The organism is Cytobacillus gottheilii (assembly GCF_001636345.1).
In the GTDB taxonomy this organism is placed as follows: domain Bacteria; phylum Bacillota; class Bacilli; order Bacillales; family Cytobacillaceae; genus Cytobacillus; species Cytobacillus gottheilii.
Genome location: NZ_KV440945.1, coordinates 1,606,929 through 1,664,005, shown reverse-complemented (window position 1 = coordinate 1,664,005; position 57,077 = coordinate 1,606,929). Strand labels below are relative to the sequence as shown.

63 protein-coding genes, 1 pseudogene and 1 riboswitch (1 of these 65 only partly in view) are annotated in these 57,077 nt (G+C 39.2%); of the genes and pseudogenes, 16 read left to right on the top strand and 48 right to left on the bottom strand.

From position 1 onward, the window contains the following. Positions 1-10: 10 nt before the first annotated feature. From prmA to gpr, 10 genes are all read right to left on the bottom strand, one after another. A complete protein-coding gene (prmA, locus tag A6754_RS07980; RefSeq protein ID WP_066443466.1) occupies positions 11-949 on the bottom strand; it encodes a 50S ribosomal protein L11 methyltransferase in 939 nt (312 codons plus the stop codon). Between the two features lie 21 nt (positions 950-970). After that, a complete protein-coding gene (dnaJ, locus tag A6754_RS07975; protein WP_066443463.1) occupies positions 971-2,095 on the bottom strand; it encodes a molecular chaperone DnaJ in 1,125 nt (374 codons plus the stop codon). A gap of 207 nt (positions 2,096-2,302) precedes the next feature. Next, complete coding sequence (gene dnaK, locus A6754_RS07970; protein WP_066443461.1) at positions 2,303-4,135, bottom strand: molecular chaperone DnaK; 1,833 nt, start codon at positions 4,133-4,135, stop codon at positions 2,303-2,305. A 26-nt stretch (positions 4,136-4,161) separates the two neighbouring features. Next, positions 4,162-4,740 (bottom strand): nucleotide exchange factor GrpE, encoded by a 579-nt coding sequence (gene grpE, locus A6754_RS07965; RefSeq protein WP_066443457.1) that lies wholly within the window; start codon positions 4,738-4,740, stop codon positions 4,162-4,164. Positions 4,741-5,061: 321 nt separating this feature from the next. Then, a complete protein-coding gene (gene hrcA / locus A6754_RS07960; RefSeq protein ID WP_066443454.1) occupies positions 5,062-6,102 on the bottom strand; it encodes a heat-inducible transcriptional repressor HrcA in 1,041 nt (346 codons plus the stop codon). A gap of 114 nt (positions 6,103-6,216) precedes the next feature. Further along, positions 6,217-7,350 carry a radical SAM family heme chaperone HemW gene (hemW, locus tag A6754_RS07955; RefSeq protein WP_066443451.1) on the bottom strand — a complete coding sequence of 378 codons (1,134 nt, stop codon included), beginning with the start codon at positions 7,348-7,350 and terminating at the stop codon, positions 6,217-6,219. A gap of 115 nt (positions 7,351-7,465) precedes the next feature. Next, on the bottom strand, positions 7,466-9,301 hold the full coding sequence (lepA, locus tag A6754_RS07950; protein ID WP_066443448.1) for a translation elongation factor 4: 1,836 nt from the start codon (positions 9,299-9,301) through the stop codon (positions 7,466-7,468). Between the two features lie 248 nt (positions 9,302-9,549). Further along, the gene (locus A6754_RS07945; RefSeq protein ID WP_066443445.1) at positions 9,550-9,894 is read right to left on the bottom strand and encodes a YqxA family protein; all 345 of its coding nucleotides are present in this window, start codon (positions 9,892-9,894) and stop codon (positions 9,550-9,552) included. A 24-nt stretch (positions 9,895-9,918) separates the two neighbouring features. After that, positions 9,919-11,106, bottom strand: coding sequence for a stage II sporulation protein P (spoIIP, locus tag A6754_RS07940; protein WP_066443443.1), 1,188 nt, complete (start codon positions 11,104-11,106; stop codon positions 9,919-9,921). A gap of 301 nt (positions 11,107-11,407) precedes the next feature. Next, positions 11,408-12,532 (bottom strand): GPR endopeptidase, encoded by a 1,125-nt coding sequence (gene gpr, locus A6754_RS07935; protein WP_066443440.1) that lies wholly within the window; start codon positions 12,530-12,532, stop codon positions 11,408-11,410. A gap of 330 nt (positions 12,533-12,862) precedes the next feature. On the opposite strand from gpr, the gene rpsT reads away from it, so the two are divergent. Next, entirely contained in the window at positions 12,863-13,126 is a 264-nt protein-coding gene (gene rpsT, locus A6754_RS07930; protein WP_066443438.1) for a 30S ribosomal protein S20, read from the top strand. Positions 13,127-13,244: 118 nt separating this feature from the next. Here rpsT and holA read toward each other — a convergent pair whose 3' ends face one another. After that, entirely contained in the window at positions 13,245-14,264 is a 1,020-nt protein-coding gene (gene holA, locus A6754_RS07925) for a DNA polymerase III subunit delta (RefSeq protein ID WP_066443430.1), read from the bottom strand. Positions 14,265-14,578: 314 nt separating this feature from the next. Between holA and A6754_RS07920 the strand changes: the two genes are divergently transcribed. After that, the gene (locus A6754_RS07920) at positions 14,579-14,713 is read left to right on the top strand and encodes a YqzM family protein (protein ID WP_066443427.1); all 135 of its coding nucleotides are present in this window, start codon (positions 14,579-14,581) and stop codon (positions 14,711-14,713) included. A 254-nt stretch (positions 14,714-14,967) separates the two neighbouring features. Here the strand turns inward: A6754_RS07920 and A6754_RS07915 are convergent, their stop codons facing one another. From A6754_RS07915 to A6754_RS07905, 3 genes are all read right to left on the bottom strand, one after another. Beyond that, positions 14,968-17,292, bottom strand: coding sequence for a DNA internalization-related competence protein ComEC/Rec2 (locus tag A6754_RS07915; RefSeq protein WP_066443424.1), 2,325 nt, complete (start codon positions 17,290-17,292; stop codon positions 14,968-14,970). 20 nt (positions 17,293-17,312) lie between these two features. Beyond that, the gene (locus A6754_RS07910) at positions 17,313-17,873 is read right to left on the bottom strand and encodes a ComE operon protein 2 (RefSeq protein WP_066443421.1); all 561 of its coding nucleotides are present in this window, start codon (positions 17,871-17,873) and stop codon (positions 17,313-17,315) included. Positions 17,874-17,934: 61 nt separating this feature from the next. Continuing rightward, positions 17,935-18,555 carry a helix-hairpin-helix domain-containing protein gene (locus A6754_RS07905; RefSeq protein ID WP_066443419.1) on the bottom strand — a complete coding sequence of 207 codons (621 nt, stop codon included), beginning with the start codon at positions 18,553-18,555 and terminating at the stop codon, positions 17,935-17,937. An 88-nt stretch (positions 18,556-18,643) separates the two neighbouring features. On the opposite strand from A6754_RS07905, the gene comER reads away from it, so the two are divergent. Next, entirely contained in the window at positions 18,644-19,465 is an 822-nt protein-coding gene (gene comER, locus A6754_RS07900) for a late competence protein ComER (protein ID WP_066443417.1), read from the top strand. 77 nt (positions 19,466-19,542) lie between these two features. Here the strand turns inward: comER and A6754_RS07895 are convergent, their stop codons facing one another. Genes A6754_RS07895 through A6754_RS07860 form a run of 8 tightly spaced genes read right to left on the bottom strand, consistent with a single transcriptional unit; the run spans position 19,543 to position 24,572 of the window. Continuing rightward, the gene (locus A6754_RS07895; RefSeq protein ID WP_066443414.1) at positions 19,543-20,298 is read right to left on the bottom strand and encodes a class I SAM-dependent DNA methyltransferase; all 756 of its coding nucleotides are present in this window, start codon (positions 20,296-20,298) and stop codon (positions 19,543-19,545) included. Continuing rightward, on the bottom strand, positions 20,298-20,651 hold the full coding sequence (gene rsfS, locus A6754_RS07890; protein WP_066443411.1) for a ribosome silencing factor: 354 nt from the start codon (positions 20,649-20,651) through the stop codon (positions 20,298-20,300). Before rsfS ends, A6754_RS07895 begins: the two co-directional genes overlap by 1 nt. Beyond that, the gene (gene yqeK, locus A6754_RS07885; protein ID WP_066443410.1) at positions 20,644-21,222 is read right to left on the bottom strand and encodes a bis(5'-nucleosyl)-tetraphosphatase (symmetrical) YqeK; all 579 of its coding nucleotides are present in this window, start codon (positions 21,220-21,222) and stop codon (positions 20,644-20,646) included. Before yqeK ends, rsfS begins: the two co-directional genes overlap by 8 nt. Further along, a complete protein-coding gene (locus tag A6754_RS07880; RefSeq protein ID WP_066443408.1) occupies positions 21,212-21,781 on the bottom strand; it encodes a nicotinate-nucleotide adenylyltransferase in 570 nt (189 codons plus the stop codon). The genes yqeK and A6754_RS07880 overlap by 11 nt, the downstream gene beginning before the upstream one ends. A gap of 16 nt (positions 21,782-21,797) precedes the next feature. After that, positions 21,798-22,088, bottom strand: a complete 291-nt coding sequence (yhbY, locus tag A6754_RS07875) for a ribosome assembly RNA-binding protein YhbY (protein ID WP_066443406.1) — start codon at positions 22,086-22,088, stop codon at positions 21,798-21,800. Between the two features lie 2 nt (positions 22,089-22,090). Continuing rightward, positions 22,091-22,921, bottom strand: a complete 831-nt coding sequence (gene aroE / locus A6754_RS07870) for a shikimate dehydrogenase (protein ID WP_066443403.1) — start codon at positions 22,919-22,921, stop codon at positions 22,091-22,093. 25 nt (positions 22,922-22,946) lie between these two features. Further along, positions 22,947-24,053: a ribosome biogenesis GTPase YqeH gene (gene yqeH / locus A6754_RS07865; RefSeq protein ID WP_066443400.1), complete on the bottom strand. Its 1,107-nt coding sequence runs from the start codon at positions 24,051-24,053 to the stop codon at positions 22,947-22,949. 3 nt (positions 24,054-24,056) lie between these two features. After that, positions 24,057-24,572 carry a YqeG family HAD IIIA-type phosphatase gene (locus A6754_RS07860; protein ID WP_066443397.1) on the bottom strand — a complete coding sequence of 172 codons (516 nt, stop codon included), beginning with the start codon at positions 24,570-24,572 and terminating at the stop codon, positions 24,057-24,059. A gap of 522 nt (positions 24,573-25,094) precedes the next feature. On the opposite strand from A6754_RS07860, the gene A6754_RS07855 reads away from it, so the two are divergent. Further along, positions 25,095-25,235 (top strand): sporulation histidine kinase inhibitor Sda, encoded by a 141-nt coding sequence (locus A6754_RS07855; RefSeq protein ID WP_066443394.1) that lies wholly within the window; start codon positions 25,095-25,097, stop codon positions 25,233-25,235. Positions 25,236-25,295: 60 nt separating this feature from the next. Here A6754_RS07855 and A6754_RS07850 read toward each other — a convergent pair whose 3' ends face one another. Beyond that, a complete protein-coding gene (locus A6754_RS07850) occupies positions 25,296-26,093 on the bottom strand; it encodes a phosphatidylserine decarboxylase (RefSeq protein ID WP_066443391.1) in 798 nt (265 codons plus the stop codon). A gap of 220 nt (positions 26,094-26,313) precedes the next feature. On the opposite strand from A6754_RS07850, the gene pssA reads away from it, so the two are divergent. After that, on the top strand, positions 26,314-26,856 hold the full coding sequence (gene pssA, locus A6754_RS07845; RefSeq protein WP_066443388.1) for a CDP-diacylglycerol--serine O-phosphatidyltransferase: 543 nt from the start codon (positions 26,314-26,316) through the stop codon (positions 26,854-26,856). Positions 26,857-26,963: 107 nt separating this feature from the next. Here the strand turns inward: pssA and ltrA are convergent, their stop codons facing one another. Continuing rightward, complete coding sequence (gene ltrA / locus A6754_RS07840; protein ID WP_066441994.1) at positions 26,964-28,226, bottom strand: group II intron reverse transcriptase/maturase; 1,263 nt, start codon at positions 28,224-28,226, stop codon at positions 26,964-26,966. 591 nt (positions 28,227-28,817) lie between these two features. After that, positions 28,818-30,617 (bottom strand): M3 family oligoendopeptidase, encoded by a 1,800-nt coding sequence (locus tag A6754_RS07835; protein WP_066443380.1) that lies wholly within the window; start codon positions 30,615-30,617, stop codon positions 28,818-28,820. A 238-nt stretch (positions 30,618-30,855) separates the two neighbouring features. Between A6754_RS07835 and A6754_RS07830 the strand changes: the two genes are divergently transcribed. Then, complete coding sequence (locus A6754_RS07830) at positions 30,856-31,842, top strand: F510_1955 family glycosylhydrolase (RefSeq protein ID WP_066443379.1); 987 nt, start codon at positions 30,856-30,858, stop codon at positions 31,840-31,842. A gap of 70 nt (positions 31,843-31,912) precedes the next feature. Here A6754_RS07830 and A6754_RS07825 read toward each other — a convergent pair whose 3' ends face one another. Next, a complete protein-coding gene (locus A6754_RS07825; protein ID WP_066443378.1) occupies positions 31,913-32,668 on the bottom strand; it encodes an N-acetylmuramoyl-L-alanine amidase in 756 nt (251 codons plus the stop codon). A gap of 273 nt (positions 32,669-32,941) precedes the next feature. Here A6754_RS07825 and A6754_RS07820 point away from each other — a divergent pair, with 273 nt between their 5' ends. Next, complete coding sequence (locus tag A6754_RS07820) at positions 32,942-33,400, top strand: hypothetical protein (protein WP_066443371.1); 459 nt, start codon at positions 32,942-32,944, stop codon at positions 33,398-33,400. A gap of 102 nt (positions 33,401-33,502) precedes the next feature. Here the strand turns inward: A6754_RS07820 and A6754_RS07815 are convergent, their stop codons facing one another. Then, positions 33,503-33,916 (bottom strand): immunoglobulin-like domain-containing protein, encoded by a 414-nt coding sequence (locus A6754_RS07815; RefSeq protein WP_066443368.1) that lies wholly within the window; start codon positions 33,914-33,916, stop codon positions 33,503-33,505. Positions 33,917-34,264: 348 nt separating this feature from the next. On the opposite strand from A6754_RS07815, the gene A6754_RS07810 reads away from it, so the two are divergent. After that, positions 34,265-35,962, top strand: coding sequence for a M3 family oligoendopeptidase (locus tag A6754_RS07810; protein ID WP_066443366.1), 1,698 nt, complete (start codon positions 34,265-34,267; stop codon positions 35,960-35,962). A 309-nt stretch (positions 35,963-36,271) separates the two neighbouring features. Here the strand turns inward: A6754_RS07810 and A6754_RS07805 are convergent, their stop codons facing one another. The 4 genes from A6754_RS07805 to A6754_RS07790 all read right to left on the bottom strand — a co-directional run bounded on the left by A6754_RS07805 (position 36,272) and on the right by A6754_RS07790 (position 41,282). Beyond that, positions 36,272-37,228 (bottom strand): ATP-grasp domain-containing protein, encoded by a 957-nt coding sequence (locus A6754_RS07805; protein ID WP_066443364.1) that lies wholly within the window; start codon positions 37,226-37,228, stop codon positions 36,272-36,274. 15 nt (positions 37,229-37,243) lie between these two features. Further along, complete coding sequence (locus tag A6754_RS07800; RefSeq protein WP_066443362.1) at positions 37,244-38,293, bottom strand: LLM class flavin-dependent oxidoreductase; 1,050 nt, start codon at positions 38,291-38,293, stop codon at positions 37,244-37,246. Positions 38,294-38,401: 108 nt separating this feature from the next. Continuing rightward, a riboswitch (SAM riboswitch) is annotated at positions 38,402-38,505 on the bottom strand. Positions 38,506-38,652: 147 nt separating this feature from the next. Then, on the bottom strand, positions 38,653-40,356 hold the full coding sequence (locus A6754_RS07795; RefSeq protein WP_306806919.1) for a methyl-accepting chemotaxis protein: 1,704 nt from the start codon (positions 40,354-40,356) through the stop codon (positions 38,653-38,655). Between the two features lie 479 nt (positions 40,357-40,835). Further along, the gene (locus A6754_RS07790; protein ID WP_066443355.1) at positions 40,836-41,282 is read right to left on the bottom strand and encodes a GyrI-like domain-containing protein; all 447 of its coding nucleotides are present in this window, start codon (positions 41,280-41,282) and stop codon (positions 40,836-40,838) included. 233 nt (positions 41,283-41,515) lie between these two features. Between A6754_RS07790 and A6754_RS07785 the strand changes: the two genes are divergently transcribed. From A6754_RS07785 to A6754_RS07770, 5 genes are all read left to right on the top strand, one after another. Then, a complete protein-coding gene (locus A6754_RS07785; protein WP_066443353.1) occupies positions 41,516-42,007 on the top strand; it encodes a hypothetical protein in 492 nt (163 codons plus the stop codon). A 138-nt stretch (positions 42,008-42,145) separates the two neighbouring features. Then, a complete protein-coding gene (hpaB, locus tag A6754_RS07780; RefSeq protein WP_066443351.1) occupies positions 42,146-43,600 on the top strand; it encodes a 4-hydroxyphenylacetate 3-monooxygenase, oxygenase component in 1,455 nt (484 codons plus the stop codon). Positions 43,601-43,704: 104 nt separating this feature from the next. Further along, a complete protein-coding gene (locus A6754_RS07775) occupies positions 43,705-44,304 on the top strand; it encodes a class I SAM-dependent methyltransferase (RefSeq protein WP_066443347.1) in 600 nt (199 codons plus the stop codon). 770 nt (positions 44,305-45,074) lie between these two features. Continuing rightward, positions 45,075-45,245: a hypothetical protein gene (locus tag A6754_RS22725; RefSeq protein ID WP_156495729.1), complete on the top strand. Its 171-nt coding sequence runs from the start codon at positions 45,075-45,077 to the stop codon at positions 45,243-45,245. A 32-nt stretch (positions 45,246-45,277) separates the two neighbouring features. Then, a complete protein-coding gene (locus A6754_RS07770) occupies positions 45,278-45,460 on the top strand; it encodes a hypothetical protein (RefSeq protein ID WP_066443338.1) in 183 nt (60 codons plus the stop codon). Here the strand turns inward: A6754_RS07770 and A6754_RS07765 are convergent. The 4 genes from A6754_RS07765 to A6754_RS07750 all read right to left on the bottom strand — a co-directional run bounded on the left by A6754_RS07765 (position 45,457) and on the right by A6754_RS07750 (position 48,811). Continuing rightward, positions 45,457-45,903 (bottom strand): hypothetical protein, encoded by a 447-nt coding sequence (locus A6754_RS07765; protein ID WP_066443336.1) that lies wholly within the window; start codon positions 45,901-45,903, stop codon positions 45,457-45,459. The two genes, A6754_RS07770 and A6754_RS07765, sit on opposite strands and share 4 nt — an antisense overlap. 32 nt (positions 45,904-45,935) lie before the next feature. Continuing rightward, on the bottom strand, positions 45,936-46,133 hold the full coding sequence (locus A6754_RS07760) for a hypothetical protein (RefSeq protein WP_066443335.1): 198 nt from the start codon (positions 46,131-46,133) through the stop codon (positions 45,936-45,938). Positions 46,134-46,329: 196 nt separating this feature from the next. Beyond that, positions 46,330-47,544, bottom strand: coding sequence for an ATP-binding protein (locus A6754_RS07755; protein ID WP_066443331.1), 1,215 nt, complete (start codon positions 47,542-47,544; stop codon positions 46,330-46,332). A gap of 382 nt (positions 47,545-47,926) precedes the next feature. Next, on the bottom strand, positions 47,927-48,811 hold the full coding sequence (locus A6754_RS07750; protein ID WP_066443329.1) for an AraC family transcriptional regulator: 885 nt from the start codon (positions 48,809-48,811) through the stop codon (positions 47,927-47,929). Positions 48,812-48,929: 118 nt separating this feature from the next. Here A6754_RS07750 and A6754_RS07745 point away from each other — a divergent pair, with 118 nt between their 5' ends. Beyond that, positions 48,930-49,871, top strand: a complete 942-nt coding sequence (locus tag A6754_RS07745; protein ID WP_066443326.1) for a DMT family transporter — start codon at positions 48,930-48,932, stop codon at positions 49,869-49,871. 37 nt (positions 49,872-49,908) lie between these two features. Here A6754_RS07745 and A6754_RS07740 read toward each other — a convergent pair whose 3' ends face one another. Next, positions 49,909-50,340, bottom strand: coding sequence for a GNAT family N-acetyltransferase (locus A6754_RS07740; protein ID WP_066443325.1), 432 nt, complete (start codon positions 50,338-50,340; stop codon positions 49,909-49,911). Between the two features lie 167 nt (positions 50,341-50,507). On the opposite strand from A6754_RS07740, the gene A6754_RS07735 reads away from it, so the two are divergent. Together A6754_RS07735 and A6754_RS07730 are read left to right on the top strand one after the other, a co-directional pair. Continuing rightward, a complete protein-coding gene (locus A6754_RS07735) occupies positions 50,508-51,365 on the top strand; it encodes a PhzF family phenazine biosynthesis protein (protein ID WP_066443322.1) in 858 nt (285 codons plus the stop codon). A gap of 82 nt (positions 51,366-51,447) precedes the next feature. Continuing rightward, complete coding sequence (locus A6754_RS07730; protein ID WP_066443321.1) at positions 51,448-51,822, top strand: hypothetical protein; 375 nt, start codon at positions 51,448-51,450, stop codon at positions 51,820-51,822. Between the two features lie 11 nt (positions 51,823-51,833). On the opposite strand, the gene A6754_RS07725 is transcribed toward A6754_RS07730, so the two are convergent. From A6754_RS07725 to A6754_RS07675, 12 genes and pseudogenes are all read right to left on the bottom strand, one after another. Beyond that, positions 51,834-52,184 carry a hypothetical protein gene (locus tag A6754_RS07725; RefSeq protein ID WP_066443319.1) on the bottom strand — a complete coding sequence of 117 codons (351 nt, stop codon included), beginning with the start codon at positions 52,182-52,184 and terminating at the stop codon, positions 51,834-51,836. A 188-nt stretch (positions 52,185-52,372) separates the two neighbouring features. Continuing rightward, positions 52,373-52,675: pseudogene (locus A6754_RS07720) on the bottom strand (sigma-70 family RNA polymerase sigma factor); the annotation flags it as partial. Positions 52,676-52,782: 107 nt separating this feature from the next. Continuing rightward, positions 52,783-53,373 carry a hypothetical protein gene (locus A6754_RS22330; RefSeq protein ID WP_082851644.1) on the bottom strand — a complete coding sequence of 197 codons (591 nt, stop codon included), beginning with the start codon at positions 53,371-53,373 and terminating at the stop codon, positions 52,783-52,785. Between the two features lie 68 nt (positions 53,374-53,441). Continuing rightward, positions 53,442-53,981, bottom strand: coding sequence for a recombinase family protein (locus A6754_RS07710; protein WP_066443315.1), 540 nt, complete (start codon positions 53,979-53,981; stop codon positions 53,442-53,444). 178 nt (positions 53,982-54,159) lie between these two features. Next, positions 54,160-54,411 carry a hypothetical protein gene (locus tag A6754_RS07705; RefSeq protein WP_066443313.1) on the bottom strand — a complete coding sequence of 84 codons (252 nt, stop codon included), beginning with the start codon at positions 54,409-54,411 and terminating at the stop codon, positions 54,160-54,162. A 74-nt stretch (positions 54,412-54,485) separates the two neighbouring features. Beyond that, positions 54,486-54,719 (bottom strand): hypothetical protein, encoded by a 234-nt coding sequence (locus tag A6754_RS07700; protein ID WP_066443312.1) that lies wholly within the window; start codon positions 54,717-54,719, stop codon positions 54,486-54,488. A 13-nt stretch (positions 54,720-54,732) separates the two neighbouring features. Next, positions 54,733-54,888, bottom strand: coding sequence for a hypothetical protein (locus tag A6754_RS22720; RefSeq protein ID WP_156495727.1), 156 nt, complete (start codon positions 54,886-54,888; stop codon positions 54,733-54,735). A 1-nt stretch (position 54,889) separates the two neighbouring features. After that, positions 54,890-55,594: a lytic transglycosylase domain-containing protein gene (locus A6754_RS07695; RefSeq protein ID WP_066443311.1), complete on the bottom strand. Its 705-nt coding sequence runs from the start codon at positions 55,592-55,594 to the stop codon at positions 54,890-54,892. Then, positions 55,587-56,072 (bottom strand): hypothetical protein, encoded by a 486-nt coding sequence (locus tag A6754_RS07690; RefSeq protein WP_066443310.1) that lies wholly within the window; start codon positions 56,070-56,072, stop codon positions 55,587-55,589. Before A6754_RS07690 ends, A6754_RS07695 begins: the two co-directional genes overlap by 8 nt. A gap of 136 nt (positions 56,073-56,208) precedes the next feature. Beyond that, positions 56,209-56,454 carry a hypothetical protein gene (locus A6754_RS07685; RefSeq protein WP_066443305.1) on the bottom strand — a complete coding sequence of 82 codons (246 nt, stop codon included), beginning with the start codon at positions 56,452-56,454 and terminating at the stop codon, positions 56,209-56,211. A gap of 11 nt (positions 56,455-56,465) precedes the next feature. Next, positions 56,466-56,810, bottom strand: a complete 345-nt coding sequence (locus A6754_RS07680; protein ID WP_066443304.1) for a hypothetical protein — start codon at positions 56,808-56,810, stop codon at positions 56,466-56,468. Then, a protein-coding gene (locus tag A6754_RS07675) for a zonular occludens toxin domain-containing protein (RefSeq protein WP_066443303.1) crosses the window boundary here: on the bottom strand, positions 56,807-57,077 show its 3' end. Its footprint extends 356 nt past the window's final position; only the last 271 of its 627 coding nucleotides appear in the window; the start codon falls outside the window, past its right edge; the stop codon is at positions 56,807-56,809. Before A6754_RS07675 ends, A6754_RS07680 begins: the two co-directional genes overlap by 4 nt.

The window sequence follows — 57,077 nt, the reverse complement described above, 5'->3', positions numbered from 1 at the left end:
ATGACAGCTATTATTTTCTTTTAGCGATGATCGCAACCCAGTCTTCCATTTGCATGACTTCGATAATATCAAAGCCAGCTTCGCTGATCTTATCTTTAACGTCCTGCTTCTTTTGCTGAATGATGCCAGAGGCAATGAAGTAGCCGCCTTGTTTTACAGCTGAGGCAACATCATTTGTGAAGCGCATGATGACCTCTGCTAAAATATTTGCGACAACAACATCTGCTTGTTCTTCAACACCGTCAAGAAGGTTGTTATGAAATACATCAACTTTTTCATGAACCTTATTTAGCTTTACATTTATTTTAGCTGATTGCACAGCGACTTCATCAAGATCAAGTGCTGTTACTTTTTCAGCCTCAAGCATAGCTGCTGCAATACTTAATACACCAGAGCCTGTTCCAACATCGACAACATAGTCACCATGTTTAACCGTACGCTCAAGGGCTTGAATACACATCACTGTTGTCGGGTGTGTTCCTGTGCCAAAAGCCATGCCTGGATCAAGCTCTATGATCAGCTCATCGCTGCTGACAGGGGTGTACTCCTCCCATGTAGGAACAATTGTAAATCTCTCTGATATTTTAACAGGATGGTAATATTTCTTCCACGCTGTTGCCCATTCTTCTTCATTTACTTCACTAATGCTTACTTTATTGAGTCCAATATCAATATTGAAAAGGATTAAGTTATTAATCGCTTCTTTAATTTCATCTACCGTTTCACCCAGGAAGCTGTTTACAGGCAGATAGGCTTTGACAATTACACCTTCATCAGGATAATCATGTGGATCGAGCTGGTAAATTTCACCGAATTGGTCTTGTCTTTCTTTAATTAATTCAAACGGGTCCTCAATAACAACTCCGCTTGCACCCGCTTCGTGCAAAATATTCGAAATCGCCTCTACCGCTTCATTTGTTGTATGAATGCTAATTTCTGACCATTTCAACGTTTACCAACTCCATTTCCATTATTCACCCTTAAAGGCACGTTTTACTTTATCAAAAAAACTTTCCTCATGCTCACCTTGAGGTACACCGCCGCTTACTTCTGCAAATTCAGTTAAAAGCTGCTTTTGCTTTTCTGTCAGCTTCGTAGGTGTCACAATTTTAACGATAATATGCTGATCTCCTGTGCCATAGCCGCGCACATTTGGAATTCCTTTTCCTTTTAAGCGGAATTTTGTTCCTGTTTGTGTTCCTGCAGGCACTTTAAGCTTCACTTTTCCATGAAGAGTTGGGACTTCAACTTCATCTCCAAGCGCCGCCTGTACAAAAGTCACTGGCATTTCACAATACACATCGTCGCCATCTCTTTCAAAGAATTCGTGAGAACGAACAGCAAAGACCACATACAGATCTCCTGCTGGACCTCCGTTTACACCTGGCTCCCCTTGTCCGGAAACGCGAAGCTGCTGGCCATCATCAATCCCAGCTGGAATTTTCACGTTAATTTTACGGCGTTTCTGCACCTTGCCGTCTCCGCCGCATGTTGAACATTTATGCTTAATGTTTTTGCCGGTACCTGAACAGTGATGACATGCTCTTCTATTCACAATTCGGCCGAACGGAGTATTTTGTTCCACATTCAGCTGACCAGATCCTTGACAGTGACTGCAAGTTTCCACTTTTGTACCAGGTTTTGCACCAGATCCGTCACAAGTGTCACAAGGTTCTTCTCTAGGAATTTCAATGGATGTTTCCTTGCCAAATACTGCATCCTCGAATGAAAGAGTCATCGTATACTGCAGGTCTGCACCTTGTCTTGGCGCATTCGGATCTCTTCTGCGCGAGCCGCCTCCGCCAAAGAAAGTGCTGAAAATATCTTCAAAGCCGCCGAAGCCTTCAAAACCGCCGCCTCCGCCAAATCCTTGATTTGGATCCGTATGACCGAATTGATCATAATGCGCTTTTTTCTGATCATCACTTAATACTTCATAGGCTTCTTTTACTTCTTTAAACTTTTCATCTGCACCTGGTTCTTTATTTATATCTGGATGATATTGTTTGGACAGCTTGCGATAAGCTTTTTTTAATTCATCCTTGGAAGCACTCTTGCTGACGCCAAGGACTTCATAGTAATCCCTTTTACTCATGATTACCACTCCCCGATTCTATTCACATAAATTGTATTGTATCAAAAATAAAAGCCAAAGCCAAGAAAGACCTGACTTTGACTGTGGTAATTCCAGGTGCAGCCAACATGTATGCTAAGCTGCACCCGGGAAATAGAATGAATGGTCTTAGTCGTCTACTTTATTCTTTATACGAATCAGCAAACAACTTCATAATCGTTTAAACGATTACTTATCATCCTTAACTTCTTCATATTCAGCGTCAACAACATCGTCATCCTTGCCGCCGGCAGCCGAATCATCAGCACCTTGTGCGCCCTGTGCCTGCTGTTGTGCCTGCTCATAAAGCTTCATAGTTAGAGCTTGAACGATTTCCTGAAGAGCATCTTTCTTCGCACGGATTTCTTCAAGATCATTTTTCTCGATCGCTTCTTTAAGAGCATCTTTTGCTTCCGTTGCTTTTGCAGCTTCTGCTTCGTCTACTTTGCCTTCAAGATCTTTTAGCGTTTTTTCAGTTGTAAACACAAGCTGATCTGCCTCATTGCGAAGCTCAACTTCTTCTTTGCGCTTCTTGTCTGCTTCAGCATTTTCTTCAGCTTCTTTTACCATTCTATCGATCTCATCATCAGAAAGTCCTGTAGAAGACTTGATAGTGATCGCTTGTTCTTTGTTTGTGCCAAGATCCTTCGCACGTACGTTTACGATACCGTTTTTATCAATATCAAAAGATACTTCGATTTGCGGTACGCCGCGTGGTGCTGGAGGAATATCGCCAAGCTGGAAGCGTCCTAATGTTTTATTGTCTGCTGCCATTTGACGTTCACCTTGAAGTACGTGAATATCAACAGCTGACTGATTATCAGCAGCAGTAGAGAACACTTGAGATTTTGAAGTTGGAATCGTTGTATTACGGTCGATTAGCTTTGTAAATACACCGCCCATTGTTTCAATACCAAGTGATAATGGAGTTACGTCAAGTAATACTACGTCCTTCACATCACCAGTGATCACTCCGCCTTGAATAGCTGCACCCATCGCAACTACTTCATCAGGATTTACACCTTTATGCGGCTCTTTGCCAACTTCTTTTTTGATTGCATCTTGTACAGCAGGAATACGAGTAGATCCGCCAACAAGAATAACTTTGTCAATTTCAGAAGGAGATAAACCAGCATCTCTTAATGCCTGGCGAGTTGGTCCCATTGTACGTTCAACAAGGTCAGAAGAAAGCTCTTCAAACTTCGCACGTGATAATGTTACTTCAAGGTGAAGCGGACCAGCTTCTCCAGCTGTAATAAACGGCAGGGAAATTTGTGTAGATGTTACACCAGAAAGATCCTTTTTCGCTTTTTCAGCAGCATCTTTTAAACGCTGAAGTGCCATCTTGTCTTTAGAAAGATCAATGCCATTTTCTTTTCTGAATTGCTCTACTAAATAATCGATGATGACTTGGTCAAAATCGTCTCCGCCAAGACGGTTGTCGCCGGCAGTTGATTTAACTTCGAATACTCCATCGCCAAGTTCAAGGATAGAAACGTCGAATGTACCGCCGCCAAGGTCGTATACAAGGATCGTTTGATCTTCATCAACTTTATCCATTCCGTAAGCAAGAGCAGCAGCTGTTGGCTCATTGATGATACGCTCAACTTCTAAGCCCGCAATTTTACCAGCATCTTTTGTTGCTTGACGCTCTGCATCATTGAAGTATGCAGGAACAGTAATAACTGCTTTCTCAACTTTTTCACCAAGATATTCTTCTGCATATGACTTTAAGTATTGAAGAATAATCGCAGAAATTTCCTGAGGAGAATAATCTTTTCCTTCAGCTTCTACTTTAAAGTCAGTACCCATATGACGTTTTACAGAAAGAATCGTGTTAGGGTTTGTAATGGATTGGCGTTTCGCAACTTCCCCTACTTGACGCTCTCCGTTTTTAAAAGCTACAACTGATGGAGTTGTACGGTTTCCTTCCGGATTCGGAATTACCTTTGCTTCGCCGCCTTCTAATACAGCTACACATGAGTTTGTTGTACCTAAGTCAATCCCAATAATTTTGCTCATGAATATTTACCTCCCTAATGTATGTATTACTGATTTACTTTTACCATTGCTGGTCGGATTACGCGATCTTTCAGCATATACCCTTTTTGGAATTCTTCAACTACCGTATTGCTCGCAAAGTTTTCGTCTTCGACCTGCATAACAGCTTGGTGGATATGCGGATCAAATTCTTTTCCAACAGACTCAATTTGCTCAGCGCCCTCTTTTTTCAGCGCCTCAATCAAGCTGCGGTAAACCATTTCCATTCCATGCTGCATTGATTTCGCCTGTTCGGTATCAGCTTCCATTTGTAAGGCACGTTCGAAGTTATCAATGGCAGGCAGCAAATCGGTAATTAAGCTTTGTGACCTATATTTATCAGCCGCCTCACGATCGAGCTTCGATCTGCGGCGGGAATTATCAAAATCAGCCTGCAGACGCAAGTAGCGATTTTCAGCTTCCTCAAGCTTTTGTTCAAGCTCGGAAATTTTTGCTTCGGCATCGTTTGTTTCTGATGCCTCAACAGCTTCTTCTTCTGCTTCACCAAAAATTTCTTCTGTCGGCTCTTCGCCATCAAATGGCTGCTTGTTTTGTTCTTCTTGTAAAGTGTCTTTCTCTTCTGCCAACTTTTTCACCTCCTTAAAATGGGTTTTTATCGCAATCTTTTATTGATAAAAAGATATCGGTATCTGCTTTGCTTTATCGCAATAGCAGAGTGATTTCCACTCCATGGCACTCGCTTTCCGGGGCGCGGGATGAGCCTCCTCGGTGCTATGCACCTGCGGGGTCTCATCCTTCTCACTTCTCCCGCAGGAGTCTCGTGCCATTCCGTTTCAATCAACAAGTAATATCGTGAAAGCAACTTAATTTAAACAAAATCCTTAGCAATAGTTCAATTCATTGAGCTGATATGAACGACTACTCGCTCTAACATCCCTCTATCAATATTACCCGCGGTTTTCATTTTGATACAGATTTGTGAGAACAGCGGAGAGGTCTTTGCTGAAATAGTGAAGCAGGCTGATGACCCGGGAGTATTCCATTCGGGTTGGCCCCAGGATGGCGATGGTGCCGAGTCTTTCTTTTCCAACTGAATAGCTGGCTGTGATCAGACTGCAGTTGTCAATCGCTTCATTATTGTTTTCTCTGCCGATTTTCACCTGAATCCCGGAATGATGATGGCGGATAAGGTCATAGAAGCCTTTTTCCTGTTCAATCATATTCATCAGATTGCGGACTTTATCAATATCATGAAACTCGGGCTGGCTTAGCATATTCATTTTACCGCCGAAAAACAGTTTTTCTCCTGCTGGCGCTTTAATGGTTTCAGTGATGGAATGCAGCATATAATCATAGTGACTGATATGCTGGCGAAGCAGCACTGCAACCTCTTTATAAATTTTATTATGAAGCTGATCCATTGGCACACCGGAGAGGCGCTCATTCAGGATGTTGACAAGCTTTTCAAGCTCACCGGCATCAATGTTTTCAGGAAGCTGAAACATTCTGTTCTCCACATGTCCGGTATCAGTCACAATAATAGCAATCGCTGTCTGTTCATTCAATGGGACAATCTGAATTTTCTTCAGTTTATTTTCACCTAGGTCTGGTCCTAAAACAATGGATGTATAGTTCGTCATCTCTGAAAGGATTTTCGCAGATTTCTGTACGATTTTCTCAAGCTCGTATATTCGATCTGCAAAAATGGATTTCACCCGATATACATCTTCTTTGCCCAGCCTTTGCGGTGAAAGTAAATGATCCACATAATATCTGTAGCCTTTTTCGGAAGGAATTCTTCCCGAAGAGGTGTGTGTTTTTTCAATAAAACCCAGCTCTTCCAAATCAGCCATTTCATTTCTGATTGTTGCCGAGCTAAATGAAATCTCATCCTTTTTCGACAAGCTTCTTGATCCGACAGGCTGTGCAGATTGAATAAAATCATCAACAATCACTTGAAAAATTAATAATTGACGATCTGTTAACACAGTTATCACCTCTGTTAGCACTCTTAATCGTTGAGTGCTAATTCTACTAATAAATTAACAAATCCACGGGATAGTGTCAATAAAAAAGCCTAATTCATATACAGATGGTTAGGATTATTTCAGGAAGTTTTGAAATACTTCATTTCCTAAAAAACGGCCTTTATGCGTCAGTTTAATGTCATCATTTTCAACCATTAGCAAGTCTTTATTTACAAGTTCATTTATTTCATCTTTAAAATAGCTCAATGGATTCTCTGCAAATTTCTCTGAAAAGCGACGGATTGAGACACCCTTCGTTTTTCTTAGACCTAAAAACATTTCTTCTTCCATTTTTTCAACCTTTGACAGCTCATGCTCTTCAATAATAGGAAGCTTGCCATCTTCAAGAGGCTCCATATACTTTTTCAGCGGCCCGAAGTTTGAGCGTCTTTTGCCATCCACATAACCATGCGAACCAGCACCAAAACCATAATAATGGTCATTATTCCAATACGTTAAATTATGCTTGCTTTCATATCCTTTTTTCGCAAAGTTGCTGATTTCATATTGCTCATAGCCATGCTTATTCATTTGTTCGATCAGCACTTCATACATTTCAGCCTCCATATCCTCTCCAGGAAGGGGCAATTTGCCTTTTCTCATTAAGTTATAGAAGACCGTTTTCGGCTCAATGATTAAGGAGTACCCTGAATAATGCTCAATATCCAGTGTAAATGACGTTTCCAATGTTTCTTTAAAATCTGCTACCGTCTGACCAGGCAAGCTATAAATTAAATCAACACTAATATTCTGAAAGCCTGTTTTTTTGGCGGCTTCAATCGACCGGAATACATCCTTTTTCCTGTGTACACGTCCAATCCGCTCCAGCAATTCATCATTAAAGGTCTGAACACCAAAGCTGAGTCTGTTGACGCCAGCATCATAAAGAACCTTTAATTTTTCTGCTGATAAATCCCCTGGGTTGGCTTCAAACGTAAACTCAGTATGCTCATTAAACGGAAGGTAACGATGAATGGTCTCACAGAGTACTTCCAGCTGTTTTTCGTTTAATGCAGTTGGTGTTCCTCCGCCTACAAATATCGTCTTTAAAACATCCGGCGGAGATTCCTGCGTCGCAATCGCCATCTCTTTGCCAAGTGATTGCAGGTACTCATCAACAGGCTGGCCTTTTAAAAAGACTTTATTAAAATCGCAATAATGGCAGATATGCTCGCAAAAAGGGATATGAATATATGCTGCTCCAATCATTTTTTACACAACCTTTATTTCTTAATAGTGTTGGAGATTTTTTCTGTATGATAAAAACAAGTTAGGTATGCTTTTTACAAAGCATACCTAACTTGCATGTACTCTATCAATAAAATTACTTTTTCGGCGTACTGTCATCCATTTTCAGAACGGCCATAAACGCTTCCTGCGGCACTTCAACAGAACCGACCTGCTTCATGCGCTTTTTCCCTTCCTTCTGCTTTTCTAACAGCTTCCGCTTACGGGAAATATCTCCGCCATAACATTTGGCAAGTACATTCTTTCTCATTGCTTTAATGGTTGAACGAGCCACAATTTTTTGACCGATCGCAGCTTGGATTGGCACTTCAAACTGCTGTCTTGGGATTAATTCTTTCAGCTTTTCAACAATGACTTTTCCGCGCTCATACGCGAAGTCACGGTGAACGATAAAGCTCAAGGCATCAACTTTTTCAGTGTTCAATAAAATATCCATTTTAACAAGCTTCGATGGCTTGTAGCCAATCAGCTCATAGTCAAAGGACGCATAGCCCTTTGTATTGGACTTCAATTGATCAAAGAAATCATAAACAATTTCTGATAAAGGAATTTCATACACAATGCTAACCCTTGTTTCATCCATATATTGCATATCTAAGAAGATACCGCGTTTTTCCTGGCAAAGCTCCATAATTGCCCCTACATAATCGTTTGGTGCCATCATCGTTGCTTTAACATATGGTTCTTCAACACGATCAATTTTTTGAGGATCAGGCATATTAGAAGGGTTGTCTACTTTAAGTTGTTCGCCATCTGTCATAATGACATCATAGATAACACTTGGTGCCGTTGTGATCAAATCAATTTTAAATTCACGTTCAATTCTTTCTTGGATGATCTCCATATGAAGAAGTCCAAGGAATCCACAGCGGAATCCGAAGCCTAATGCTTGAGACGTTTCCGGCTCAAATTGAAGAGCAGAGTCATTCAGCTCTAGCTTTTCCAGTGCTTCGCGCAGGTCATTGAATTTCGCAGAGTCAATTGGATATAATCCGCAATACACCATTGGGTTCAATTTACGGTAGCCAGGAAGCGGCTCAGTTGCGCCGTTCTTTGCACTTGTGATCGTATCCCCTACACGAGTGTCGCCAACATTTTTAATCGCTGCTGTTAAGAAACCAACATCTCCAACAGAAAGCTCTTGCAGTGGTGTTGATTTTGGCGTAAATACACCAACTTCTGTTACTTCGAATTCCTTGCCGGTCGCCATCATTCTTACTTTGTCGCCGACCTTAACCGTTCCTTCAACAACACGGATATAAGCAACAACACCGCGATATGCATCATAAAGCGAGTCAAAAATAAGTGCTTTTAACGGTGCTTCCGGGTCACCTGTAGGTGCAGGAACCTTTTCTACAATCTGTTCTAAAATTTCTTCAATCCCAATACCTGCTTTGGCAGATGCAAGTACAGCTTCAGAAGCATCAAGGCCAATGACCTCCTCTACTTCGTTTCGAACCCGCTCAGGATCAGCACTTGGCAAATCAATTTTATTGATAACCGGAAGTATTTCCAAGTCATTATCAAGTGCTAAGTAAACGTTCGCAAGTGTCTGCGCTTCAATGCCTTGTGCAGCATCTACAACTAAAATGGCTCCTTCACAGGCTGCAAGACTTCGGGAAACTTCATATGTAAAATCCACATGTCCCGGAGTATCGATTAAGTGAAACGTATATGTTTCTCCGTCCTTGGCAGCATATTTCAGCTGAACAGAATTCAATTTAATCGTGATTCCGCGTTCTCTTTCTAGATCCATTGAATCAAGAAGCTGATCCTTCATTTCACGCGCTGTTAACGCTTTTGTTTTTTCTAAAATACGGTCAGCTAAAGTGGATTTCCCATGGTCAATATGGGCAATAATCGAGAAATTACGAATTCTCGACTGTCTCTCAAGTCTTTCTTCTCTGTTCATATAAATCCTACACACTCCTATTAGAAAAGCTCATCGCCCATTTTGCAGCGCTCGGAGCTAAACATGATCTAAGTTCACTTTGTCCTTTTAATAGAGCAAACCTTTTAAAAAGTGTCTACTCGAAAAATGATATTTATAATGGCATACTATTTTTGATTATAGCAGTACAAATGTGAACATTCAATGTTAAGCGCAGGGATTCAGCATGGATCTCACTGCAAAAAAATAGCAACTGCTAAAAGCAGCCGCTATTCACCGTTGATAAGAGATGTAATAAGCTGAATGGTTTCTTCCATTAAGGCTTGTATGGTCGCTGAGAACTGTTTTCCAAGTGAGGAAAAGAAATTATAAGCTTCCATCTCTTCAAGCTGCTCTCTTTTTTTCTGGAGATCATGGCTTGAAACCTCATTGCCGAGTATGGATGCCTGCAATTCTCCGCTCTCAGCCTCCTGAATCGTTATGGCCTCTTCATAATTTGGATCATCAAAACCTCTCATCTGCTGGATTCCATCATTTGCCTGCTGCATTCCAAATAGAACCGAGGCAAACATGAGCGCTGCCAGAAACAAAGCTTTTAATGTAAACCTCTTCATCCTTATCACACCTTATCAATACTTTTAATTTTGTGCAGATCCGTTTACTTCCTCTGCCTGCCAATAGAATTCACTGAATACATCTGCAAGCGCTGCTGCTGAACGATTTAATTCTTCGAAGGTATTATCTACACCGCCAAATTCTACGAGGATGGCATTTTCGGAAAGATCCTGATTGTAAATGCCATTAGAACCTGATTTATCTTTTAGTAAAACCCCTCTGCTCAAGCCCGGATATTTACTTTCTAAACCTTTGTGAAGCTGTTGTGCAAGCTGATTATTCTTTTCATAGTTTTGATGTTTTCCGCCTATGACAAACGCCAGCTGTGCGTAGCTTTCACCGTTTATGACTTTTGTTGTTTGTTCCTTGCGCCTGGAATCTCTGTGTATATCAATCAAGTAGGTTAAATCTTTATTAGAGCCAAGTGCCGAGGCAATAACTTCCCGTGACTCCTGGTAGGACTGCCCATAGCTCCAGCCTTTTTTTACCAATCTTGATTGAACATCCGTTTTATCAATTGTTGTTCCGATACCTTTGCCCTCAAGCTCTTCTTTCAGCTTGTCTCCGATTTTTGTCACGTTGATCTGCGAATGAAAGGCTTTATTAGGATCTGTCACACCTTTTAAATAAGGAAGGAACGATTCAGTGTTATGAGTAAAATAAACATAAACAACCTCTTTTCCGTCCGTAGATTGCGGTGGAGGGGCTGTATCTTCACCTGGTTCACCTTCGTCTAGATCATCCACATTTTGCAGTGGCGGTTCGCTCTTTCCCTCAAATACATCCTGTGGAGGGGCAGATTCAATCGGCATGTTCGTATAATTGGTTCCTTCCCCCGCTACTAAAATTTCTGTATCAAAGATGGTAAAAGAGGGAAGCTCCCGTCCCAGCAGACTTCTCGGGTCATCCAAATTAATATTGGTAGAAAGCTGAAAAAGCAAGCTGGACAAATTAGGGCCTTCCTCTAAATCCATGTTTGCTGCGAAAGCCCGGTTTTCCGTGCCGATGATTTTGTACAGTAGATCTGCAGAGAAAAAAGATGCTGCCTTATTCACCGATTCTGACGACGGCCTAAGGTCTGGATTTAAAGAAGTAATCGCACCGCTTATCGAAAAAATCATAAATATAAACAATAGAAACGCTGCCGCTGACTTTACTAGATTTGATCCTTGAACTGTAATCAATATCCCGCTGGATTTTTGGGGTCTCATTGTTCCACCTCTCCTTGCAAGTCTAGTAAATCTTATGACTTTGATAGGAAAGATAGAACTAGAATATGTTTTATTTTTTAAGCTAGCGAATTTTACAATTGGTGGGGAAGTGGCTTTGCACTTTGTATAACTTTTCTTTTCCACAGCAGTTTTGAGCGGTGATGTGCAGTTATTCGGGACATTTTTTCCCGTCAGCAGTATTTTTCCACGCTGACGGGCACTTTTATCGGTCTTTTCTTCCCCTCAGCAGCAATTTTCCACGCTATCGGGCAGTATTTTCTCTTCCACTGCAAAAAAGAACTTACCTTGTATACATCCCGCTATTATCATCATTAATGTTTTGATGAAGAGCTGCATTAAGTCCGTTGGCAATGACATTTGCCATATCTTCGATGAAGATATCCACTTCTTTTGGTGTGACCATTAAGTTATGGCCGATCGGAGAAAGTACTTCATAAATCAGCTTTCTCTTTTCTTCTTCCTCTAATGTCCCCACAATGCCCAAAAAGGTTTGACGCTGCCCTTCTTCTGGCAGGTCTTCCTCTGTCAGTTTTTTTCTGCCGCCAAAATTCATTCCTGCAGGTGCTAATGCTCTTGAAGGGCGATCTCCTTCTCTCAGCTCTTTACCAAAATGCTTTAGGATGAAATCAATGGTGTCACTCGTAATAGATACGGCATCAACCACCGTTGGCACGCCTATTGCCACAACTGGAATCCCCAATGTCTCGGCACTGATTTCCTTCCGTTTATTTCCCACACCAGAACCTGGATGAATACCCGTATCGGAAATTTGAATGGTCGCATTTACACGCTCAATTGATCGGGCAGCAAGTGCATCAATCGCAATAACAAAATCCGGCTTCGTCTTTTCAACAATCCCGAAGATAATGTCACTTGTTTCAATCCCAGTTAACCCCATAACACCAGGAGCAATGGCACTGACAGGACGGTACCCTTCTTCAACGCTCTCAGGCTGCAGCTGATATAAATGCCTTGTGACGAGAACATTTTCACAAACCTCAGGGCCAAGTGCATCCGGTGTAACATTCCAGTTTCCTAAGCCTACGATTAAGCAAGAAGCCGTTTCTGTAATGCCAAGCTGTTTTATAAAATGGGAGAATTCCTTTGCAAATACCCCGACAACCTTTTCCTGAAGCGGAGTGTCCTGCTGGCGAATGCCTAATGCTTCAATGGTTAAATACCTGCCTTCTTTTTTCCCAATCGCCTCGGCTCCTTTTTTTGTAACCTCCACAAAAGAAACCTTGATATCGTCTTCTTCTTTTTCTTTTATAATGACGCCTTCAATTTGAGAGAGATCTTCCTCATGATGAATTCCATTTTGCCTTTCAGCAAGCACCATTTCTCTCGCCTCTACAGCTAAATCTGTTCTTACTGAAAAATTGCTTAAATCCGGTTTCTCATTCATACTGATCCCTCGCATTCTAAAAAGTGTTAACAGTATTCCATATATCATGTATCATGTCCTGAACAGCAGGAAAAGATTCACAATTATAGCAGTTTCCGTTCCTTTTCCTTTAGAATGAACAAAATAAGAACAGGCAACTTACGATAATTGGCTGCAGAGTATTGCATTATTTGCGGGGGTTTGGTAGAATAGCACTTGTTCTTAATGAATTGTTAATGAATGTGACTATCGAGTTAGAGTAAAGGCTTTTTCGGCAATGGCTTCCATTTGGTGAGCATAAAATGCCGTTAACCTGCAATCATCTCGATGCTTTTTCAGGAGGTGAATGGAATGCCAAACATTAAATCTGCTATCAAGCGTGTAAAAACAAGCGAAGCTCGCAACGCTGCTAACGCAACTGCTAAATCTGCAATGCGTACTGCTGTGAAAAAAGCTGAAGCTGCGATCGTTAATAACGAAGCTAACGCACAAGAAAGCTTTGCTGCTGCTGCAAGCAAGCTAAATAAAGCAGCTGCTAAAGGACTTATCCACAAAAATGCTGCTGCCCGTAAACAATCTCGTTTAATGAAGAAATTAAACTCTGTAAACTCTTAAGTTTATGGAATCATGGCTATCTGCTAAAGATAGCCTTTTTATTTTGCCTTCATTTTCATCCCCTAATAAAAAAACCGCATTCTCTCTGCTGGCCACAGAAAAAATACAGTTTTTCAAATTATTTCGACGCACTTAATTTAAATAAAAACATTTCAATCAGCATGGTTTTGTTCATTCCGCCCGTTTTCATCTGATAATCTGCATCAGCGAGCTGGCTCATGATTGCGGATAGTTCCTGATCATCAAAAAGCTGCGCTTGTCCGGCTGCAAGCTTCACCCGGAATGGATGTATTTTCAGCTGACCAGCCATCTGATTTTGTCCGTAGCCTTTTCTGGATAACTCCTTCACCTGGTAGATAAGTCTGAACTGCCCGGTAATGACCGCTAAAATTTTGATCGGCTCTTCATTTTGTTTGAGGAGATCGTAAAAAATCCGCAGTGCCTCATCAATTTTTCTATGTACAATTTTATCTACGAGCGCAAAAATATTTTGTTCCAATGACCGTGCAACAAGCTTCTCTACCATTTGTTGATCTATGCGTTTTTCATCATCCGCATATAAAGAGATTTTATCTATCTCACTTGTCAGCATAAATAAATTGGTGCCTGCAAGTGCAAGCATTAATTCAACAGCATCTTCATCAATCTGAACACCATTCAGTGCCGCCCGCTCACGAACCCAGGTTTTTAATTCATTTTCTCCGAGCTTTTTTGCCTCTACAATGGCTGCTGTTTTCTTAAGTTGCTTCGTGATTTTTTTGCGCTCATCCAATTTTTCATATGCTCCTGAAAATACAACGATGGAATAAGGTGAAGGCTCTTTTAAATATGCCTCAAGCTTTGCCACATTGTGCTCCACTTTGGACTTGGATTTTTCAGCAGTTAGAAAAACGGGATTCTGCAGGAGAATTAAGCGCCGCTCTCCCATAAAAGGCAGTGTTTCGGCATCTTCTAGAGCTGTTTCAATTGGTGTCTCTTCCAGGTCGTAAGAGGCTAAATTGAAATCAAGCTCGTCCTCATTTAAACTATGCTCAATGAGCAGCTGCTTTGTTTCATTTATCAGATAAGGCTCCGTTCCATAAATTAAATAAACTGGTGCAAATCGCTGCCCCTTAATTTGTTTCCATATATCAAACACAAATATTCGCTCCGTTCAATAGGTTTTGCTTCAAGTATTCACTACTACTATCCTAAAGAAGCCATCATGTTTTGACAAGTAGCAATAGGGAATCAGCTCTATAGAGAATAGAGCTGATTCCCAATCTATATAGAACGCCGACAGCGAAGGCCTAGGAATCTTCGCCGTCAGCGGTGCACCAGTAATTCTATTTTCTCCTGCATAGTAGTACGTTATTTGTGACAACTGCTGTAAGGACAGGAAAAGCATGTGAGGAAGTATGGATTTTTTAGAGTATTTCGCTTATACTAGATAGGAAATAGGAGGGGTAGACTGTGAACGAATTTGAAAAAAACGTACAAAGCACACGAAATGATGCAATTGACTCTGGTATCGGCTTCGTCGTATCATTCGGATTTTTTGCAACGTTGTTTGTCATTGCAACAGTCATTAAATTTATCGCATCTTAATCGCTACATAAAGTGAATCTTCCTATATTAGGACTTTTTATGCCAACGCTTTCAAATCATCCTTTATGATTAGGAGATTCTAAATGGTTCATGCTTAAGATGCTCTTCAAATTCTCTTCCATGCTAAAAACAGAGTGGAAGCGAGATTGAAGAATGAAGACAGAAAGCTGAACAGGTTGCCAGCGCCAGCAGCCTTGAGACTGTATGATCAAAATACAGTCTCTTTTTCATTCTTTTTTTTCTGATACTGTATCCTATGGAATAACGGTAAAAAATGTACCTTGGCCTCCTTTAAATTTATAGGTAATTGCCCCGTGCAAATCTGTGCGCAGAATAAAAGTCTTTTCTTCGTTCAGTTTATCTATTACTTCTCCATGTGGATGGCCATACAAGTTATTTCTCCCGGCAGAAATCAAAGCGTATTGAGGCTGAACAGTTTGCAGCAATTCTATAGAAGTGGATGTTTTACTTCCGTGGTGGCCCACCTTCAGCACATCTGCGCGAAGGTTCTCATAGTGATCTATTAGCAGCTTTTCACCACTCTCCTCGGCATCTCCCATAAACAGCCAGCGTAAGCCGCCAATCTCAGCATACATCACGATCGATCCATTATTTTCTTCCATGCTCTCCGCAGACTCTCCCGGCAACATAATCTGAAAGAAAGATTGCCCGTTTTTCCATCCCATACCTGCTTGTACATTATGGACTTCAATATCATTATTTCTGGCAGCAGCTGCCAGTTTCCTTTCCGCTTCAGATGGTTCTGCTTCAGCCGCCATTAATACTTCCTTCACATCCATCTCGTTCAGAATGGCTTCACTGCCGCCAATATGGTCAACATCGCCATGTGTGATCATAAGCTTATCTAATGTCCGTACTCCTTTACTTTTTAGAAAAGGAACAATCGTATCTCTGCCTACTTCGAAAGGTTTCTTTCTTTCTCTCCATTTTTCTTCTGGAAAACGAAACACACCACCAGTGTCAATTAAATAGTTTCCTTGGCCAAAAGGCAGCTGGATGAAAATGCTGTCTCCCTGTCCAACATCGATCATGGTCACTTCTCCATACGGTGAAAAAGAATTGACAGCATAATGAATGAAGACAACAGAAGCCGGGAGCAGCAAAATTCTTACAAAAGACTTGGCTCCAGAACGCTTTTCCCACAATGCAAAAAAAGATATGATCGCCGCTGCATAAAGAATAAGAACAAGATTAGAAGGAATCCCTAACGTTAACACGGCAAAAGGTACGTCTGACAGCCAGTCACTGCCGGCATTAACTAATTGTGTAAAGAGATCAAAAACAGTAACAAGAAACTCAGCCTTCTCTCCTCCAGCTCCCATATGAACAAAATATAAAAACATGAATCCAGGCATCATGATCCATGAATAAAGCGGAATGTAAATGATATTCACAAACAGAGAAATCAGGGAAACTTCGTAAAAATAATAAAACATGATGGGAAGAGAAGAGAGCAAGCAAATAAAAGAAGTCTGCAGGGTCAGAACCAGTGAATTCTGAGCTTTTTTTGTTAAGTTCTGTGCAGATAATATTAATGAGAGGGTAATGAGAAAAGAGAGCTGCAGGCCTATATTAAATATGGCATATGGAGAAATAAGTACATATCCAATGAAAACAGCTGATATGATATCACTTGTTGGAAGATGGAAATGGAATTTTTTCGCCCCCAAAGCAAGCATCAGCATGAGAACCGACCGGTTTACTGAAGGAGCCGCTCCTGTCAGCACAGCATAAATTGGCAAGATGATGAATAAGAAATGAGTCATTCTTTCCCGCGTGAACCCTATTCTTAAGCCAAGATAATACATAATGCCAGCCAGCATGGCAACATGGAGCCCGGAAATGGCCAATAAATGAACAATCCCCAATCGCTCATAAGAGGTAATCACATCATGGTCAATTCCATTTCTGTCACCAAAGATTAGAGCTGCAGCCAAACCTGCAGACTGATCAGGAAAATGATCTTTGAGATAAGATATTCCATTAAAACGAAGCTTTTGAAAGAAGGTAATCGGAGATGAAACTTCAGAGGAACATTGAGCGAAGGGAAAATCTGGAACTTCTAAGATCCAGTACATTCGATTTCTCTGCAGATATAAACGATAATCAAATCCGTTCGGATTTGTAACTGATGAAGGCTCTTCAAGCTGACCCCTAACAGAGCAATTCAGTCCGGGACGCACCTCATCAGTGAGCAATTCTTTCTCTATCTCAGATGATATTTCGTAGCGCATCATCATCAATTCTCCAGTGCTGCTTTTCACCTCTGCTGAAAGTAAATCCCCATCTACTTTTATTTTGTCTTGAAATGTTATGGTGAATTCTGTTTCATCTCCCCTAAACTGTGTCACTTGATTGCGCTCTGCTAATTCGCTTCTAAAGTACATAAAGACCGAAATAACAACAAGGATTGCGATCAACCCAGCATGCCATTTTTTATAAAAGATTAAAAGGATTACTAGCAGGCACAAGCCAATAAAACTAACCATTCTATCGGCAAGTGCGGCTGTAATTCCAAGTAAGGAAGCAAAAGCAAAATAAATGCCGTTACCTTTCATTTCTCACCTCGAAACCCTGTTTATGAAAAAAGCTTTTCCGCCTCTTCGCGGAGCTTTTGAAATGAAGCTGCTTGTCCCTCTTTGTTTTCAATAAAGGAAAGCATTTCATAAACAAAAGCCCGTTTTTCTGCTTGTTTAAAATCAATCGTCAATTCTTCACTATCAACCTTCATGACCTCGACACCTGCTTTTTGAAAAAGCTCGATTCCATAAGGATGGTTTTTATAATCTTCCGCATAATAAACAGTCTTAATGCCAGCCTGAATGATCGCTTTACAGCATTGCAGGCAAGGAAAATGCGTAACATAAATTTCTGCGTCACTCGTTGGCACCCCAAACTTTGCACATTGTAAAATCGCATTCATCTCAGCATGGATTGTGCGGACACAATGATTGTCAATCACATAACAGCCTTCATCAATACAATGCTCTCCACCGGCAATGGAGCCATTATAGCCGCCAGCAATAATTCTTTTATCACGAACAATTGTTGCTCCCACAGCCAGCCGTGTGCAAGTGCTGCGAAGTGCTAATAAATGGCTTTGCGCCATGAAATATTGATCCCATGAAATTCTATTCATCTTTTGACTCTCCTTTATCTCCCGCATTCTCTTTCTAGTGTAAAGCGGCTTAAAGGACAGGTCAATTGACTTTAATCAGTTCAGCCAGTTTTTCATAGGTTTTATCACCAATGCCGGATATCTCTTTCAGCTCCTCCTTTTCTTTAAACGGTCCGTTTGTATCACGATAATCAATAATCGCCTCTGCCTTAGCTGGCCCTATTCCCGGCAGTGTCTGAAGCTCCGCCGAGTCTGCCGTATTAAGATTGACAGTTTCATCATCAGTGGAATTGGCCGGCATATTCAATTCAATCTCAGCTGTCTCTTCACCCTCCTTTGGAATATATAAAACCATTTCATCTGTCACCCGCTGTGCAAAATTAATCTTCTTTTCATCTGCACCTTTTTCAAGTCCTCCTGCATCGGCAATCAAGTCCAACACCCTGTCCCCATCTTCTGCTTCATAAACACCTGGATTTTCAACAGAACCTTTGACATCAACTAAAATAATTTCTTCCTCCGCAGGTTCCTCTGTGACTTCTTTTGTCACCGGCAGTGCCTCCTGCTGCTGTACTGCTTCCTCATTTATCTGTGTTAAATCATCACCTTCTTGGCCAGGAAAAAAGAAAAACAAAATCAGCAAGCCTGCCCCAAGGCAAATGAGCATGAAATAAAGCTTTTTTTCCTTTATAAAATGGAGCATATTTTTCACCAGCTTTCTTTTAGCATAATTGTTTTATTTTTTCATATGTTTTTAGGAGAAAGTTTTGCATGCATAGGAGGGTTGCAGCATGAAAATTGGTGTGATTGGCACAGGAAATATGGGCAGAATTCTGACGGAAGCATTTATAGATGGAGGAACTGTTTTACCAGAGGATCTAATGATCACGAATCGAACATTAGCAAAAGCATTGCCGCTGCAAGAGGTTTATGCCGGATTAAATGTCGGAGTCGATGCTAAAGCGGTAGCAGAGCACTCTGATCTGATCTTTATCTGTGTAAAACCACATGATGTACATCATGTCATCAGCAGTATACAAAACCAGCTGGCACCTGATAAATGCGTCGTATCCATCACAAGTCCAATCAGCATAAAACAGCTGGAATCGATTGTTCCATGCTCGGCAGCAAGAGCTATACCGAGCATTACAAACCGCGCCTTAGCCGGGGTATCTCTGCTTAGCTACGGTGATCGGTGCGCTGAGAAGTGGAAGGCGAACCTGAAAGCTCTATTCGCTTCAATCTCTGCGCCGGTCGAAATTGAAGAAAATATTACGCGTGTGGCATCTGATATTGTCAGCTGCGGACCAGCCTTTTATAGTTATTTAACACAGCGTTTTATTACGGCAGCGGTAAATGAAACGGAGATCGATCAGGAAACAGCTACAAAGCTTGCTGGCGAGATGCTGATTGGTTTGGGTGAACTTTTGAGAAAAGGGTATTATACGCTGCCGACATTGCAGGAAAAGGTCTGTGTGAAAGGCGGAATTACAGGAGAAGGCATTAAGGTACTGGAAAGTGAGCTAGGAGATGTGTTTGAGCAAGTATTTAAGGCAACACACGCGAAGTTTGCGGATGATTTGGATCTCATGAAAAAGCAGTATACCTTCTAGTATTCGGGATAACGAGACAAAATCCTTTTAAAAAAGATAAAAAAGCAAGATCATTTTCTCATGATCTTGCTTTTTCCTTATTTTTTCATGTGCTTCCTGCAAATGAAAAAGATCCGCTCAGAATCATCCTGCGGCGGGGTGTCAGAGAAGTCTGCTAAAACGTCCAGCACTTCAAAGCCAGCCTGGTTCAGCCATGTTCGGTATTGTTCAACAGGATAGGTGCGCTGAAAATGGAGTTCATCATAGCGGTCATATTTGCCTGTTGCCTCATCAAGTGCAAAAAAGGTTAATTCATGCTCAACACTGTGAGGGTGTTCGCCTTCAAAGCTCTCCCATATGTAGCTGATTTCTTCTTCGTTTAAAGCGAATGTCTGGTTCATAAAGATATGCGCCATTTTATAAACAGAATGAACATCAGCAATAAACAGACCATCATCCTTTAGGTGTGTGAATACACCCTCAAAGGTTCTCTTCACGTCTTCTTCATTTTGCAAATAGTTCAGAGAGTCGCAAAAAATACCGATGATGTCAAAGAGGCCAAGACCTTCAAGCTCAGCCATGTTCTGCTGAAAATACTGGATAGGAAGGCCTTGTTCATCAGACTTCCCCCTTGCAACAGAAAGCATATCTTCTGAAAGATCTACTCCTGTTACGTCATATCCGCTGCCTGCAAGGCGTACAGAAAGCTCACCAGTTCCGCAGGCAAGGTCCAGCAATTTTTTTCCGGCAACATGATATTCAGCGGCCTTTTGCTCAATGATTTCAACCCATTTTTTATAGGGAACATCTTTCATCAGCTCATCGTAAAGATAAGCGAACTGCTCATAGCTCATTAGTTTAACTCGCTTTGAACATTTTCAGATGGCGCGTCTCCCCAAAGGCGTTCTAAATTGTAATAATTTCTTTCATCCTTATGGAAGACATGTGCCACCACATCTCCTAAATCAACGAGAATCCACCTTGCCTCATCGAAGCCTTCCATACGCTTAACTGTATGTCCAAGCTCTTCTGCTTTTTCTTTGATTTCGCGGGCAATTGCCTGTACTTGCTTGTCAGAGTTACCATGGCAAATCACAAAATAATCGGCAATTAAGGAAATTCCCTTCATATTTAATGCGATAATATCCTCTGCTCTTTTATCATCTGCTGCTTTTACAGCTGTATTTAATAATGTTTTTTCAGTCATTTAATCTGTCCTTTCTATTTAACAATAATCCATTATAAGCCTCTAGTGTCTGCGGATATACTGCCTGCCCTTGTTTTATTAAAAATATAATTGTATTGCTCATCGCCTGTTTAAGTGCTGCATCTAAATTTTCTTGTGCTGACAGCCGGACTTCCTCGACACCAGGGAATTTGCGGCCCGGCTCAATATAATCGGCGACATAGATAATTTTGTCCAAAAGCGTCATATGCTCACGCCCTGATGTATGATAGCGGATTGCATCCAATATCTCTTCATCTGCAATGCCCGCTTCCTCTTTAACAAGGTAAGCCCCTACAGGAGCATGCCATAATTCAGAGTGGTGCAAAAGCAAGTCTGCCGGCATTTTCTGTTCAATGATGATGCTTTTCATTTCATCTTTCGGTCTGAACTTCGCATAATCATGGAAAATCGCTGCGATTTCCGCTTTTTTCTCATCAGCTTTATACTTTTTCGCCAGTTCAATCGCTGTTTCCATTACGCCAATGGTATGAATATATCGTTTCTCTGTTAATTGTTCTTTTACTAGACTTAGCGCTTTTTCAAGATCCATACAGCTTTTTCTCCTTTATATAATCACGTATTTCATTCGGAACTAAATACGTAATGGATCTCCCTTTTTGAAGGCGATCCCGAATCAAACTGGATGAAATCGCCACATCCGGCACATTAGCATATGTAATAGGATAGTCGCTTTCAAGCTCATAAGAGGGACGATTGACACCAATGAATTGCACCATCGTGATCAGCTCATTAATGTTATGCCACTTGGGCAAATATTCTACCATGTCCGCACCAATGATAAAATAAAAGCTGTATTGTTCATATAACTCATTCAGCTGCTTGATGGTGTCATAGGTGTAGGAGGGACCTTGCCTGTCCAGTTCAATCGTTTCTACTTTAAAACCAGGGTGCCCGGTAATGCCAAGCTCCAGCATCATGACCCGATCTGAAGCCGACACCGAATTTAACCGTACTTTATGCGGAGGCTCCTGGTTTGGCATAAACCAGATTTCATCAAGCTCAAGTTCCTCTTTTACCTCATTCGCAATAATAAAATGGCCAAGATGCGGAGGGTCAAAGGTTCCGCCCAGAATTCCTACCTTTTTCAGAAGTCTTCACTCCCTGTTATGGTAATTGAATTTGCTTATTCTCTCTTGATTCTTTATATAGTACTATTGTGTTTCCGATCACTTGAACTAATTCTGCACGTGCACCTTTTGACAGCTTTGCTGCCACTTCATCGCGATCTTCTTCACAGTTTTGAAGCACACTGATTTTCATCAATTCTCTAGCTTCAAGGGCTTCACAAATCTGCCCGATCATATTTTCATTGACGCCGCCTTTTCCAACTTGAAAAATCGGGTTCAAATGGTGTGCCTTTGATCTTAAAAATCTTTTTTGTTTACCTGTTAACATTGTTAACCTCCTAGATGTGATAATACAAGTTTTTTCATTCTATTTGTATCGGGTTTTATGCCTGTCCAAAGTTCAAACGCTAGTGCCCCTTGATACACAAACATTGGCAGGCCGTTTTGAATCTCTGCTCCTGCCTTTTGAGCTTGCAGCAAAAAGGGAGAGTAGAGTGGATTATAGATAATATCGCTGACAAATGTTTTGGAATCGAGACGCTGTAAAGATAGGGGGAAGCCTTGACTGGCTGCCGACATTCCAATTGGCGTTGTCTGGATGATTAACCCATACTGTGACAATTCTTTTTCCGCCATGTCCTTTGAATAAACGGTTGTTTGCACTTCATATGGACACTCATTCTTAATAAGCTCAGCCTTCTCTGCAGTCCGATTGCACAAATCAATGTGCTGCAGGCCAGCAGCAGCGAGTGCAAAATAAATGCCTCTTGCTGCTCCTCCAGCTCCAATAACCAATGTCCGCCTGTTCTTGAAATCCGGCAGTACCGTCTGCAATCCTGCCACATAACCAGTGCCGTCCGTATTATAGCCATGCAATTTGCCTTCTTTATTGACTACTGTGTTAACAGCACCAATGGATCCTGCAAGCGGGTCTACATAATCAAGAAAAGGAATAATTCTTTCTTTATGCGGTACTGTGACATTGAATCCCGATATGCCTATGGCCTTCAAGCCTGCAACAGCCTCTTGCAGTGACTCTTTTTTTACGAGAAGAGGATGGTAATGGGCATTGATCCCATATACTCCAAAAAGATCATTATGCATGAGAGGTGACATGGAGTGGGCGATCGGATCACCTATAACAGCAAATAGCTTTTGCATAAATCTGATTCCCCTTCCGTGAAAACTAAATCAGTGATTTCCTGGTTATTACATGAACACCTTTAGGAACATAGGCAGTAACTTTAATTCCCGGGTCGTTAATTGTAATCCAGCCTAAACCTGAGAAAACGATATCTGTCTTTCCTTCTTTGATCGAGAACTCCTGCTTCACCAGCTCCGGGAAATCATCCATTTGCTCCTGTCTCGGAGGTGTCAGCATTTCGCCGGCATGATTTTTATAAAGCTCCCCAGCATTCTCTGTTTTGGTCCGATGAATCAGCAATTCGTTTGAGAAATGGCAGACAAACGAGGTTTTGCCGCCGCCTGAGACATAATCAAATCTTGCTAATCCGCCAAAATATAATGTCTGCCCTTCATTTAGCTGATAGATTTTTGGCTTAATTTCTTTTTTCGGCGTAATGACTTTCAGATCACGCTTATCGACAAAGTGTGCCATCTGATGATGATTGATAATCCCTGGTGTATCCATCAGAGCTTGTCCATCAGAAAGTGGGATCTCAATAATATCAAGAGTCGTGCCAGGAAAATGAGATGTTGTAATAATATCTCCTTCACCTGTTACTTCCTTTAGAATACGATTTATAAATGTCGACTTCCCGACATTTGTACAGCCGACCACATACACATCTTTACCACCACGATAGTGATCAATCGCTTCTGCCACTTCTTTCATGTTCTGTCCTTTGCCTGCACTCACAAGGAAAACATCCTCAGGCTTTAGTCCAAGCTCCTTGGATTCCTGCTTCATCCAATTGATCAGCTTATTCTGCTTAACTGATTTTGGCAAAAGGTCGACCTTGTTCCCAACCAGCAGGATTGGATTTTTGCCCACAAATCGGTGCAGCCCAGGCAGCCAGCTGCCATTAAAGTCAAAGATATCGACAATTTTAACGATGAGGGCATCTGTTTGGCCAATTCCATTTAATATTTTCAGAAAATCATCATCTGTTAAGCTGACGTCCTGAATTTCGTTGTAATGCTTTAAACGGAAACAGCGCTGACAAATGATTTCCTCTTTTTCCAATGCAGAAGGCGGAGCATAGCCTAAGCCTTCTCTTTCATCTGTTTGAATTTTCACTCCGCATCCAATGCAGACATATTGTTCACTCAATGTTTAATCCTCCCACTGAATCATCCCTTTTTTCCGGAAGAAATTAAGGATGCGTCTTTCCACTTTTCTGTTAAACCTTGTTACAAATCCATCTGTTTGGGCAACAGGCACAACCAATACGGTGTGAAACCCGCTGCGGTTTCCGCCAAGAACATCTGTAAGCAGCTGGTCCCCGATTACAACTGTTTCTTCCTGCTGTAAGCCCATTTCAGCTAATGCACGTCTAAACGCTCGTCCCATTGGTTTGCGAGCTTGATATATAAAAGGAATATTAAGCGGCTCTGAAAATGCCTTTACTCTATTTTCATTATTATTGGATACAATCGTAACTTTAATATTGCTATTTTTCATATCCTCGAACCATTTAATCAGTTTCGGGGTTGCGTTTGGACGATCCCACTCAACAAGCGTGTTATCCAAATCGGTAATAATTCCCTTAACACCTCTTTCAGCCAGCGTATCCGGAGTTATTTCAAAGATACTTTTCACATGCTGATTTGGTAAAAAATGCTTCAACACCATTGTCACACCTCAATTTTCTTATTCTGCATTACTATGTCACATCATCTGGTGATGGTCAATATATTTCTAAAGCGTTATAAAGCTTTAAGGATATGTTCTGATATCTGCTTGATAGCATTCACTATCCAGATTCCTCTTCACATTACTCTCTTAGTTTCTTCCATTTATCTAATCCGATCTTTAAAGATCCTCATTATATCTTTTGCATAAAAAATGTTTCCCATAAGGAGAACAAATTTCCGTACATTTATAAATTAAGGCAAATACTTTTCGACAAAATTTTCAGCTTCGAATTTGTGGATAACTTTATTCACATTATACACTATGATACAGTTATCATTTTCCCATATATAAACAAAATAATCACAGGTTATCCACCACTGACTGTGGATAACCGAACGGTTGTTCCGTGTGTTTAAATTTGGTAAAGTAAGGGTACAACACAATTACCTACTAAATATATGTTTAAATCCAGTTACATAGAACGATTTAAAGCCCACTTTTGGAGGTGAGTCAACTTTGCGCAAACTGTCAGATGACCTGCTCATAGAGTCGTATCATAAAGCAAAAGAACTTCGACTTTCCCCAGACTTTATTCGATTAATTGAAACGGAAATCCACCGGAGATCTTTAACAAACCAGATTAAAGCTTCATCTTAAAGTCTGCTACTTGTAAATTGGACAAGCCCTTTTTTAAAGGGCTTTTATTTTTTTCTATAATTAAACTTGGACAGATTGATGGACTATATCGCCAATTCTCTTTCCTGCTTGAATGTTGAAAGGTGCTTTAATGCCCTGATCAAGTATAAAGGTATCTTTTTCAAACAAGAGAATAACGGTAGATCCGAATGTAAAGTAAGCCATTTCCTTCCCTTTTTCGAGCATGTCCCCATTATGAGTTGTTTCAATTGAATTGACAAACATCGCTCCCACCTTAATGACCGCAAGCTTTCCTTCTTCATGCTGAATTTCAGTGATTGTCCGATAATTTTTCGATAACGTATCCCTGCCATATTTAAGTCCCAATCGATTGACTGGATATGATTTACGGCCCAAGGTCCATTGTTCAAGGACCGTTCCTGTAACAGGACTATGAATGCGATGATAATGACTGGGACTTAAATATAAAATCATATACTCCCCGCCAGCATAAACATCCGCTTTCTCTTTGCTTCCCAGCATCTCACTGATTGAATAGGTTTTTCCTTTAACAACAATCTCACGCGTGCTTTCAATCATGCCGATATCTTCAATGACCGCATCCACCGGACTAACAACTGATTCTTCTGCAGCATGTGTGATCCGCGCATTTGTTTTCAGCTTACGGATAAAAAAATCATGCAGCGATTGATATTCTTTTCGTTCTTTTTCCATTTCCTGTTCATTAATTTTATAGGTTTTTGAAAATGAAGGAATTACAAATCTGCTAAGCTTTGACCGAGCAAATTTTTGAAGAAGATAGGACGTAATTCTGCCATTAGTCAGTTCAATCAAAAAGCGATAGATAGGTTGTTTCATCTTTTAGCTCCAATCTCTTGTCATTAAGTCATCCTGCCTAAAATCAGCAGCTATATACAAAATAAGCATAGCAGCATCCTGAAACTTTGCTGCTTTTAAACCGTATAAAATAACAGTCTTTAAAATATTTATTATATAAGGACAATTGTATTCGTTGTTAAAAGGTCTTATGTAATGTGTTCAAAGCGCTTGCGCTTTTCTTATTCAAAGGAGTGAAAAGATGCTTTCATTTCAAAGCAGCCACCATTTATGGAAAAGATTCAGGTCTCAAATCGCAAATATATTCACTTTATTGAATCTTAGCAGTGGAAGTATTGCTTGTATATTCATTATGAATGAGCAGATTTCAATTGGAATTTTGTTCATTGTTTTGGCTGCTCTCTTAGATTTTCTTGATGGGATGCTGGCAAGGAAACTTCAGATTCAATCTGAGTTCGGAAAACAATTGGATTCCATGAGTGATATTATATCATTTGGTATAGCACCAGCACTATTATTATATCAGGGAATTCTTTATGAATTTGGTGTCACTGGTATGGTTTTCACCATGATGTATACATGCTGCGGGGCGATTCGCCTTGCACGTTACCATCTGATCCATCAAGATGAGTATTTTATTGGATTGCCAATTACCGCTGCTGGTCTCTTTGCAGCGCTGAGCATGCTGATGATTTTACATATACCCCCAGTCTTCTATTTATCTTTCACCATAATCTTATCTTTCATGATGGTCAGTACGATGAAAGTAAAGAAAATCCGCTGAATTTCTTTTACCCATAAGCTTGGTGAATTGAGATAGGGGGAGGCGATTAACCTCCATTTATCCCTCTCACACCACCGTACGTACGGTTCCGTATACGGCGGTTCCGATTAAGTCGAACGCTGTAAGTCATATCTAGCAGAAATACTTTTTAACCCAAGGGAAAGCCAGTAGGCTTTCCCTAATGTTTTATGAAGAATTGGACTTTTGGATATCCTCCAATAAGCCTTTCTTGTATTTCCCCATTCATATGCTTTCCCTTTCGAAACACCTAGTTTAATAAGTTTCTTGACCTTCGTTTGGGGAAGTTTCCATTCCTTCCATCGAATCATTCTTAACCTTCGATTAAGCCATCCTTCGAGTTTTGCGATTACTGAACGGGTATCTGCTAAATGATAATAATTAACCCATCCCACTAGATATTGGTTAAGGTTATGAATCCTATCTTCCATGGCAATTGACCTTCGTCTGCTTGTAAGCTTTCTTATTTTATCTTTAAACCGTTTAACTGATTGGGGAGATATTCTCACCTTCGGTTTTAGATTACTTGTAAAACTGAACCCAAGAAATTTCCTTTTCCAAGGGCGGTCTACAGCACTTTTATCCTTGTTAACCTTCAGTTTAAGATTCCTCTCGATAAAATGGGTCATTGCCTTCATAACTCTTTCTCCAGCTCTTTTAGATTTCACATAGATATTACAATCATCGGCGTAGCGGACAAAGCGATGTCCTCTGCGCTCCAGTTCTTTATCCAGTTCATCCAACACAATATTCGAAAGTAAAGGGCTTAAAGGTCCACCTTGCGGTGTCCCCTCAAGGTTAGGACTGACAAGTCCGCCTTCCATAACACCAGAGGTTAAGAACCGTCTTATTAGTTTGAGGAGAGTACTATCCTTTATCCTCATGGCTAATTTACTCATTAATCTATCGTGGTTAACCTTGTCAAAGAACTTTTCAAGGTCAATGTCGACTACCCATCGATAACCCTCTTCTATATAGCTTTGGGCTAATTTAACAGCCTGGTGCGCTCGCCTGTTAGGGCGAAAGCCGAAGCTACATTCAGAGAAACTAGGGTCATACATTCTGGTAAGCACTTGGGTGATTGCTTGTTGAATGAAACGGTCTGTCACGGTTGGGATTCCCAGTTTCCTCTTCCCTTTGCCGTCTGGTTTCGGGATTTCGACTCGACGGACGGGGGATGGGATATAGGTTCCCTCGAAGAGGGATTTTCGCAGTTCGCTCCAGTTGAGCATAATATGTCCACGAAGAGCAGTGACGGGCATTTCGTCCACTCCATGTTTTCCCTTATTCTTTTCTACTCTTTTAATCGCATTAAGTAGGTTTTCCCGTGACATGATTCGTTCCATTAACATTGATATAACCTCCCGCGTAAATAGGTGTTCTGTTTGTGTCCTTTTCATTCTCCACCCTGTTTAATGACCCCCGCGGATTCACCGTTTCTTTCATTAAACAGGTACTATGTTTTCTGTTTCATCGAATGGAAAGATACGCCTAGTTCCTATTTTCCATAACCGGTTCAGCCCTTCCTTATCCTCTTAAGCGAATAAGTACTATGGCTTCTGCTGACGCCTGTCGTTCAACTTATCCTCACGGATAGGCTTACCGCATGAGTACGGCATATCGACAGGTTCTCCCCGGGTAAGAGTACAGACTTTCCTTCCATGTCTCCGCCTCATTTACTATGTGACACCTTTGGCAGTATGGACTTTGTCTTGTATTGCAGACTCACCCAATGTCATCTAGCCTCATATGAGATTCGTGTTCCTCAGAGCGGAAGTTTGCCGCCGACTTCCTTCAGATAGGAGGGTCACCCCGCATATCCTTGTCTTAAGCTACGGCTACTACTGCCTTCGCCGTTCGGGACTCGCACCCTAGAGCCTGCACCCATGCCGGGCACACAATAACAAAAAACCGCCCTCATAGAGCGGTTTTTTTTGCAGATGTTATTTCTTTTCTGTTAGTGCTAGGAATTCTTCTACATCATCTACACATAGCTGAACAGCTTTTTCCCAGAAATCAGGTTTTGTTAAGTCTGTGTTTAAATGCTTTTGTGCCAGGTCTTCTACTTTCATTGATGCAGAATCCTTTAATAAGTCAATATATTTTTCCTCGTAGCCAGCTCCTTCTTCAATTGCCTGCGCATAGATGCCAAGAGAGAAGAGATAGCCGAATGTGTACGGGAAGTTGTAGAAAGGAACACCTGTGATATAAAAGTGAAGCTTAGATGCCCAGAATGTTGGGTGGTACTCATCCAATGCACCTGCATAGGCTTCCTTCTGAGCTTCAAGCATTAGTTCACTAATTCTTTCCGTGCTCACCATGCCGCTTTTTCTTTCTTCATAAAAACGTGTTTCAAACAAGAAACGAGCATGAATATTCATCAGCAGTGCAACAGAACGCTGAATTTTATCTTCTAAAAGAGAAAGCTTTTCTTCCTCTGACTGTGCATTCTTCACCGCTGCATCGCTGACAATCATCTCAGCAAATGTGGATGCTGTTTCAGCTACATTCATTGCATAACTGCGGTTCAGTGTATGAACATCTCTCATCGCGTATGAATGGAAACCATGTCCCAGCTCGTGTGCAAGTGTTGAGATATTAGAAGGTGTCCCGGAGTATGTCATGAAAATACGAGATTGGCCAGTTTCCGGGAAGAATGTACAGAACCCGCCAGGTCTCTTTCCAGCACGGTCTTCTGCTTCGATATAGCTATCTTCAAATGCCGTTCTTGAATAGGAAGTCATTTCCTCCCCAAATTTGCTGAAATGATCGAGGATAAATTGTGCACCCTCCTGATAAGAAACCTTCGTTTCTGTCTCGCCAAGCGGAGCATCAAGATCATACCAGCTCAACTTTTCCAATCCGAGCAATTGTGCCTTTCTTTCAAGAAACTTTACGAAAGGAGCTTTATAGCTTGAAATCACATTCCACATGGAATCAAGTGTAGCCTTTTCCATACGGTTAATCGCTAATGGCTCTTTCAATGGATCCTCCCAGCCGCGTTTATCATAGACCGTTAAGCGGAAGCCAGCCAAGTGGTTTAATGTTTTGGACAAGTAATCTGCCTTTTCTCCCCATGCCTCTTCCCAGCTCTTGAATACAGCTTTTCTCACTTCACGATCCGGGCTGGAAAATTTATTGGACGCCTGCCCAACAGACAAAAGTTTCTCCTCGCCGTTTTCTGTGAATGGAACCTTAACTGTTCGAACAATCACATCATACATTTGGCTCCAGCCGTGATAACCATCAACACCAAGCGCATTGATTAAGGATTCTTCCTTCTCAGATAACTTCTCCGCTGCTTTTTCACGGCGTTCTGTCAGAACAAATGACAATTCAGATAATCCTTCTGTTTGTAAAATGTCTTCCCAAACATTTTGGTCAAATGATGTCAATTTTTCATCAAAACCAGTTAGCACCGATTGAAATGCTGCACTTAGAAGTGTCACTGTAGCACGATGTTTGTTCGCTGCCTTGTCTTCTGTATTCTGTGCTTCTAAACAGCTGACAAATGCTCCCGCCTGTCTAATTTTCTTCGATGTTTCTTCAAACTTCTTCAAAAGTTCGATCAGCTGACTGCTTTCACTTGCTTCGTTCGAAGGTTCCCAGCCCTGTACAGATTGTTTAAACTGTTCTATTTGTTCTTCCGTTTCATTAAGATGTGCTGTAAATTCCTCAGATTCACTTCCGCCTTTAAAAAATACATCTAAATCCCAAACCTCTGAATATGTTTTTGTTGTCATTTCAAAGCCTCCTAAAATCGTTATGTATCATTTGCCTTTGACTCTATTTGAAAAAGCTCATTTTACTTCGGCAGCTGAAATACTTTCTATATTATAAATTAATTTTTCGGAAATTTCTATCTTCACGACTTTCTTTTTTTAAAAGGATCAAAATGGGAAGGCGCTATGTTTGCTTCTTAACATGGTTATCGTTATGCTATCATTGACATGAAGCAAAAATGAAAGTTGGAGTGAACAGATGATTTTGAAACGATTTTTAATCCCTTTTTTGCTGCTAACCGTTTTTTTAGCAGCTTGCACGAATACGGAGGATGAAGCAGAACAGCCGTCAACACCCGACAATGAAACGGAAGAACCTGCTCAAGAAAACCCGGAGACAGAGGAAGAAGATGTACCATTTGAAATCGTGGAAGCAGCAGATATAGAAATTGCCCAGCTGCAGGGAATAGGCTATCCTGGAAATGATGACGCTTTATATGTTGCAACAGATCAAGGCTTGCTTATGTATAAAGGAGACAATTGGTTTGAAACGACTTCAAAAAAGCATGATTATTTTGGCTTTAATGCGGTGGAAGACGGATTTATTTCAAGCGGCCAGCAAGGTGAAGCAAAGTTGGGAATTGCCAAAAGTACAGATAAAGGTGAAACACTTGAATACATTGCTTTTAAGGAAAAGGGACAGTTTCCTTTTCTGACGGCCGGGTATCAAACCGGAATAATTTATGGAATAAACGGTGACGCATCTACTGAGATGGATCCAGGTCTGTTCCGTTCTGCAGGTGAGGATGCTGAATTTGAGCCTGTACCATTAAATGGATTTGGTGCCGATACGCTTGGCATGATCGCTGCCCATCCGACTGACGCGAATAAGATGGCAATGGCCACAAGGAGCGGTATCTACCTTTCTGAGGATAAGGGAAATAATATGGAGCTTATTACAGAAGAGATCATGGTCACTGCTCTTGCATTTACAGAAGGTCATTTATATTATTCTTCAGTAGAAAGTGAGAAGGTTTTATTCCATTCTATCAGCATGGAGACGATGGAAAGCGCAAGTATTGAAATTCCTTTCCTCGCTTATGATAACCCGATTACCTATATAACAGGCAGTCAAAAGAATGAGGGCACACTGGCATTTTCAACCTACATGCGCGACCTTTATCAATCAGCAGATTTTGGAGAATCATGGGAAAACATTCTCGAGAAGGGCAGTATTTCGAATTAGGGTAGCTTATGAAAAAAGAGTAAAAGCCCGAAAATGCTTTTACTCTTTTTTTGCAAATGAACAGAATCCTCTACAGAATAATCGCTTCAAACCCAGCAGCCGTTAAATGCTGCACCAGCTGCTCTGCATTTTTTCTATCAGAAAAGGCCCCAGCCTGAACCTTATATAATCCATTTTCGGCAAGTACAAACGCTTCAAATCCTGCACTTCTCGCCTGTGCTGCTAGACTATCAGCATTCCCTTTATCTCGGAATGCCCCAATTTGCACCCTAAAGAGGTTTATTTGTTTTTTTTTTAACCCAAAAGCCCTTGCCAGTCCGTTGACATGTCCTCTGGCAATTCCTTCTATGAAAGCTGGCTGTGCCAACTTTGCTGCATCATTTGCATTGTCAATAAAGCCGTTTTCAGTTAATAAAGCCGGCATCGCTGACTCGCGAAGCATATGGAAGTTCGCCTGCTTCTTGCCGCGGTCCGCAAAATCAACAGCCTTTATCACTTCCTCATGAATAATATTTTGGTAAGTTGCAGTCGGTGCACCAACATTCGGATAAATAAAATCCTCATAACCTGTCCCTCCGCCCGCATTAATATGAATGGATAGAAGAAAATCTGCTCCCCATGCATTGGCCGCATTTGTCCGGCTGCTTAATGAAAGAGCTGTATCTCCTGTTCTGCTCATATTAAGTTCAACATTTTCATACTCACTGCCTAGAATATCCCGTATCCTAATGGCAATCTGAAGGGTTAAATCCTTCTCCTGCAGTCCGTTTCCAACAGCTCCTGGATCACTGCCCCCATGACCAGGATCTATAAAGATTTTCACCATTTTCATCACCTCAATCTATCCTATTCTTTTACTCTCTTAACTGCTTGTACACTTGTGGAAAGAACAGAGAAAATCGAGAAAATGGCAATGGTTATTCATGCTGGAATGGTAAATGGAAAATTAGAAAATGTGGCTCTTGTATCAATAGTTAGTAGACTAGATGGAGAATACTCTTAAATAGAGAAAAGAATGTTGTAATCAAGCAAAAAAACAATTCAATTTCAATATCATAAATGTAATAATATAGAAAAAAGTATTTTTTTGGAGGATCCTTTGAGAGAGTTACTTGAAAAGAGTTTGCTTGGAGCAGCGATTGTATTTGTCATTAACCATGTCTTAGGACATCTGTTTTTGTTTATCCCCTTTTTTTCTCAAGGTGAAATGTACATGGAAGGAACGTTTTTTGGCATGTTCTATAATCTTCAGCTGTATTTTTATTTCATTTTTACGAATGGAGTTTTGTTCTTAGCCATAAAACACTATTATCCAAAATGGCATATGAGCTGGAATGTTATACTCGTTTTTATTGCATTTAACTTTTTCCTGCAGCGAAATCCATTAGGCAATGAGGGAGAAATAGTCTATTATGTTCGTTATCTATTTGCACTGAGCGGTCTTTTCTTGGTTAACATCATTCGTGACAGGGTTTCATGGATTTGGAAATCTATGATTATTGCCTCTCCTCTTTTACTTTCTGGTCTCATTTTGGTGATTTTAAGTATATCAGAGTAATCATAAAAAAAAGGGGCTGAACTTTTAACAGTCACAGCCTTTTTATAATTGAAAAGGAAGCGCCGAACTATGCAAGGACTACATGCAATTGTATCCCCTTCATCATTCCACCTTAAATGGCGCGGCCAAAGCACCTATTGTTGCTCGATATTCTCCAGGAGTAAGGTTATAATCCAGATCACTAACTTTTAAGGTTAAGGAAGAAGTTTCATGGGCAGGATGCCCTATAGCTTGCTCTGTAAAAGAATCAGCCTTCATCGGTACCTGGTACCATGTATCTTCCTCCTTTTTTTCTAAGAAGACATGCACACCCGTATAAAATTCTTCTTCACTTTCATTCATTATATTCACTTTAATTTCATCCACAGATGTTGGATATACTGGTTCCTCTGTTTCAACCCTCACTCCGTCTTCTGAGTTAGGACGGCTTTGCACAGCCTCTTCCTCCAGTGATCCTTGGCAGCCAGTAATAATAAGCAATAACATAATAGATGAAAATAGAAAAATCTTTTTCATATAAGCCGCTTCCTTCCTTTTAGTATATTTACCCTTATTTTTCTTGATAACGGCTCCAGGCACCCGTAGCAAAGGCAGCACATATTTCTCCTATAAATCTAAGAAAGCCTACAATGAGTTCCATGCTGAACAACTCCTTTTCTTTAATTTTAAAGGAAAATATAAAGAATGTAAATTTATACCATAATGTGCTGTATACATTTTTGCACACTATAAACATTCTTTTACCCAAAACAAAAACCAATAATAGACAACCATCTCCAGCATAAAGAAAAAAACTAGATTTACAGCCAAGAGTCCGTTAATATAATATTAAGAAAATTTTTATAAAGAGAAGGGGAGTCTATCATGGCACAAGAATTAAGTCATACATATTATAAAGAATTAATCAATTTACAGGATGCAGCTGGGGTAGAATCACAGTTTCAGAGCTTACTGGAAATACCGATACAATCTGTTTCTGATCTGGAAAAATGGCTGCTGGAAGAAAAAACGTTCTTACATAAATTAGATGAAGCGATGACAGGTCACTTAGTAGACTTTAACCGCAATACAGAAGATGAAGATATAAAGGCGACATATCTTCATGACCAGCAGGTGATCCTGCCGCTAATCATGAAATATGAAGCAAAACTAAATGAGAAACTGTGTAATTCTCCTTATTTTCATGAACTAAATGAAGATCGTTATGGGTTAATGAGACGTGCTCGTGAATCGAAAGTGAAATTGTTCAGAGAAGAGAATATTCCGTTAATGGTTAAAGAGCAAGAGCTCAACACCAAGTATAGCGAAATTATGGGAGGTTTAACCGTTGAATGGGAGGGTGAGGAAAAGCCATTTCCATTCATTCAATCACAGCTTGACCATCTTGACAGAGCCATAAGAGAAAAAGCTTATCACAAGATGATGGGAGCATATCGTCAAATCAAGCCAGATATGGATTCCATTATGGATGAACTCGTTCAGCTGCGTCATCAGATCGCTTTAAATGCAGGCTTTGAGAATTATCGCGATTATATGTTTGTCGCTAAAAATCGTGAGTATAGTGTGCAAGATTGCTATGACTTCCATGAAAATGTTGAAAAGCACATCATTCCCGCCTGGAACCGTCTGGCAGAGGTGTTCAAGTCCAAGCTAGGTGTCGATACATATCGCCCTTGGGATAACAATGCTAAATTGATGAAAAACGCACCATACACGGATGTGGCTGATCTGATGGATGGCGTTTCTGAGATGTTAGGCAAGACAGATGCCTATTTTACTGAGCGTTTCAATTATATGAGAGAGAATGGTTTACTCGATCTAGGAGATCGAAAAGGTAAAAGCCCTGGCGGTTTTTGTACTTCATTACCTGTTTCAGGAGAAACCTTTGTTTTTGCAAACTTCAGCCCATCCTTCTTCTCTCTAATTGCACTCATTCATGAAATGGGACATGCGGTCAATGGATACCTTGAGTTTTCTGAGCATGGTCCTACTGAAGACTATCAGCTTCGCATGGAAGTGGCTGAATTATATTCACATGGAATGGAATTACTGTTATTGGACAAGCTTGATCGTTTTTATCCGGAAGCAGAAGATTTTAAGAGTGCACAGCGTGAAGAGCTGAGACGGGCATTTACGATGTTATTCGGTCCATTATCAGGGGATCTCTTCCAGCATTGGATGTATACAAATCCAAACCATACTGCAAAAGAGCGAGATGAGAAATACTTCGAAATCTCTAAACGGTACGGTTTAAGCCCTGTCGATACTACTGGCTTTGAAGAAGAAGTTGGAATGAGCTGGGCTGGCACCCTTCATTATTTCCAGGTTCCTTTCTATAATATTGAATACTCCATTTCAATGCTTGGTGCACTGCAATTACTGGAGAATTATCAGAAAGACCCGACAAAAGCAATTGAAGATTATAAAAAAGGTGCTGGTGCTGACTATAACCAAACGATTGCTGCTATTTATGAAGAAACAGGCGTAAGCTTTGATTTTACAGAACCAGCTGTGAAAAGAATGGGTGAATTCCTGGAGAAAGTGATTCAGGATATTAATTAACGAATGCTCTTAACAGATACACGAGGAAAATGGTACAACTAGCAAATGAAGCTAGTTGTGCTTTTTTCTTTCATGGCAAAAAACAAAGTGGCGGGACAAACCTAAAACCATATTTCTAGAACGCTTATATTCAATGTTATGGTTTGGTTATTTAAACAAGACCGTTACAATGCGCTCCGGTCCCTCCGCACCATTTCACTCATGTTTGTAATAATAATTAATTAAAAAAACCGAATGATTAGAAAGATTTACCTCCTAACCATTCGGATCTTAGTCGTAATAAATACTTATGCCCCAGTCCCTTCCAACTTATACATTTACTGATACTGAGTAGTGTTCTTCCAGTGTCTTCTTCAATAACGATGCCAGTTCCAGCATTCCATATTTTCCTGCTTTTGCTTCTGCATCGGAATTATAGTTGGTGTTTGTATTAATATCATAGGTGTAAATGTCGCCGTCAGCGTTTTTGATAAATTCAATACCAGCCACTTGAATATCATTTCTCCCCAACACGTCTTTATATTTTCCTATGATATCATCGTCAAAGCCTTCAATGATTTGAAACTTAGGCTTCTCTTCAACCTCATCTCCTACTGGACAGAATAAGTCTCCAATCTGGCAGGCATCAGCCGGGCATAGTTCGAAGCCCTCTGATGTATCCACCCGAACAGCATAAACAAATTGGCCTCCGACAAATTCACAGCGGGTGATGTAGCTTTCTGGCGATTGAATATATTCCTGAATAAGGGTAATTCCATCAACAGGCTCTTCAAATGCTGGTCCCTCGACATATGCTTTCAGAGCGTCAATACTCTGGAATAATTGCACACCCAAACCTTTGCCGGCACGGTTATGCTTCGTGATAAACGGCTGTCCTGCGAAAGCTTCTGCTGCTTTTAAAATCTGCTGTTTTCCAACCGCTGCAATCGTTTTTGGTGTTTTGACACCAGATTTTTCTAACTCCAGGTATTGCAGAACCTTGCTGACTTCAAGCTTTAGCGCACTTGTGCCATTCAGTACAATACGTCCATGCGCTTCCAGCCAAGCTAATACCTGTCCGGAAAATTCAGCGGCAAAACGGTGGTCACGTGTATGAGAAGAAGCACTCATTCTGCTGTAGAATATTCCTTCTGGCGGTTCTGAAGATAAATCCAGTGTTCCTTCGTCTAAATGCCATTCTTCATAAGGAACACCAAGCTCCTCTAGTCTATTGGTTAAGTGGACGGTCCACTCACTATTTTCATGGATTACATATACTTTGGTCATGTTCGGGACCCCTTTCTAGTTTTTTATTAAACTGCGTTTTTGCTCAACTAATGGCATAACCTGTATTGCAAATCGTTCCATCTCTTCTAATTGAGGTGAAAATTGCAATAGCAGCAAGTCTAAACCTTTTTCTTCATATTGCAGAATTCGCTCGGCAATTTGCTCAGGTGTTCCTACTAAATTTGGACGCAAGCCACGGTTGGAAACAGAGTAATCCTGAAGCTGAATCTGCTGTTCTAATTGTGATTTCGTCGTGAAATCTTTAAAGCCGGCATATGCACTTGAATCCTTTACTGTTGTGATCTTTTCAAGTTCAGCAAAAGCCTCTTCTTCTGTATCACGGCAAATCACATAGGCTGCCATTCCAAATGAACTGAAAGGCTCATTGCCCGTTTGTGATCGCCTTGCCTTCATATCAGCGATTTTTTGCTGTATTTCTTCAACCGTTCCGCCATGCATCACATAGGCGTCACATTTTTCTGCAATGGTTTGCTTGCCTTTTTCACTTTTCCCGCCTGCATAAAGAATCGGATTTGGCCTTTGAACAGGCTTTGGCGCAAGCTTTGTATCTTTTAAATCGTAAAATTGTCCAGAATATTGAAAGGTTTCTTCTGTCCATAACCCTTTTAAGACATCAATAAACTCCTCGGTACGGGCATAGCGCTCGTCATGTTCGGTGAAAATTCCAGCATATTGGCGCGCCTCTTCTGCCCACCAGGCAGATACTACATTAAGAGTAAAACGACCGTTGCTGATCTGATCAATATTGGCTGCCATTTTGGCTGCAACGGCAGGATTATGAAAACCAGGGCGGATCGCCGTCATTATTTCAATTTTCTCAGTAACCGCTGCAAGAGCAGCAGCCGTAGACCAGGCTTCAAGCGAATCATGCTCTGGCCCTTTTATATCATTTAAATATAATTCCGCGATTAGTGTTGTCGAATAACCCCATTGCTCAGCACTTTGAATCACATTTTTCGCATAATCAAAAGTTGCCGGCATTTGTTCATCTTCTACATTACGCAGCCAGCCTCCAAATATCGGCAGCCAAAAACCATATTTCATCTCTCTTCGCCCCTCTGACAATTAATTATCTACTTTTCCTATCACTTAAGTAGGATTAATAAACAATGAAAAAACTCTCCTCCTAAGAAGAGAGTTTTATAAACCCTCTTCTCATCTTTCAAGCAGTACGCTTGCTGGAATTGGCACAGTGTTCACAAGAACCTGCTGCCGAGGCTTCAAAGGGCCAGTCCCTCCACCTCTCTTGATAAGAAGAAAATATTCAATTTTTCATTTATTTAATAAGGATAATAAATTAAATTCATACAATTGTCAATAAATTAATTCTACTCTCTAAATATTAAGTAATTTACCCTTTACCTTCTATTCAAATAAAATATTGCATTATTTACATACAAACATTAGACTTTAAACCTGCTGACAACCACTTTTAAATCATCCGCTAAATTGGATAATGCTGCTGATGAAGCGGCTATCTCTTCCATTGATGCAAGCTGTTCCTCTGCTGATGCAGCTACATTCTGTGAATGGGATGATGTTTGTTCTGATATGTTAATAATTCCAGAAACTGTTGCCGACACTTCTTGAGTGCTAGCCGATATTTGTTCAGAAGTCGCTGCCATATCATTCGTTTGTTCAGTTAAGCTTGCCATATGATCAAGAATTTCTTTGAAGTTAATGCTTGTCTGCTGAACAATGTCTAACCCCTCTTTCACCTCTTCAGAAACTTGCTCTATAGACCTGCTTGACTGCTCCATATCTTCTTGTATTGTCCGAATAAGTACTGAAATTTGAGAAGATGATGATTGTGACTGTTCTGCAAGTTTTCTCACTTCATCTGCTACAACAGCAAATCCTCTCCCATGTTCACCTGCTCTAGCAGCCTCAATCGCTGCATTTAATGCCAATAAATTCGTTTGGTCTGCAATATCTGTAATGACTTTTGTTATTTTTTCTATTTCTTGTGATCTGTGATCTAGCGTTTTAATAACTTCTCCGCTTGCAGCTGCAGATGAATTTATTGCATTTATTTGCTTAACCGTACTTTGAACAAGCAACCCGCCTTCTTTGGCTTTTTCGACAGCAGCATTACTGACTTCTGAAACCAATGATGCATTTTCGGCAATAGAGTGAATACCTTTTGCGACTTCTTCAAGCGCTAATGCACTCTCTTGCACATTCACTGCCGATTGTTCGGCTCCATTCGCTACTTGTTGAATTGATTCTGTAATCGTCTCTGTGGCAATGCTCGTTTGCTCTGAGCTTGCAGTTAACTGTTCCGACGAGGAAGCTAGTTGTTCTGATGTTTGAATAACTTCATCTACCATCGTTTTAAGATTTTGAGACATGTGGTTGTAGCTCACAGCTAAGGAACCAAGCTCATCTTTTGAATGATCCTGAACTTTCGTCGTAAAGTCCCCATTACCAGCCCTTTCAAGAGCTTTGGTCATAATGGCAAGTCTCTTTTTCATTTTAGATGTAAATAGATAAACGATCGCAACAGCTAAGGTTATTATAATCAATAAAACAATGGTGAATTTTGTTAGGAAAGAAAATAGTATTTGATTAATTATTTCTTCTGAAGCACCAACATAAAAGATCCCAATCACTTCACCCGATGAAGAATGGATGGGCATATAGGCCGTTTGATACATATTCCCTGCCACATTTGCTTCACCATAATAACTTTCTCCATTATTTATGACAGTGTCCACTACCTCAGAAGAAGCTTTGGTGCCAATCGCACGCTCTCCATCGATCATGACATTTGTCGTTACACGGGTATCTTTAAGAAAGATGGTTACAGTGTCGCCCGTATCTTTCCCTATCACATCTACTATTTCAAAGTTTTCATTTATTTTTGCAGACCCTTTATATAATTCATTTCCTTTAACTTCCCAATCACCTGGGTACGTATTGTCGATATATCGATAAGCTAAACCTAAATCTCCCTTTGCTTTCTCTGTTGCAAATTCTTTAATCCCTCTTGATACCTCATGATTTGCAACAAACCCAATAACTGCTGACAGAATCACAATGATTGATATAACAATCAAATTTATTTTTGCAGCCAGCTTAAAATTAAATTTCTTGATTTTCCCCAATGCACTTTCTCCTATTCGATCTGATATTCATTTTTATATCTCCCCAAAATACTATCGGCTAATATAAGATAAACATTAATACGGTTTTTATCGAAAAGAAGAAATAATTAATTGTAAAATTTCCCTATGTAATCGATAGACACCCTGAATGGTTACAGGTTTCTTGTTCTCCGGTCTGCATGCAATGAAGCAATGCTTACATCACAAGCAAAAGAGCTGCTGATCAATTAGGATCAGCAGCTCTTATTAGATTTCCTTTTGATATATAGTGGATTCAAAGGTTTTAATTGAATCAGTATTTAAAATACCTGAAGAGCTTCTACATTCGCAAAAAAATCCTCCATCTCTTCATAATCCATTGACCATTCTGAGATCTCGAAGTGTCTTAATCATCTAAATACTTCCGCTTTATCAAAGTGCAGTTTGAAACACAAACCCTGGCAGTTACAATAAAATATCATCATATACTTTTTACACCTTTAAACTTGAATGGGCAGATAAATCTCGACCTCTTCTTCGCCGTCTCCAACAGGATGGTATGTTTCAATAATAAAAGCATCCAGATCTAGTTGATGACCTTGTTCTGCTGCCCAATTTAATAATTGTGAATGCAGTTCAGCTACCTTCGACATATTTCCTCTAATCGTTATGTAGCTTTTACTTATCTCCATGTACTCCATTCCGGGTGGTGTTTCACTTAATTGTTCACTTACAATCAAGCCTGCATAGAAGGTGCCAACCTTATGTTCCTTATTCTTTTTAGGCTCATACAAGCTAATTTCGGTTTCTGTTGAATGTAAGATTTCCTCTGAGCGATTTAAAAGCTCTTTTGCGAGTAAGGGAACAGCATAACCATAGTGAACAAACTCCCCACTTCCTTTTAGAGCAACAAGTTTAAAATCTTTTTTTACCTTCTTGAAAAACATGTTAAACGCTCCTATCCCTTTATACTTTCCAACTTATTCAACAGAAAAACCTTACTTCCTGCACTAATAATAAGTAATTGTCCTGTCAATTGAACTTTATGCAAAAAAAGTCGTATCTTTTATCCAGCATAGGCAGCCGCCCATCCCTCTAGGCATTCAACCGAATAATGTGTAAATAAATGTATGCTGATTTCTTGGAACTCCAGGAATCATGACATGATGGAGGTATGAAGATGATCAAATTAATCCCATTTCATGGAACTGTCACGATGATTACTGATTTAATGGGCCAAAACGGTGAAGGAGCCGGCTGCAGCAAACTGATGACGGTTGAGAATAGTATGGGTTCAATCGTCAATTTTATCGTCACACCAGCCACGTATTTTGCTGAACATGAAGCGGTAGCTGCCGGGGATATGGTAACCGGCTATTATGATGGAAATGCTCCTGCCATATTGATCTATCCACCGCAATACCCGGCGATCGTAATGGTAAAAGAAAAGCCTTATCAGAATGTGAAAGCTGATTATTTTAATACTCAACTGATCAGCAGTGACGGAGAATTACAATTAATGATCTCTCCATATACTCAAATCTTACTGACAAACGGGCAGCCCTTTTCAGGAAGCATCGTAAATCGAAATTTAATTGTTATTTATGGAACTGCCACTAATAGTGTTCCTGCCCAAACCAATCCATACAGAATCATTGTTTTGTGTCAGTAATATCCCTGAAAAGTCTGGTGGAAAACAATCTTAAAACAGGAAACACGGGAATGTTCAGCATAAAAGCAAAATATAATGACACTAATTTAGTTTATTGTTTTTTTGGGGGATCCTGCAGCAAAGGGAGAGAGCAAAAAAATGGGCGTTACTAGCGGAAAATCGTTTATAGACAGATTAAATCAAATGGAAAACGAAGTGTGGTTTGATGGCGAAAGGGTTAAAGGGAATATTTCCGAGCATATTGCATTTAAGGGCATCCTGAAGGCAAAAGCTTCGCTGTACGATTTACAAACCAATTCCGACCTAAAAGATGAAATGACCTTCTTTTTGCCTAAAGAAAAAGAACCCTTCGGCATTTCGTATATGCAGCCAAAAACAAAAGATGATTTACAAAAAAGAAGAAAAATGATGCAAAACTGGGCGAGGAACACACATGGATTGATGGGAAGAAGTCCTGATTATATGAATACGGTTGTGATGAGCTTTGCTTCCTCTGCATCCATTTTAAACGGCAGAGATAATTGTTTTCCCGATCATTTACATGCCTTATATAAAAGAGCACTAAAACAGGATCTTTCATTTACACATACTTTTATTACACCACAGGTCAATCGATCTCAAGTTTACATGGAGTTCTCAGATGAGCCAATTTCCGCTAAAATTGTGGATAAAAACAATACGGGATTAGTTATAAAAGGTGCTCGTTTGCTTGCTACTCAAGGAGGATTAACGGATGAGGTGCTGGTCTTTTCTGCGCCAAGGCTGTTTATTGATTCAAGCGAGGTGTTTGCCTTTTCCATCCCGTCTAATACGAAAGGGTTAAAGTTTATTTGCAGGGAATCTTTCGTGGGTGGAGAATCTTTTTTTAATCATCCATTAAGCTCACAATACGAAGAAATGGATTCAATTGTTGTTTTTGATAATGTCATGGTTCCGTGGGATCGGGTTTTTTATTATGAAAATGTGGATGCAGCAGCTGACTTTCTCCTTCAAAGTTCCTTTTATTCATTCGCATACCATCAAGTGATCACTAGACAGATTGTCAAAACAGAATTTATTCTCGGGGTCACTGAACTGATTGTCAAGGCCATTAATGTCGGCGAATATCAGCATATCCAAGAAAAACTTTCTGAAATCATCATTGGACTTGAAACAATGAAAGCACTTCTAGAGAAATCGGAAAATGATGCTGTAGTAGATGCGTTCGGCATTATGCGTCCCAGCTTAATGCCACTGCAAGCGGCCAGTACAATTTATCCTAAAATATATCCACGCTTCAGTGAAATCATCCAGCTAATTGGAGCGAGCGGAATGATTTTACTGCCCACCGAGAAGGCCTTTCAATCTGAAATACGCCCAGACTTAGATCAATACCTGCAAAGCGATGGCATGAATGCCGAGGATCGGGTAAAACTTTTCCGCTTAGCATGGGATCTGACGATGAGTTCTTTTGGTACAAGACAAACGCAATATGAAAGATACTTTTTTGGTGACCCTGTTAAATTATCAGGCAATCTTTATAGTAACTATGCAAAAGATCAATATGTTGAAGAAGTAAGAAAGTTTTTAAACCAGCAGCAGAGTATGCATTAGTGAAGTATCCTAATTTCTCAATCATCTGCACGGCTAAAAATGATCCTTATTTGCTATACTGATTCTGACGATCACTATTTCTAGCAGAAAGAAGTTGAATAAGGATGGAAGAAAACGTATTTGAGCAGATGGCGAACAAATATGATACAGCCGAGCGAATTGAGATGGCTAAAGTTATTACGGAAAAAGTAAAAGATGCATTGCAAAACAGCGAGACAAAATCACTAATCGACTATGGAAGCGGCACTGGCCTGGTCGGACTGGAGTTAACACCTCTCGTAAAATCTGTCCTTCTGATTGATTCATCACAAAAAATGCTGGATGTTGCCCAGGCAAAAATCACTCAAAAAGGCATTTCCAATGCCAGCACTCTCTATTCTGACTTTACACAGGAAATTCCTGATCATGTAAAGGCGGATATTGTTGTGATGTCACTTGTTCTTCTTCATATTCCGGATACTCGTAAAATCTTACAATCACTTTTTAACATCCTGAATGATGAGGGCAAACTGATTATTGTTGATTTTGATAAAAATGACAAAATCCAGCATCCTAAAGTGCATAATGGTTTTGTACAAAATGACCTTAAAAACCTTTTATCTGAAGCAGGATTTAAATCAACTGACATTCACACATTTCACCATGGAAAATCTATTTTTATGAACCAGGATGCTTCCATGTTTTTAGCGAGCAGTTTGAAGTGATAATCTAATGCAGAGTGCAGCGCATCAAGATATCCATTAAACAGAACTTCAGCAAAGGTCACCATCGTGGAGAAGGGTTCGATTACAGCCCTTCTTTTTTATCCCTTCATAAGGCAGTAACTAGAAGCACTGGAGAACATTCGAGTCAATGGCAGTATTTAGTCCGCTAAGCTTTCGACTCTGTCCTTTATGCTTGCCAGCCGGCAAGAATATTTTATTTCTTCTGAAATTTTCCATATATTGTGCTAAAATGAAGGTAACTTACATAAGGTGGTGTCTTTTTGAATCAACTTAACCCCAAGTATTTAATTGTATTTTGTTTCATTTTTTCCCTCATTACTATTTTATCAGCCATTCAAATAATTTTTTCTTCCTTGCCTTTTATTCGATTCATTCATACGGTTCTGATTATTTTCACCTCTGTTTCTATGGGAGCGTTTATAAGAGAATATTTTATATTAAAGCAGTAGTAAATAACTGTAAAGGCGGGATCAAGATGAAAAAATATATAGCAGGTTTTATTGGCATCATGGTCGGTATGTATTTACACAGCACTATTAGTAATCCTATTCATTCTTTATTCTTAACATCTTTGATATTGAGTATTTTCATTGCAAGTCTTATCATTTTATTATGGAAAAAGAGAAAGAAAGCATGATGTGCATTCAAATGTATCATGCACTTTGTAAGTTTTTAATAAGTTAACTTTGACTTAATTGCATGATCACCTCATGTGAATTTAAAAAACACTTATAAAGGTGGTTAATTAAATGATTTTATCTTTTGTATCAATTATTCCTCTATTCATTAATTTAGCTGTGATCGTCTTCATTATCTGGGGCATTGTTTCCATCGTTAGCGCACAAGGCGAGAGAAATAAAATCCTTAAAGAGATCTCAGCCAAACTAGATAAAATAGATAATATCAAAAAGGAAGATTAATTAGTCTCTTCCGTGAACCAATGGAGGTATTTATGGGGAAATACGTCGTACTCACACTACTGACCATTATGCTTTCAATCATTTCTTTCTCTATCATTTCAGCATTTCTTCGTTTTGATGAATACTACAGCATAATGATCATTATAATTGCATTACTTTCTATCATTATCGCCTTATTAAATAGAATCATTGATATATTGAATAAAAGACATTAATACAACCAGCTTGGCACTACAAATAAACGCTTTTTTGGTGATAAATTAATGAGATCTTCATGTTTTCCATTCAAATCTTCCCAATAAACCTGTAATTGAAGCTCATCCTCCTTATTTTGGAACATGGAATTCCAGCTATGAATATAGTTTATTTTATTATTTTCCTCTGCTAGCTTATCGCTTCGGTATTCTAGCTGATGTATTTCCTCACCATTTCTTATAAGCTTTGCACCTGTAAAAACAATCTCTTTTTCTCCAAGCCAATAAAGATAGCCGATCCAATCTCCTTTCGGGGCACCAGCTTCCCGATTATAATCCCCTCTCCACAGACCGTTTTGAGAAGTTGCTTCCCACTTGGGTGGCTGGATTACCGAATAAAGCATCCAGATCATAAGGAGCAGGCCAGCTGTAATAAAGGTGTAAATATATTGTTTACGTTCCATAAAATCTCCTTCAAGGACACAGTTCTAATGGATTATTTATCCATTTCCTCTTTTTCTTCATTTGTTTTACTGAGCCCATTCCAAGTGTAGTATACAATCCAAAAGACAAGTGCAGTAAGAATTGCAAATGGTTTTAATTTTTGAGGCAAATAAAGAACTAATATAAACCCAATGATCAAAAAAGGGGGCATTAATATCCAGTAACGCCTATCTTTAAATTTGGTAAACATGTAAAATAAATCACCCCCACTTCCATTTTATGTATTATTATTAAATGGTTTCGATAAAAACTGTCTGAATCCTTCTCTAATCTGAAAAATGGGTCTTCTGAATAACAAAAAAAGAAGCTAATATACTAGCTTCTTTTAACTATATAATCTTGTTTTAGGATTCTCGTTAACAGATGCAAAAATAATTTCTACATTCCTATGCTTTCACAACCGGAAAAGTCACCGTAACCTCTGTCCCTTTACCTTCCTCGCTCCAAAAGTTTATGGTGCCATCATATTTTTGGACGATATTAAAACAAATCATTAAGCCTATTCCTGTGCCTCTTGCTTTCAATGAATAGAATGGCGTTCCGATTTGCTCCAGCTGTTCCTGATTCATTCCAGAACCGCTATCAATGATGACAATTTTTACTGCATCTTGATTACCTGTCACTTTTATACGAATCGTATCTCCGTGATGTGAAGCTTCGATTGCATTTTTTAATAGATTAACAAATAACTGCTTAAACTCCAGGATATTGCATTGAATTTCGTAGTCATCTTCAATCTCTAACTCAATATGAATAGTATCGAACAATGCATATGTGTTGAGCAGATCCATTACGGTGTGAAGAGCAGGGTTGACTGATACAATCTCAGTTTTGGTTTCTGCTGGCTTTGCCAATGATAAAAAATTGGAAATGACGGTCTCTGCGTCTTGAAGTTGATCCAACATTAAATGGTAATGCTTTTTGATATGTTCTGGAATTTCCTTGTCTCCCTCATGCAATTGAATAAAACCTTTAACTACTGTTATAGGATTTCTGATTTCATGAGCAACAGCTGCCGCTAACTGTCCAGTAGTTCGCAGTTTTTCATCTTCCTTCATTTGAACATAATAACGTTCCTGGTCCTTCATCTTCTTTTTGAAAAGCTGGAAAAGGAACAGCAGGATTATTTGGGAGGCAACAAAGTTAATGGCAACCCCTGCATAGTCTATATAGGTGTAAACAAGTGTAGTTCCTGTTTCCGTCATCATGAAGTACATAAAGATGCTAATGGTTATTGTTATATTACTCACCAAGGTAATATAAAATAATCTTGTATGAAGAAACAACACAGGAATAACAGGGAGATAACTAATCATTAGCAGCGAAGCAAACCGATCAGGAAATTGTAAATACATAAAGAAAAAATAGCCAGACATAAAAAGAATGATTGCCGCTCTAAAACTTTCTGAATCTCTTTTTGGGAACAGAATGAATAGGATAGAAATTATGATAACAAGTAACAATTGAAAAAGTAAAGTCGAAGTAATGGTACGTTCATTTACTTCAAAAATTAACATTAGCCCTGAACTCATTAAGATAATCAGAATGCTGATAATCATCCGGTAAATTTTTATACTAGGTAATAAATCATTGTCGATCATTTTGAAAGGTCCTCACAATACTGTTGTCTCTTATTTTCTAAGGAGTCCATAAAATATATCATTTTAATGAGATCCTTTTATGCAAAATATCAGATTATTGGTAAAACATTTTATTGTTAAATGGATTCTATTATAAAAATATGTTATCTCGATATAATTTCTCTTAATCGATGCAATTAAAAGACAACGTATTCAACCAATTACATTGATATGCTCTTTTTTTATAAATATCCTACACTCAAATTACACTGTGATTTTCGTTGCAGGATTGTTCATTATGCATGATATTATTTTACCATATTTTCTAGAAAGTGTTTGTACAATAGCCAATTATGGTTATTAATTTCTCAAATTTTTTTAACTATAGTAAGACAATCGTCAGTCAGGACATATGTAGTTTCTTGTATACTAATGGTGTTGTATCCATTGTTTTTCGAAACCTTTCAATATAATAGCTTGTGCTGTTAAATCCTACACTATAGGCAACATCGGTAATATTTGATTCAGGCTGCTTCAGTAAAATTAAACTTTTTTGAATACGATAGTGTGTGACATAGTTTAATGGTGTGGTCTTCAATATCCGTTTAAAATATCGACAGCATTCAGATCTGCTTAATTGGCCTGCATTAGCAATATCATCTAACAGGATTTTTTCAGCGTAATGGACATGAATCCAATCTAACATGTGTTTCATTCTTTGACTCTTCATCATTTCCGCTTGCTCAAATTCTAATTGGATGCCATGCATCATGAGGTTTTTCCAGATTAAATTCAAATGAAAACTGATATCAATTTGGTAGCAGGAAGGAGTTTCTTTTATTAGCTGATGAATCTTTCTAATAGAGTCCAATATATTAAATGCCCAGCCTTCTGCATGGATCAATTTGATATAAGGGATATTTGTTGCTTCTGTGTAAGGTTTTACATAAATGGCATAAAGTTCTTGCGGCAGTACAAAACCCGGAGCAATATTCAAACAAATATAAGCACAGCCTGAATCGTTTTTATCTTCTGCACTATGGAGGCAGCTGCTATTTATAAAGAGCCCTTCCCCTTCTTGCACCGTAACCTTCTCTTCATTTATCTGAAAATCGGCTTCCCCATTTATAACAAGTACAAACTGAAACTCATCATGCCAATGAAGCGGTATATATCCATTAACATTTTGGTTAATGACCGTTTCATAACAGGCAATCGGCAGTACCATGGTACGATGTTCAGTCAATTCTCTTAAATTTTGGTCAATCATAAAATCTATAATTTGCATACAACCGCCTCAATATCATGATATTTTACGAACCGATTTTAGTATTATTCCTAAGGTTTTCCATTTATTATTTAAAGTATTATAACACTATTTTTATATTCGAGGTGGAAAATCAAACATGAATAGACGAAAGGGAATGTTTCTTGTTATAACTGGAGCAATGTTTTGGGGAGTCGGCGGTACAGCAGCTAAAAAGCTATTTGAATTAGGAATCGACGTCAATTGGCTGGTCACAACCCGCTTGCTCATTGCAGGTCTTTTACTCTTAACAGTTCAATATTTTAAAAAAGACCGTTCCCAAATAATCGGAGTATGGAAAACAAGAAAAACCGCTCTTCACTTAGTGATCTTCGGGTTACTCGGTATGCTTGCCGTTCAATACACTTATATGGCTTCAATTGAACATGGAAATGCAGCCGTTGCAACTCTATTACAGTATTTAGCACCCGTTATGATTATCTTATACTTAATTTTACGCAAACAAACCATTCTGACAGGAAGAGATCTGCTGACTGTTTCTCTCGCATTAATTGGCTGTTTTTTCTTATTAACAAACGGCTCCATCTCACAATTATCTGTACCAGCGCCTGCTATCATTTGGGGAGTTTTATCTGGAATCGCCCTTGCTTTTTATACATTAAATGCCATCCCGTTACTGAAGCAATATGATTCACTTGTAATTGTCGGATGGGCGATGATCATCGGCGGAAGTGCGTTAAGTTTCATCCACCCGCCATGGCAGATGAATTTTAATAGCTTAGCATTAGAAGCTTATTTCTATTTAGCTTTTGTCATCATTTTCGGAACCATGATTGCCTTCTGGTTTTATATCGAAAGCCTGCAAAGCCTGTCACCTAAAGAATCAAGTCTGCTGGGCAGCATCGAGCCGCTCGCAGCTGTTTTAACAACTGTCTTTTGGCTAAAAGAACCCTTTGGCTTTTTCCAGTGGCTAGGCACACTTTGTATCATTGGCATGATCTTATTAATGGCATTGCATAAAAAAGATTCATCAAGTTCCAGCCAGCATCCTGATGAGAAAGAGCCCCTTAAGGTTGGTTGAGTTGAGGGGCTTTAATTCAAAAGCACTTAAACTACTTTTATTTAATTGATAAGTCCTTCTTTAAATAATAATGCACAAATTCTCTTCCTACATGATCGATGCTGCCAAACACTTCATAGCCATTCTTTTGATAAAAATCTAAAGCCTGAAAACTCAATGTATCAACTTTTATGAAATCACATTTTTTATCCAAAGCAATGGCCTCCAGCTCTGTTAATAATGTTGTCCCATACCCGGAGTGCCGAATGTCTTCAACTAAAATAAACGTATAAATCTCCAGCCAGTTCCAGCAGACTGCAGCTAAGATTCCACCATAAACCTTGCCATTATCATCCTTAAGAAATAGATTAATTTCTTCATATCTACCTCCCAAATCCTTGGGAAAATGCTCGAGGTTGAACTTGTAAAGTGCGTCGTCAACATATTGTTTATCTTCTTTTTTTGATTCTTTGTTTATATGCAGTTGCATGGTAAAACTCCCTCTCTTTTCATAGGTTACTATTTCAATTATATTAGAGGGGATTCCTTCCTTTTTTTGCTAGTGATACAATTACTTTATAAAATATTTGCTAAAATCCCATAAAAATGAAATGCTTTTCATTATCTGTTCAAATAACTAAAAAGGAGATTGAAAAATTGTTATATTATGTAATTGACGCTTTTACAGAAACAAGATTTGGTGGAAATCCGGCAGGTGTAGTGATCCACGAACATTTAGACGAAGAGTTTATGCAGAAATTTGCTGCAGAAGTTCGCTTTTCAGAGACAGCATTTATTAAGAAAATAGACCTTAACCATTTTGAAATTAAGTACTTCACACCGACCTCCCAGGTGGAACTTTGTGGGCATGCTACAATCGCATCCTTCACAGCCTTATTGGATAACAACGATGTTGAAGATAATAATAGATATTTTATAAAAACACTCGCGGGGAGACTTGCTGTTGAAATCAATCAATCTTTTATTATGATGGAGCAAGCTGAACCTATGCTTGGGAAAACATTCGATAATTATGTCCATTTGGCGAACCTCTTCAACATGGATGAAAACCAAATAGGCAGTACAGACTGCCATCTGGTACCTCAGTCTGCAAGTACTGGTCTGTGGGATATCATGCTTCCGATTAAAACGAAGGATGCTTTATATGCTCTAAATCCTGATTTTAAAGCACTTGCTGAGTATTCAAAGATCCATAACGTGGGTGGTGTCCATGCCTTTACTCTTGATACGAGGGTAGGGATTGCTGAGAGCAGAAACTTCTGTCCGCTCTATGGCATTAATGAAGAATCCGCAACAGGCACTTCAAACGCTGCATTAACCTATTATCTTTTCAAAAACAATGTATTACAGCAATTTAATCAGGAGTACACTTTTCTTCAGGGAAATAGCATGGGAAGACCGTCAAAAATCATTACAAAATTAATGAATGAAGAAGATCCAAGAGTGATGGTTGGGGGCAAAGGGGTTATTGTAACAAAGGGAAAATTATATTAAGCGCCATTCTATTATAAGGATGGCGCTCCATCTTTAAATAATTTGCCTTTCAAAAAAAATAGGAAAGAGAAGACAATCGAACATGGAAATCATATCGAATGAAGATCAATTTGAGTGCCTTAAATCAATGCAATCAACAATCAAAAAACTGGAAAAAGCCTATGCCCAAATGAATCAAAAGGGTGCAAATACAACTCTGGTAAAAAAACGGCTGGATGCCTGTAAAATTGGGCTTGCTATGCTAGAAAATGTTTGGAATGAAGTCCCCCATTCTCATAGTCACACAGAGTTAGCAGGTGCCCGAAAGGTCCTTCTTGCTTTAACGCCTTCTGTTGAAAGCAGTTATGCCAAGTCAAAGGCTGGCAGTCCGCAAAGAACACTTTTAGAAAGAAGACTTAAGGCGTTGGACTTAGTTGATGAAGCAATAAAAGATCAAATTCCCATGGAAAATAGTTAATGTTATATCATTTATTTTCTAAATACTTCATCTAATATAAAATAAAAAATTGCCATAATAAATGCGTAAAAAACATAGACAATATTTGGTGCTGAATAAGAAAATATTGCAAGAGAGCCTAAATAAACTAATACTTTTACTACTTTTCGCTTACCTTTCCAAAACAATATAGTTAACAACTCTGCAACGATTGATGAAATAACCCCGTATAAGAAGATAAAAAGTGTAGTATATGAAAATAACACTAACAAAGTAAGAAAGAAATCTTCATTTCCTTCCCAAAAACCCAGTAGCATAAAAGCTGTAAGGATAATAGAGGTAATAATAAGAGTTATTAAGTTTCGTACAATAAAATTTTTCAATATAGTTCACCTTCTTGAATCATTTGTGCCAATAATAGATAAGATTTTAATTAAAGTAAGTTAATTATATTTGATTTATTGATTTCACAAAATTATTAAGCATTAATTATGGTTAAAAAGGGAGATAACAAGAAAAATAAAAACAGCTTTTTCAAAGGATCTCCCTGAAAAAGCTGCTTATCATTCATTTAAGTATTCTTATTCCGCTTCTCCTTCTCCGCCCGATAAAACTCATGAAACATTTTCATTAAAGCGCGTTTTTCAATACGGGAGACATAGCTGCGGGATATGTTGAGCTCTTTGGCAATTTCGCGCTGGGTCTTTTCCTTTTTCAGGTCAAGCCCAAACCGCCCCACAATAACTTCTCTTTCGCGGCCATCCAGGACATCAATGTATTCCCGAACCTTTTCAAGCTCCATGTTGAGTTGGATCGTGTTGATGACATCTTCGGATTCGGATTTGAGGACGTCGATGAGGGAGATTTCATTTCCTGAAAGAGGTTATCTGTTTTATCTTTACCATTTTTATACAAACAAGCTCCATAATTGGATACCTGAATACTTTCTACAAGCTTTTCACAGTTAAACCATTTAAATTACTACTTTTTTTTACCTTTTTCAATATATTTATCAACATCATTTATAAATAAGGACAACAATTCTCCTCGTTCTAATGACTTATTTTTATGCCCCATGTCTTTTCTTAGAGAAAGTAACAAATCTTCTAAAAGTTCCATGTAAGTATGATTATCTATTTCTTCTTTAGGCGTTCTATTAATAAGATACAATCTAAAGTTTCTGTAAGATTTAATTACATCATCAGATCCCCATAGTATTAGATCTTGAGTGAACTTTGACATAAATTCAATAATCTCTTTTTCAGTCATAGGTTTATTACCTGGTTTTGATCCCATTAAAAGGTTGAATATAAAATTTAACAAACTTTGATACGCAGGAATTTTTTGTTGTCTATGTTGTTCTTCAATTTCCTTTTTCTTTTCTAAATATTTTGGGATAGTAATAGAAAGAGAAGCAGCAACAACTGCTAAGAAACCAGTGATTAACGCTGCAGATATTCTCGGATCAATCGATATTATTTGGCTTATAACCCAGTTTAAAAACTTAAAAGCACCTACGAACATCCCTACAATTAGTGTTAAACCTAATATAATATTAATAAAGTTCTTCATCTCTATTTATCCTCCCCACATTAAGATATCAAATTATACGAATCTATCACCTATAAGTTTCAATTAAATTATAAATTTCTGTAAAGTGTAGAATGGCTAATACCAGTAGCTGTGGTTATTTCTTTAATAGTATAATTTTTTGACTGGTACATTTTCTTGGCTAGTTCCACCTTTTTCTTATCTGAGTTAGGTCTACCACCTTTCCTTCCTCTAGCTCTAGCAGAAATTAGACCTGATTTTGTCCTTTCACTTATAATATCACGTTCAAGTTCAGCAACACTGGCCATAATTCTAAAGAAAAAACGTCCTATAGCATTTGAAGTATCAATATTATCTTGAATGGAAACAAAATCTACTTCCTTCTCCTCAAATACTTCTACAAGTTCTATTAGGTGCTTTGTACTTCGACTAATTCTATCAAGTTTATAAACAACAACTCGATCACCTTTACGCATCATCTTTAACATCTCAATCAAAGCTGGACGATCTTTCTTGGTTCCAGTCATCTTTTCCTCAAATATTTCAAAGCAACCAGCTGCTTGAAGTGCATCTAGCTGCAGCTGCAAATTTTGATCTTGTGTAGAAACCCTAGCATAGCCAATAATCATATTTTGTTGTCCTCCATTCTTCTCAAAAAGGTATTTAAGCACTTAAAAAGATAATTTGATTTTGAGAATAGTTTTGGAAAAGAAAAAACAGGCTATTTGCTCCTGTTTTACTCTTTCCTAGATTCTTCTCAGAAACGATCGTTATTGATAATTTTCTAGTTTCTTATCTTTTTTGTTATTACTTCCAATTTTCTTTTATTGATTCTCTGTAACTTTGACGATACTTTTCTTTGTACTGTGGATCACTAGAGTTAATTTTGTTGTCCTGGTAAACACCAAATGAAACATGGATGATTGAAATAATCTTTGGTACAAAGTAAAACGCCAGGGCAAGTAAAACAAACGGAGAAATAAAGCCTAAAAACATCATTCCTGAATGCACTAACTCGTTCACATCGAAAGGCAACTTAACATTTGATAAATCTAACATTTTTTCATCCTCCTCAGGATATTTAATTTTTTTATTTTAGCTATCACAGCAAATGTAGTGACAACCTAGATAATTTATTTATTCGCAACTACCTCAGAACTAGGTTCCGAACCTTTCGGAACTATCATTTTGTCAAATAGAGCGAAAAAGAACTTATTCAGAAAAGTCATTCCCGTTCCCAGCAGCAAGCCGAAAACGATCCAATTAGCATTGGCCGATATTAAGCTAGGATCTATTAAGTTAAAATCGATTGCGAAAAGTGTTGCTGATCCTATCCAGACAAAGAACATAAGTAAATTAAATTTCATTCTTTTCACCCTTTCACCATGGTTTAAAGCGATTTATTTCATGTTTGATCTGTTTTTTTACAAATCGTTTGGCATACTTTTTTCCTTTTCTTTTCAAAAGCTTGCCTATCTTTTCTGGAGCCAGCCACAAAAGAAAAACGGCAGCCACGAACAAAAGTAAATAGATCATCTTAAAACCCCCTTATTCCTGCTGCCACGCCTAAAACTTTATTTATATATTCTTCTGAATGGTTATAGTGCCATATTGCCTTTCTAACGTCTGTTTTGTAGCCACTGCTTGCTAAGTAGTTAGCAGCTGAATAAATCGCATCTTCAAGCTGCCAGGGATCTCTCATGCCGTCATTGTTTCCGTCAACTCCATAAGCTCGAAAAGTTGCTGGCATGAACTGCATGTGACCGACTGCGTTCGCTGATGAAATCATTGTAGGATGTCTGGAAAAGTCTGTTTCAACCTTATGAATAGCTGCGAGAACATTCCAATCCACTCCATATTGTTGAGCAGCTGCTTGATAGATCGGGATGAACTCTCCTGGAACAAGTTCACCAAGCTTTAGATCAACAATCGGAAAAGGAAGAGAACGGCTTGCTGATGTATAAACAACTTCTGACTCATAACCTAGAGCTTTTGTATAAGCTTTTTCATATGCTGCCAACCTCGTATCTTCTCTTTTCAGCTTTGTAACAGCGTTCACAGCCTGTTCTTTTTCTTCTTCTGGTAGATTATCTATCTTTTCTACATTTGCCGCGATCTCGGCTTTTAATGACTCTCTTTGCTGAATGATCTGTTCTCTTTGTTGTTCATAATCTGAAGCCGAAACAGGGGAAGTGATGAATAGAAGAAGGGCAAGAAGGAGAAAGGGGATATATCTAAACATTAATAGCCTTCTCCTTTTGGTTTCTCTCCTTCACATCAAGAAAATACTGCCCTTTATCTTCGTCTTTGACTTCACCTTCAAATAATTCCGAATTTACTTTCAAGGCTTTCTCTTGGTCAATCTTCTCCTTGATCTGTTGAAGCAGATCCATTTGCTCTTTATCCTCTGCGCTGTTCATTTTAGCTTCTTTCATAAAGGCAGATAATTTCTCTATGTAGATATCTACAAACGAATTCAGCATCTCAAATTCATTTTCTTCAAACAGGAACAAAACTTTCGTTTCGTTATCATCTTCCTCCAGAAGCTCAAATTCATATTTTAAGATCTGTTTTACTTCGTCATATGTTTTCAGATGATTCTTGCCTGACACCTTGCCATAATTGCTTTTTAAAACCTTTTTAATACTGTCCCTCATGCTATACATATGAAGTATCAAACAAGCGATTTCAAGACGATTGAACGGGATTTCTACTTGCATTTTCTTTCGCTCCTTTATTGTTCGGATATAACCTCAATTGGATCCTTGCCGGCAGCTGGTATCGTTCGTGTTTTACCTTAAAATGAAGCAGCTGCAGAACGATTTTTTCCGGGTGTTTTGATTGAAAACCCGAACATTATACTTTTACATCAAAATGTATTTTTCTTGGCTTCTCTCGGTTAATAAGGCTTACTAGATCTGATTTAACTGATTCTGTTTGCAGGTTCAAGCAAGTTAGAATATTGATGAATCGCTCGTAATCGTATTTATCAATTTTTCGTGTAGAGAATTGCTTTCTCACCAATGAAAGTAGCTGTTCCGAATAATTTCTAATTCGTGTGGTATCGTCAAAAATTTGCGCAGCTAACATTTGATTATCCATAGTGCCCTCCATTATCCTGTTTTCATTTCACTGATTAGGTTTTCTAGCTTTCTTTTTTCCGTTTTCGTCATTTCATCTGTTTTAAGAAGAAAGAATGATTTCCTGCCAATCTTAATTTTGCGATCATGACCAAGGTTCCTGGCTCTCTCCCAATGGATGCAAGACCAGGGCAGGAGGACAAAACCTTGCATTTTAGCAAGAGTTTCAGCAACCTCCAAGGCTTGATAATAGCTGAATTCCTGCATCTTTTTAGCATAAGCAACGATATTTAATGTTGTAGGATATAAATAGGGGAGGGTTCTCGGATCTTTCTCTCTGTAGTCTGCTGGAATTAAGCTGAATTCTTGAATGTTCATACTGTGATTCTCCTTTTTCCCCTTGATCTGTCGTGGATTTCTTCTATAGTCTCAAAAAATACATTCCCTTCTCTTTCGTTTGTGGGAACCGGGAAGTGTCTTACCATCTGCTCTGTATCATATAAACCTAATTTCATAATCTTTTTAGCTTTATACATAGGCAAAAATTGCTTGTGCATAAATTGTTTTGTTTGATAATCCATAAAGTGATATTCAAAACCTGCATCACCGACTTTTCTTGCAGTTATTAGCACTTCTACTATTGAT

What these genes read in the sequence shown, in the direction of transcription:
- A6754_RS22725 (WP_156495729.1), top strand. Translation starts at nt 45,075, where the DNA reads ATGATTTTATCTTTTGTATCAATTATTCCTCTATTCATTAATTTAGCT.
- A6754_RS07770 (WP_066443338.1), top strand. Translation starts at nt 45,278, where the DNA reads ATGGGGAAATACGTCGTACTCACACTACTGACCATTATGCTTTCAATC.
- yhbY (WP_066443406.1), bottom strand. Translation starts at nt 22,088, where the DNA reads ATGTTAACAGGTAAACAAAAAAGATTTTTAAGATCAAAGGCACACCAT.
- A6754_RS07790 (WP_066443355.1), bottom strand. Translation starts at nt 41,282, where the DNA reads ATGTTTTTCAAGAAGGTAAAAAAAGATTTTAAACTTGTTGCTCTAAAA.
- A6754_RS07745 (WP_066443326.1), top strand. Translation starts at nt 48,930, where the DNA reads ATGAATAGACGAAAGGGAATGTTTCTTGTTATAACTGGAGCAATGTTT.
- A6754_RS07895 (WP_066443414.1), bottom strand. Translation starts at nt 20,298, where the DNA reads ATGAGCTATGAGCAGTTCGCTTATCTTTACGATGAGCTGATGAAAGAT.
- A6754_RS07785 (WP_066443353.1), top strand. Translation starts at nt 41,516, where the DNA reads ATGATCAAATTAATCCCATTTCATGGAACTGTCACGATGATTACTGAT.
- aroE (WP_066443403.1), bottom strand. Translation starts at nt 22,921, where the DNA reads ATGCAAAAGCTATTTGCTGTTATAGGTGATCCGATCGCCCACTCCATG.
- ltrA (WP_066441994.1), bottom strand. Translation starts at nt 28,226, where the DNA reads ATGTTAATGGAACGAATCATGTCACGGGAAAACCTACTTAATGCGATT.
- A6754_RS07775 (WP_066443347.1), top strand. Translation starts at nt 43,705, where the DNA reads ATGGAAGAAAACGTATTTGAGCAGATGGCGAACAAATATGATACAGCC.
- A6754_RS07705 (WP_066443313.1), bottom strand. Translation starts at nt 54,411, where the DNA reads ATGTTAGATTTATCAAATGTTAAGTTGCCTTTCGATGTGAACGAGTTA.
- pssA (WP_066443388.1), top strand. Translation starts at nt 26,314, where the DNA reads ATGCTTTCATTTCAAAGCAGCCACCATTTATGGAAAAGATTCAGGTCT.
- A6754_RS07680 (WP_066443304.1), bottom strand. Translation starts at nt 56,810, where the DNA reads ATGAACATTCAAGAATTCAGCTTAATTCCAGCAGACTACAGAGAGAAA.
- A6754_RS07945 (WP_066443445.1), bottom strand. Translation starts at nt 9,894, where the DNA reads ATGAAGAGGTTTACATTAAAAGCTTTGTTTCTGGCAGCGCTCATGTTT.
- hpaB (WP_066443351.1), top strand. Translation starts at nt 42,146, where the DNA reads ATGGGCGTTACTAGCGGAAAATCGTTTATAGACAGATTAAATCAAATG.
- spoIIP (WP_066443443.1), bottom strand. Translation starts at nt 11,106, where the DNA reads ATGAGACCCCAAAAATCCAGCGGGATATTGATTACAGTTCAAGGATCA.
- A6754_RS07760 (WP_066443335.1), bottom strand. Translation starts at nt 46,133, where the DNA reads ATGTTTACCAAATTTAAAGATAGGCGTTACTGGATATTAATGCCCCCT.
- A6754_RS07690 (WP_066443310.1), bottom strand. Translation starts at nt 56,072, where the DNA reads ATGCAAGTAGAAATCCCGTTCAATCGTCTTGAAATCGCTTGTTTGATA.
- A6754_RS07685 (WP_066443305.1), bottom strand. Translation starts at nt 56,454, where the DNA reads ATGGATAATCAAATGTTAGCTGCGCAAATTTTTGACGATACCACACGA.
- A6754_RS07730 (WP_066443321.1), top strand. Translation starts at nt 51,448, where the DNA reads ATGGAAATCATATCGAATGAAGATCAATTTGAGTGCCTTAAATCAATG.
- rsfS (WP_066443411.1), bottom strand. Translation starts at nt 20,651, where the DNA reads ATGACTGAAAAAACATTATTAAATACAGCTGTAAAAGCAGCAGATGAT.
- lepA (WP_066443448.1), bottom strand. Translation starts at nt 9,301, where the DNA reads ATGAACAGAGAAGAAAGACTTGAGAGACAGTCGAGAATTCGTAATTTC.
- dnaJ (WP_066443463.1), bottom strand. Translation starts at nt 2,095, where the DNA reads ATGAGTAAAAGGGATTACTATGAAGTCCTTGGCGTCAGCAAGAGTGCT.
- A6754_RS07695 (WP_066443311.1), bottom strand. Translation starts at nt 55,594, where the DNA reads ATGTTTAGATATATCCCCTTTCTCCTTCTTGCCCTTCTTCTATTCATC.
- A6754_RS07905 (WP_066443419.1), bottom strand. Translation starts at nt 18,555, where the DNA reads ATGCTCCATTTTATAAAGGAAAAAAAGCTTTATTTCATGCTCATTTGC.
- A6754_RS07850 (WP_066443391.1), bottom strand. Translation starts at nt 26,093, where the DNA reads ATGAAACAACCTATCTATCGCTTTTTGATTGAACTGACTAATGGCAGA.
- dnaK (WP_066443461.1), bottom strand. Translation starts at nt 4,135, where the DNA reads ATGAGCAAAATTATTGGGATTGACTTAGGTACAACAAACTCATGTGTA.
- A6754_RS07755 (WP_066443331.1), bottom strand. Translation starts at nt 47,544, where the DNA reads ATGATCGACAATGATTTATTACCTAGTATAAAAATTTACCGGATGATT.
- A6754_RS07835 (WP_066443380.1), bottom strand. Translation starts at nt 30,617, where the DNA reads ATGACAACAAAAACATATTCAGAGGTTTGGGATTTAGATGTATTTTTT.
- gpr (WP_066443440.1), bottom strand. Translation starts at nt 12,532, where the DNA reads ATGAATGAGAAACCGGATTTAAGCAATTTTTCAGTAAGAACAGATTTA.
- A6754_RS07710 (WP_066443315.1), bottom strand. Translation starts at nt 53,981, where the DNA reads ATGATTATTGGCTATGCTAGGGTTTCTACACAAGATCAAAATTTGCAG.
- A6754_RS22720 (WP_156495727.1), bottom strand. Translation starts at nt 54,888, where the DNA reads ATGATCTATTTACTTTTGTTCGTGGCTGCCGTTTTTCTTTTGTGGCTG.
- rpsT (WP_066443438.1), top strand. Translation starts at nt 12,863, where the DNA reads ATGCCAAACATTAAATCTGCTATCAAGCGTGTAAAAACAAGCGAAGCT.
- yqeK (WP_066443410.1), bottom strand. Translation starts at nt 21,222, where the DNA reads ATGGATCTTGAAAAAGCGCTAAGTCTAGTAAAAGAACAATTAACAGAG.
- A6754_RS07740 (WP_066443325.1), bottom strand. Translation starts at nt 50,340, where the DNA reads ATGCAACTGCATATAAACAAAGAATCAAAAAAAGAAGATAAACAATAT.
- A6754_RS07910 (WP_066443421.1), bottom strand. Translation starts at nt 17,873, where the DNA reads ATGAATAGAATTTCATGGGATCAATATTTCATGGCGCAAAGCCATTTA.
- comER (WP_066443417.1), top strand. Translation starts at nt 18,644, where the DNA reads ATGAAAATTGGTGTGATTGGCACAGGAAATATGGGCAGAATTCTGACG.
- A6754_RS07700 (WP_066443312.1), bottom strand. Translation starts at nt 54,719, where the DNA reads ATGAAATTTAATTTACTTATGTTCTTTGTCTGGATAGGATCAGCAACA.
- A6754_RS07800 (WP_066443362.1), bottom strand. Translation starts at nt 38,293, where the DNA reads ATGAAATATGGTTTTTGGCTGCCGATATTTGGAGGCTGGCTGCGTAAT.
- A6754_RS07750 (WP_066443329.1), bottom strand. Translation starts at nt 48,811, where the DNA reads ATGCAAATTATAGATTTTATGATTGACCAAAATTTAAGAGAATTGACT.
- hemW (WP_066443451.1), bottom strand. Translation starts at nt 7,350, where the DNA reads ATGATTGGAGCAGCATATATTCATATCCCTTTTTGCGAGCATATCTGC.
- A6754_RS07765 (WP_066443336.1), bottom strand. Translation starts at nt 45,903, where the DNA reads ATGGAACGTAAACAATATATTTACACCTTTATTACAGCTGGCCTGCTC.
- A6754_RS07810 (WP_066443366.1), top strand. Translation starts at nt 34,265, where the DNA reads ATGGCACAAGAATTAAGTCATACATATTATAAAGAATTAATCAATTTA.
- A6754_RS07815 (WP_066443368.1), bottom strand. Translation starts at nt 33,916, where the DNA reads ATGAAAAAGATTTTTCTATTTTCATCTATTATGTTATTGCTTATTATT.
- A6754_RS07805 (WP_066443364.1), bottom strand. Translation starts at nt 37,228, where the DNA reads ATGACCAAAGTATATGTAATCCATGAAAATAGTGAGTGGACCGTCCAC.
- A6754_RS22330 (WP_082851644.1), bottom strand. Translation starts at nt 53,373, where the DNA reads ATGAAGAACTTTATTAATATTATATTAGGTTTAACACTAATTGTAGGG.
- A6754_RS07825 (WP_066443378.1), bottom strand. Translation starts at nt 32,668, where the DNA reads ATGGTGAAAATCTTTATAGATCCTGGTCATGGGGGCAGTGATCCAGGA.
- A6754_RS07830 (WP_066443379.1), top strand. Translation starts at nt 30,856, where the DNA reads ATGATTTTGAAACGATTTTTAATCCCTTTTTTGCTGCTAACCGTTTTT.
- A6754_RS07915 (WP_066443424.1), bottom strand. Translation starts at nt 17,292, where the DNA reads ATGAAAGGTAACGGCATTTATTTTGCTTTTGCTTCCTTACTTGGAATT.